Annotated in this window: 40 protein-coding genes, 2 tRNA genes, 2 rRNA genes and 4 pseudogenes (2 of these 48 only partly in view); 23 read left to right on the top strand and 25 right to left on the bottom strand. The window is 42.0% G+C overall.

Annotated features, from left to right (window positions below):
- Positions 1 to 847: pseudogene (locus WKK05_RS23280) on the top strand (IS982 family transposase) (it extends 54 nt beyond the left edge of the window).
- 297 nt (positions 848 to 1,144) lie between these two features.
- Here the strand turns inward: WKK05_RS23280 and trpE are convergent.
- From trpE to WKK05_RS23265, 3 genes are all read right to left on the bottom strand, one after another.
- Positions 1,145 to 2,668, bottom strand: a complete 1,524-nt coding sequence (gene trpE, locus WKK05_RS23275; RefSeq protein ID WP_341525434.1) for an anthranilate synthase component I — start codon at positions 2,666 to 2,668, stop codon at positions 1,145 to 1,147.
- Positions 2,669 to 2,906: 238 nt separating this feature from the next.
- The gene (locus tag WKK05_RS23270; protein WP_341525433.1) at positions 2,907 to 3,329 is read right to left on the bottom strand and encodes a photosystem I reaction center subunit II PsaD; all 423 of its coding nucleotides are present in this window, start codon (positions 3,327 to 3,329) and stop codon (positions 2,907 to 2,909) included.
- A 268-nt stretch (positions 3,330 to 3,597) separates the two neighbouring features.
- Complete coding sequence (locus WKK05_RS23265) at positions 3,598 to 5,607, bottom strand: DICT sensory domain-containing protein (RefSeq protein WP_341525432.1); 2,010 nt, start codon at positions 5,605 to 5,607, stop codon at positions 3,598 to 3,600.
- Positions 5,608 to 6,594: 987 nt separating this feature from the next.
- Here WKK05_RS23265 and WKK05_RS23260 point away from each other — a divergent pair.
- Positions 6,595 to 8,886 carry an amylo-alpha-1,6-glucosidase gene (locus WKK05_RS23260; RefSeq protein ID WP_341525431.1) on the top strand — a complete coding sequence of 764 codons (2,292 nt, stop codon included), beginning with the start codon at positions 6,595 to 6,597 and terminating at the stop codon, positions 8,884 to 8,886.
- Positions 8,887 to 9,246: 360 nt separating this feature from the next.
- On the opposite strand, the gene WKK05_RS23255 is transcribed toward WKK05_RS23260, so the two are convergent.
- Positions 9,247 to 9,576, bottom strand: coding sequence for a DUF2973 domain-containing protein (locus tag WKK05_RS23255; protein WP_341525430.1), 330 nt, complete (start codon positions 9,574 to 9,576; stop codon positions 9,247 to 9,249).
- Positions 9,577 to 9,881: 305 nt separating this feature from the next.
- Positions 9,882 to 10,199 (bottom strand): DUF2605 domain-containing protein, encoded by a 318-nt coding sequence (locus WKK05_RS23250; protein ID WP_341525429.1) that lies wholly within the window; start codon positions 10,197 to 10,199, stop codon positions 9,882 to 9,884.
- 255 nt (positions 10,200 to 10,454) lie between these two features.
- Between WKK05_RS23250 and WKK05_RS23245 the strand changes: the two genes are divergently transcribed.
- From WKK05_RS23245 to WKK05_RS23220, 6 genes are all read left to right on the top strand, one after another.
- Complete coding sequence (locus tag WKK05_RS23245) at positions 10,455 to 10,577, top strand: hypothetical protein (protein ID WP_341525428.1); 123 nt, start codon at positions 10,455 to 10,457, stop codon at positions 10,575 to 10,577.
- 133 nt (positions 10,578 to 10,710) lie between these two features.
- Positions 10,711 to 12,564 (top strand): threonine--tRNA ligase, encoded by a 1,854-nt coding sequence (thrS, locus tag WKK05_RS23240; RefSeq protein ID WP_341525427.1) that lies wholly within the window; start codon positions 10,711 to 10,713, stop codon positions 12,562 to 12,564.
- 601 nt (positions 12,565 to 13,165) lie between these two features.
- The gene (locus tag WKK05_RS23235) at positions 13,166 to 14,587 is read left to right on the top strand and encodes a hypothetical protein (protein WP_341525426.1); all 1,422 of its coding nucleotides are present in this window, start codon (positions 13,166 to 13,168) and stop codon (positions 14,585 to 14,587) included.
- Positions 14,588 to 14,813: 226 nt separating this feature from the next.
- Positions 14,814 to 15,725, top strand: coding sequence for a homoserine kinase (gene thrB, locus WKK05_RS23230; RefSeq protein ID WP_341525425.1), 912 nt, complete (start codon positions 14,814 to 14,816; stop codon positions 15,723 to 15,725).
- A gap of 132 nt (positions 15,726 to 15,857) precedes the next feature.
- Complete coding sequence (locus tag WKK05_RS23225) at positions 15,858 to 16,367, top strand: hypothetical protein (RefSeq protein ID WP_341525424.1); 510 nt, start codon at positions 15,858 to 15,860, stop codon at positions 16,365 to 16,367.
- A gap of 260 nt (positions 16,368 to 16,627) precedes the next feature.
- Positions 16,628 to 18,241, top strand: coding sequence for an NAD(P)H-quinone oxidoreductase subunit 4 (locus WKK05_RS23220; RefSeq protein ID WP_341525423.1), 1,614 nt, complete (start codon positions 16,628 to 16,630; stop codon positions 18,239 to 18,241).
- 91 nt (positions 18,242 to 18,332) lie between these two features.
- Here WKK05_RS23220 and WKK05_RS23215 read toward each other — a convergent pair whose 3' ends face one another.
- Positions 18,333 to 19,271: a gluconolactonase gene (locus WKK05_RS23215; protein ID WP_341525422.1), complete on the bottom strand. Its 939-nt coding sequence runs from the start codon at positions 19,269 to 19,271 to the stop codon at positions 18,333 to 18,335.
- Positions 19,272 to 19,352: 81 nt separating this feature from the next.
- Here WKK05_RS23215 and WKK05_RS23210 point away from each other — a divergent pair.
- The 4 genes and pseudogenes from WKK05_RS23210 to WKK05_RS23195 all read left to right on the top strand — a co-directional run.
- Positions 19,353 to 19,694: pseudogene (locus WKK05_RS23210) on the top strand (Uma2 family endonuclease); the annotation flags it as partial.
- Between the two features lie 276 nt (positions 19,695 to 19,970).
- Entirely contained in the window at positions 19,971 to 20,165 is a 195-nt protein-coding gene (locus WKK05_RS23205) for a heavy-metal-associated domain-containing protein (protein WP_341525421.1), read from the top strand.
- Positions 20,166 to 20,303: 138 nt separating this feature from the next.
- Positions 20,304 to 22,733 carry a heavy metal translocating P-type ATPase gene (locus WKK05_RS23200; protein WP_341525420.1) on the top strand — a complete coding sequence of 810 codons (2,430 nt, stop codon included), beginning with the start codon at positions 20,304 to 20,306 and terminating at the stop codon, positions 22,731 to 22,733.
- 19 nt (positions 22,734 to 22,752) lie between these two features.
- Entirely contained in the window at positions 22,753 to 22,980 is a 228-nt protein-coding gene (locus WKK05_RS23195) for a hypothetical protein (RefSeq protein ID WP_341525419.1), read from the top strand.
- 62 nt (positions 22,981 to 23,042) lie between these two features.
- Here the strand turns inward: WKK05_RS23195 and WKK05_RS23190 are convergent, their stop codons facing one another.
- Positions 23,043 to 23,456, bottom strand: coding sequence for a heavy metal-responsive transcriptional regulator (locus WKK05_RS23190; RefSeq protein WP_341525418.1), 414 nt, complete (start codon positions 23,454 to 23,456; stop codon positions 23,043 to 23,045).
- A 343-nt stretch (positions 23,457 to 23,799) separates the two neighbouring features.
- Between WKK05_RS23190 and WKK05_RS23185 the strand changes: the two genes are divergently transcribed.
- Complete coding sequence (locus WKK05_RS23185; RefSeq protein ID WP_341525417.1) at positions 23,800 to 24,888, top strand: aromatic ring-hydroxylating dioxygenase subunit alpha; 1,089 nt, start codon at positions 23,800 to 23,802, stop codon at positions 24,886 to 24,888.
- Positions 24,889 to 25,123: 235 nt separating this feature from the next.
- Here the strand turns inward: WKK05_RS23185 and WKK05_RS23180 are convergent, their stop codons facing one another.
- From WKK05_RS23180 to WKK05_RS23150, 7 genes are all read right to left on the bottom strand, one after another.
- The gene (locus WKK05_RS23180) at positions 25,124 to 26,167 is read right to left on the bottom strand and encodes a caspase family protein (RefSeq protein ID WP_341525416.1); all 1,044 of its coding nucleotides are present in this window, start codon (positions 26,165 to 26,167) and stop codon (positions 25,124 to 25,126) included.
- Between the two features lie 91 nt (positions 26,168 to 26,258).
- A complete protein-coding gene (locus tag WKK05_RS23175; RefSeq protein ID WP_341525415.1) occupies positions 26,259 to 28,337 on the bottom strand; it encodes a CHASE2 domain-containing protein in 2,079 nt (692 codons plus the stop codon).
- A complete protein-coding gene (locus tag WKK05_RS23170) occupies positions 28,334 to 29,779 on the bottom strand; it encodes a hypothetical protein (protein WP_341525414.1) in 1,446 nt (481 codons plus the stop codon). The genes WKK05_RS23175 and WKK05_RS23170 overlap by 4 nt, the downstream gene beginning before the upstream one ends.
- Positions 29,766 to 30,701, bottom strand: coding sequence for a MoxR family ATPase (locus WKK05_RS23165; protein ID WP_341525413.1), 936 nt, complete (start codon positions 30,699 to 30,701; stop codon positions 29,766 to 29,768). Before WKK05_RS23165 ends, WKK05_RS23170 begins: the two co-directional genes overlap by 14 nt.
- Complete coding sequence (locus WKK05_RS23160) at positions 30,686 to 31,672, bottom strand: hypothetical protein (RefSeq protein WP_341525412.1); 987 nt, start codon at positions 31,670 to 31,672, stop codon at positions 30,686 to 30,688. The genes WKK05_RS23165 and WKK05_RS23160 overlap by 16 nt, the downstream gene beginning before the upstream one ends.
- Positions 31,673 to 31,884: 212 nt before the next feature.
- Positions 31,885 to 32,559, bottom strand: a complete 675-nt coding sequence (locus WKK05_RS23155) for a hypothetical protein (protein ID WP_341525411.1) — start codon at positions 32,557 to 32,559, stop codon at positions 31,885 to 31,887.
- An 85-nt stretch (positions 32,560 to 32,644) separates the two neighbouring features.
- On the bottom strand, positions 32,645 to 34,630 hold the full coding sequence (locus tag WKK05_RS23150) for a heavy metal translocating P-type ATPase (RefSeq protein WP_341525409.1): 1,986 nt from the start codon (positions 34,628 to 34,630) through the stop codon (positions 32,645 to 32,647).
- 327 nt (positions 34,631 to 34,957) lie between these two features.
- Between WKK05_RS23150 and WKK05_RS23145 the strand changes: the two genes are divergently transcribed.
- Together WKK05_RS23145 and WKK05_RS23140 are read left to right on the top strand one after the other, a co-directional pair.
- Positions 34,958 to 36,292, top strand: coding sequence for an Nramp family divalent metal transporter (locus WKK05_RS23145; RefSeq protein WP_341525408.1), 1,335 nt, complete (start codon positions 34,958 to 34,960; stop codon positions 36,290 to 36,292).
- A 244-nt stretch (positions 36,293 to 36,536) separates the two neighbouring features.
- Positions 36,537 to 36,914 (top strand): hypothetical protein, encoded by a 378-nt coding sequence (locus tag WKK05_RS23140; protein ID WP_341525407.1) that lies wholly within the window; start codon positions 36,537 to 36,539, stop codon positions 36,912 to 36,914.
- A gap of 231 nt (positions 36,915 to 37,145) precedes the next feature.
- Here WKK05_RS23140 and WKK05_RS23135 read toward each other — a convergent pair whose 3' ends face one another.
- The 3 genes from WKK05_RS23135 to WKK05_RS23125 form a co-directional block, all read right to left on the bottom strand.
- Positions 37,146 to 39,821, bottom strand: a complete 2,676-nt coding sequence (locus tag WKK05_RS23135) for an RNA helicase (RefSeq protein ID WP_341525406.1) — start codon at positions 39,819 to 39,821, stop codon at positions 37,146 to 37,148.
- 214 nt (positions 39,822 to 40,035) lie between these two features.
- Positions 40,036 to 40,848: a pyrroline-5-carboxylate reductase gene (gene proC / locus WKK05_RS23130; RefSeq protein WP_341525405.1), complete on the bottom strand. Its 813-nt coding sequence runs from the start codon at positions 40,846 to 40,848 to the stop codon at positions 40,036 to 40,038.
- Between the two features lie 193 nt (positions 40,849 to 41,041).
- Positions 41,042 to 41,635 (bottom strand): cell division protein SepF, encoded by a 594-nt coding sequence (locus WKK05_RS23125; RefSeq protein WP_341525404.1) that lies wholly within the window; start codon positions 41,633 to 41,635, stop codon positions 41,042 to 41,044.
- A 28-nt stretch (positions 41,636 to 41,663) separates the two neighbouring features.
- On the opposite strand from WKK05_RS23125, the gene WKK05_RS23120 reads away from it, so the two are divergent.
- Complete coding sequence (locus WKK05_RS23120) at positions 41,664 to 41,789, top strand: hypothetical protein (RefSeq protein ID WP_341525403.1); 126 nt, start codon at positions 41,664 to 41,666, stop codon at positions 41,787 to 41,789.
- A gap of 306 nt (positions 41,790 to 42,095) precedes the next feature.
- On the opposite strand, the gene WKK05_RS23115 is transcribed toward WKK05_RS23120, so the two are convergent.
- The 5 genes from WKK05_RS23115 to der all read right to left on the bottom strand — a co-directional run bounded on the left by WKK05_RS23115 (position 42,096) and on the right by der (position 47,397).
- Entirely contained in the window at positions 42,096 to 42,764 is a 669-nt protein-coding gene (locus tag WKK05_RS23115; protein WP_341525402.1) for a YggS family pyridoxal phosphate-dependent enzyme, read from the bottom strand.
- Complete coding sequence (locus WKK05_RS23110; protein WP_162398612.1) at positions 42,761 to 43,039, bottom strand: transcriptional coactivator PipX; 279 nt, start codon at positions 43,037 to 43,039, stop codon at positions 42,761 to 42,763. Before WKK05_RS23110 ends, WKK05_RS23115 begins: the two co-directional genes overlap by 4 nt.
- Positions 43,040 to 43,559: 520 nt before the next feature.
- Positions 43,560 to 45,032: an anthranilate synthase component I gene (locus WKK05_RS23105; protein WP_341525401.1), complete on the bottom strand. Its 1,473-nt coding sequence runs from the start codon at positions 45,030 to 45,032 to the stop codon at positions 43,560 to 43,562.
- A 7-nt stretch (positions 45,033 to 45,039) separates the two neighbouring features.
- Positions 45,040 to 45,966, bottom strand: coding sequence for an energy-coupling factor transporter transmembrane protein EcfT (locus tag WKK05_RS23100; RefSeq protein WP_341525400.1), 927 nt, complete (start codon positions 45,964 to 45,966; stop codon positions 45,040 to 45,042).
- Between the two features lie 69 nt (positions 45,967 to 46,035).
- On the bottom strand, positions 46,036 to 47,397 hold the full coding sequence (gene der, locus WKK05_RS23095; protein ID WP_341525399.1) for a ribosome biogenesis GTPase Der: 1,362 nt from the start codon (positions 47,395 to 47,397) through the stop codon (positions 46,036 to 46,038).
- Positions 47,398 to 47,554: 157 nt separating this feature from the next.
- Between der and WKK05_RS23090 the strand changes: the two genes are divergently transcribed.
- Entirely contained in the window at positions 47,555 to 48,421 is an 867-nt protein-coding gene (locus WKK05_RS23090; RefSeq protein WP_341525398.1) for a metallophosphoesterase, read from the top strand.
- Between the two features lie 51 nt (positions 48,422 to 48,472).
- On the opposite strand, the gene WKK05_RS23085 is transcribed toward WKK05_RS23090, so the two are convergent.
- Positions 48,473 to 49,036, bottom strand: a complete 564-nt coding sequence (locus WKK05_RS23085) for a Uma2 family endonuclease (RefSeq protein ID WP_341525397.1) — start codon at positions 49,034 to 49,036, stop codon at positions 48,473 to 48,475.
- A gap of 25 nt (positions 49,037 to 49,061) precedes the next feature.
- Positions 49,062 to 50,828 (bottom strand): arginine--tRNA ligase, encoded by a 1,767-nt coding sequence (gene argS, locus WKK05_RS23080; protein WP_341525396.1) that lies wholly within the window; start codon positions 50,826 to 50,828, stop codon positions 49,062 to 49,064.
- Between the two features lie 117 nt (positions 50,829 to 50,945).
- On the opposite strand from argS, the pseudogene WKK05_RS23075 reads away from it, so the two are divergent.
- Positions 50,946 to 51,653: pseudogene (locus WKK05_RS23075) on the top strand (Uma2 family endonuclease).
- Positions 51,654 to 51,738: 85 nt separating this feature from the next.
- Positions 51,739 to 52,889, top strand: a pseudogene (locus tag WKK05_RS23070) (IS630 family transposase).
- A gap of 220 nt (positions 52,890 to 53,109) precedes the next feature.
- Here WKK05_RS23070 and nadC read toward each other — a convergent pair.
- Complete coding sequence (gene nadC, locus WKK05_RS23065; protein WP_341525395.1) at positions 53,110 to 53,973, bottom strand: carboxylating nicotinate-nucleotide diphosphorylase; 864 nt, start codon at positions 53,971 to 53,973, stop codon at positions 53,110 to 53,112.
- Between the two features lie 315 nt (positions 53,974 to 54,288).
- On the opposite strand from nadC, the gene WKK05_RS23060 reads away from it, so the two are divergent.
- From WKK05_RS23060 to WKK05_RS23045, 4 genes are all read left to right on the top strand, one after another.
- Positions 54,289 to 55,777, top strand: a 16S ribosomal RNA gene (locus WKK05_RS23060).
- A gap of 123 nt (positions 55,778 to 55,900) precedes the next feature.
- A tRNA-Ile gene (locus WKK05_RS23055) sits at positions 55,901 to 55,974 on the top strand.
- A gap of 89 nt (positions 55,975 to 56,063) precedes the next feature.
- Positions 56,064 to 56,136, top strand: a tRNA-Ala gene (locus WKK05_RS23050).
- A 196-nt stretch (positions 56,137 to 56,332) separates the two neighbouring features.
- Positions 56,333 to 57,671: ribosomal RNA gene (locus WKK05_RS23045) — 23S ribosomal RNA — on the top strand; it runs 1,546 nt beyond the window's last position.
- The 16S and 23S rRNA genes sit together here with 2 tRNA genes alongside, the layout of an rRNA operon.

The raw sequence follows: 57,671 nt of genomic DNA, 5'->3' as shown, positions 1-57,671 counted from the left end.
GAAAGCCAATGGCACAAAAAGCTGTTGGTACATCGAGGAATAAGACGGATTCGGGCTAGAAGTCTGTGTTTGAATGAAATAATGACGATACTGATTGCATTTCATCAAAATCACTACCGGAATTTCAAGCATTTTTATTTGAATCATGTCAAACAGCAATGGAGTTGTGCTTTTCCGGGACTGCCGAGTTATCAACGATTCATTGAATGGATACCATCAACCTTGATACCTTTGTGCGTTTACCTGAAGCATTGTTTTGGACGGTGTACGGGTATCGGTTTTATCGATTCAACATGTCTGAAGGTCTGCCATAATCGTCGGATTTCTCGGCATAAGGTTTTTGAAGGTTTAGCAGTTCGTGGAAAGACTTCTGTGGATTGGTTTTTCGGGTTTAAGCAACATAAAAGTCGTCAATGAACTTGGTCAACTCTTAAATGTGGTTCTTACTCCTGGTAATATTGATGACCGTCAACCAGTTCCCGATTTCCTCAGTGATCTGTTTGGCAAAATATTTGGCGTTAGCGAAGCTTACCGAAGGTATCGCGGATATGTCTCTCAAAAACTGGCTTCTCAACTTTTGCAAGAGTTCGACATTAAATTTTTTGCCAAACCCCGTCGCAACATGAAAAACTATTTGATGCATCTCCATGATAAGCTCTTATCCCGTAAACGCTCCATTATTGAGACTATTAACGATCAACTTAAGAATATTTCTCAAATCGAACATTCTAGACACCGAAGCCCCGTTAATTTCTGCGTTAACGTTCTGTGCGGATTAATCGCTTATTGCCATCAACCTAACAAACCCAGCCTTCAAATGGAATGGCTTTTACCTCAATCTGCTTAACCCGAACTCAGGTTAGTTAGGCTTTAGCACCAAAAAACATAAATAGGATGCACAAAATTAGCTGTGTCAACCCACAACTAAAGAGACAAAGTAATGATTTTTAAAGGTTTTAGCCTTAAGTTGACACCAATGATAGCTGTACACCCTAGTGGGTGTAACGAAAAGCTAGAGCATTCCTGGATTGCCTAATTTATTGAACAAATCCGGTATACGCTACCTAATTAGTGATGCTTTGAAAGAAGTTCGCTGTTCATTACTTCCGCTTTGCTAGTAGAGAGGGGTTACAAGTGAGGTTCTTCAACGCAAACAACGAATTGCTTCTAACAACCCTCTGGCTTTATTTAGTGTCTCTTCGTATTCTTTCTCAGGCTCAGAATCAGCTACTAAACCCGCACCGGCTTGCACTGTCACAGTGTTATCCCGTACTACCATTGTACGAATTGCTATAGCACTATTTAATTGCCCTTCAAAATCATAATATCCATATACACCGGAATAAACGCCTCGACGATTAGGCTCTAACTCATGGATAATTTCCATTGCCCGAATTTTCGGTGCGCCGCTGACTGTACCTGCTGGGAAGCAAGCTTTTAGTAAATCCCAAGCGGTTTTATCTGGTGCTAATTTACCTACAACATTGCTGACAATGTGCATCACATGAGAATAGCGCTCAACCACCATTAATTCATCAACTTTGACGCTACCACTTAGACAAACACGCCCCAAATCATTCCGCCCTAAATCCACTAACATCACGTGTTCGGCAATTTCTTTGGGGTCTTGAAGTAAATCCTCAGCTAGGGCTGCATCTTCCTGGGTGGTTTTACCTCGTGGACGTGTCCCGGCTATGGGGCGTACTGTTGCTATTACTCCGCCATCTGGGTCTAGTTCTGCTTTCACCATTACTTCTGGACTAGAACCGATGATTTGCCAATCTTGAAAGTGAAAGTAAGCCATGTAAGGCGAAGGATTTATTTGACGTAATGAGCGGTAAAGCGCAAAGGGGTCTCCTGTGTATGCTGTTGATAGTCGCTGAGAAATGACTACTTGAAAGATATCGCCAGCTTTGATATATTCTTTTGCTTTTTGGACACTTGTACAATAATCAGAACGGGTAAAGTTACTGTCATACCCCTGCGCTCCTTCTGCTCCCCCTATCTTCTTACTTCCTGGGGGTGTCCATGCCAATTTAGTATTTTGTAGCGATAGAGGCATAGATAGCTTGTTGAGCATCTGGGTGACGCGATCGCACGCCTGCTGATAAGCTGCTTCTAAATCAACTTTGGGGTCACGCAAATCAGCATAAGCAACTGCCCAAATTTTCCGTTTTACTTGGTCAAAAATTAATAACTGGTCTACCTGCATCCACAACCCGTCTGGGATATTTCTCTCATCTGGTGGATGAACTGGTACGCGCGGTTCTATCCAGCGAATTAATTCATAACCCCAAAATCCAAACAATCCACCAATTCCTGGCGGGAGTTGGGGTAACTTGACTGGCTGATAAGTTGACAAACATTCGGCTAAAGCTTTGAAGGGGTCGCCTTCAAAAACGACTTGCGAACCATTGCGGTATGTTTGGGTAGTGCGATCGCCCCTGGCTTCCAAAATCCATAATGGGTCACAACCTAATAAACTATAACGTCCCAGTTTTTCCCCACCTTCCACAGATTCCAACAAAAAGCTATAAGGCTGTCCTGCACAGACTTTATACCAAGCCGATACTGGCGTATCTAAGTCTGCTACCCATTCCTGGTACACAGGGACAAAATTTCCTTGTTGGGCTATGTTGCAAAACTGGGAAAAATCAGGAAAAGTCATAATTTTTTCAACAAGGTAATGCGTAATAGGTAATAGATAATTGTCTTTCTTAGCGATTACCAACTACCCATTACCTATTAACTACTAACAGCTAGTACAGCATAGCGAAAATATACAAACAGTCTCACAAAATCCAAAAGCTGAGTAATTCAAGGCTTTAGAATTTTGTGAGAAGTGTAAATGGCAGCTTTTACCGCTGAGAACTGCGGTAATTTAGAATTCTGCTAAGCGATACTAGTTATGGAGCGTCGAAGGTAGTAACGCCGCTAAACTTAAGTTTAGCTGGACTGGGATTTTCTCCGATACGACGGTCTACATAACGCACTTTTTCACGACCTGGATTCACCTTTTCTGGGAATACACCATCAGCTGGGTGCAGGTATTGAATTTCACCGTTGGGGTAAATTCGGTAAATTTTGTAGTCTGTGATTTTGAATTTCCGGAGTTGACCACCCAAAGCAATGCCATATTCTTTGCGAGCTATGTAGAGCAGGTTTTCACCTTTCCGCATAGTAGCAGCACCGCCTGTGGGCAATTCAAATACTTGCTCCTTGGGGCTAGTCCAAGTGATAGCGTACTTTTCTTCCACTTTTGCTTTTGTCAGCAAGCCGCCTGTGCTGCCAGCAAATAACGGGGTTTGTCCCGAAAGTGTTTCTGCCATAAGTATTCTCTCAACGTTTTTAGGGCATCGTAACACCGCCATTACGATCATATTGCGATCGCGTCATAGACTGTAACAGTTTTTAGTCATTGGTCATTAGTTATTCTCCTTCTCCCTCTGCTCCCTTGCCCCTCGGTCACTGAGCGTAGCCGTAAAGCCTGCGGCATAGCTGCGCTTAGGGCGCAGCCTCTCCCTGCGGGACGCTGCGCGAACGTAGAGAAGTGCTGCTCCCTGCCTCGTGCCTACCCCAGTCCTCAGCCTCAAGGCACTATTTACTCTTGACTTTTGACCGCTTTTCCTCTTTGATTCCCTGGACAATGGGAATGGTGAAGTGAAACTGACTACCCTGGTCTTTACCAGATGACTCTGCCCAAATTTCACCACCCCAGCCGTTGACAATTTGACGGCAAATGGCTAAACCAAGACCAGTACCGCCTGTAGTCCGTCGCAGCGCTCCTTCTTCTTGATAGAAGCGGTCAAAAACTATTTCTAGACGATTCGGTTCGATGCCGCGTCCAGTATCAGCCACTGTAACTTCAACCATTTGATTGCTGTTATGAATAGCTTTAATAGTGATTTTTCCTTGGGGTGGAGTAAATTTACAAGCGTTATCTATGAGTTTTGCCAGTACTTCTACCAGCCAATCACCGTCGGCTTTGACTAGAGGCAGGTCTTGGGCAATTTGAGCCTTAATTTGGGCTGGCTTTTCTGTTGAGGAACGCGTGCGATTTCGGCTAAGTGCTAAATCTACACATTCTTGTAAGCTCAATGATTCAGGATGCCATTCTACCCGTCCGCTTTCCAGGTTAGAAAGAGTGAGAAAATCTTGTACTAGTTTCCGCATCCTCTCTGAGTCAGTCAGAGCAGTATTGAGCATCACCTGCTGCAATTCCACGGGCATATCCGGCTCGCTGGCGAGACTTTCTAGGCACACCTGAATTGTGGATAGGGGGGTGCGAAGTTCGTGGCCGGTGATGGCTATGAGGTTGCTGCGGGTACGGTCTAGAGCTTCTAGTTGTTGGTTAAGTTCTTCTAGGTTAGCGTAAGCTTCGGCTTGGATGAGCGCTGCTCCTACTTGGGTGGCGATCGCTTCTACTAAATCTAATTCTCCAGATTGCCAATCGTGGGGTGGCATTCGGCAATAGTGTAACTCTACAATGCCTAACAATCGTCCCTGAAAAAATACTGGTTCTATCAGCCAAGAACGAATAGCAAATTTTTTGGCTATTAAGGAAAGTCCTGCCGAACTAGTCACGCGATAGTCGCTGAGCGTATCGTTAACACACAGACCCTCACCCTGTTGTACTATTTCCCGAAATAGGGGATTTTTTTCTAACTCCCAGGTTTGTCCAAGCACAGACACAGTACCAGGAGTCAAAAACTCGTGTTCAATTATGGCTTGGTGATCTGTACCTTGAGCGCGGTAAATTAGACAGCGACAAGCTTCTAAGTGTTGTCCTAGTTCTTGTGCTGCCACTTGCAGAACTTCGCGCGGATCGAGCGATCGCCGAATCGCAGTACTAATCGAGTTAACCAACCGTTCTTTACGTGCTTGAGCTGCAATTGAGCGGTAGGCTTTGTGCAATTTGTACTGGCTAGCCTGCAAATAAGTTACTAACCGCTGTACAAAAGGGTCTGTGTCGATGTCACAAGCGTATTCGCTCACCTGTTCTGTGCCAGAATCGCCTCTCGGCTCCCCTATGCCAAACCTTCGGCGTGCCTCCTCAATTTTGCTGAACAATTCTGGTCTGTAAATTGCAATTCTATCTAATAGCAATTCGGCGGCTTTGAGGCTCACTCCCCTCTCTGATGTCCAAATGCCTTCAAATCTTCGTGCTGTGTCCATATCCAAGCTAGGAATGAACTCTGGTAGTTCCCGATTTTTCGCTATAGAGCCAAGGCTTTCTCGGCAAACCAGACAGGTGGCATAATTGTCAGCAATCACTATCAGATGCCACTCCTGACTTAAGCCATCTTCTTGCTCAAAAGCTACCTTTTCGTAGTATTCGGAACTGTTAGTGAAATCAGTTTCTGGAGCAGATAATACATATATTTGATTGCTTCGCTGGGCAAGTCGCTCATAGCGATGAGCTTCTTGACGGTAGAAGCGCTCTCGTTGAAAGCTAGCAATTACGAGAGGTTGGACTAAAGTCCCAGCCAAAACCTGATCTTCCATCGCATGGGAGAGCGCTGTTAGTGAAGCCTTGAAATATAGCTGGGGCCGCAGGTAGGGTAGGGACTTTAGCAGATCACTCAGGACGGAAGTCGAAATGCTCATGAATTATCGTTAAACGCCCAATCTCAACAAGATCCACGTCACAGCTGCATTGTACTAATTACAACGGACTTTCAAGTTAAATAGACAGTTGCAATATGTAAAGAATGCTAAAAAGCACTTTTTGTCAGAGCAGGTGCAGCACTTTGCTACCATCTAAGAGGAGCGCGTGCAGCTTTGCTTTATTTATAAATTTAATCGTCTTAAGTACCAAATAGAGCAACAGCAGCCATATATTTTTCCTTAGCACCCTGAGTGCGATCGCCATCGATATGGTATAACCGTTCGTCACTTGATCTATTGGCTAATATCCTTATGTATTAAATAATCAGATTCTGACCAAAGTACTTACTTCACGGTAGATGTGGTTTGTAGATTTGGTAAGTGATAATTGGAAAAACTTATTAATCATTACCAGCCCTGGCATTTATAAATAACAACTTACTTTACTAACTTAATCTTATGAGCCAGAACTTATTACTACATTTACATAATTTAATTGATAGTTAATTAATGAGATTTTATTCAATATTATAAATTTGTCTAATCAAATACTAAATAACTAAAAAACATGAATTTAATTTATATAATGTAAGTCAATACTGCTATGTCCACCTATAGAAAACCGTAGCTTTTGCATCTTAACTGAGTATTTACTGTGCCTTATGACCCTGAAGCTATAGTACCGCATAAATCAATTGAAAATCGCCAGTTTCTGGGCTTGACTTCAGAAGTAAAAAATATAATTTTATTTAAAATTACAGACTAATATTTTGCCAGCAGCAGATGAATATTATTTTGGCTAAAATAGCATAGCTCTAATTATTTTTGGAGAGGTATTTCTCCAGAAGTAGCAAGCAGAGAGAATCGACCCATCCTTACGGAAAGCCGCCTGCAAACTTCTAAGCAGAGGAAGCCGACCCTTAGACTTCTCTGTTGTTCATTTAATACGACCAGCAAAATGTAGACCTGTACACGGAACTTTGGCTAATGACACCGGATACATTCATGACCCCGGAAAAAATTTTCTTGGACGGAAAAACTTTTATTCCAGCAGAACAATTACCTATTTCGGAGTGGCCTTGTGTTGTCAGTGAAAGACCACAGCCAACCCTGACGGTAAAGGATGATGATTTATTTTTTGTAACGGATACTATCGGGAATATTTCCGGCTGTTCCCTCAACGATGGGAATCCCAGCATGGGACTATTTTGTGCTGATACGCGCTTTCTTAGTCGCTTAGAGTTGCAAGTTGAAGGGCGATCGCCTACACTCCTGAGCAGTACTGCTGAAAAAGGATTTACACTTTCGATTTTGTGTACTAACCCCAGAATTGACGAACGTCTCAAAGCTGACACTGTAGGGATTCGTCGAGAAATGGTACTCAATGGAGCGCTGTTTGAAGAAATAGAGGTATCTAACTACAGCACAACCACTGTCAGTTTTGAACTAAGTATTAGCTTTGATGCAGATTTTGTCGATTTATTTGAAGTCCGGGGTTATGGCAGAGACAAACGGGGTAGGCTTTTACGCTTAGTAGAACCAACATCTGAAGAAGGGATATCTTTTAGCGGCGATAGCGTTTTGCCTCCACAGACTCAGCCTCACACACAAAGAGAAGAATCTTTAACACTGGCCTATCAAGGTCTAGATGGCTCGGTGATGGAATCCCGTATCCTTTTCCAGCATCGGCAACCAGACTATTGCAAAGGTTACACTGCGGTTTGGCAGCTAGAGTTAGCTTCTCACGAAACCCAAAAGTTGGGTTATCGGGTCAATATGTTGACAAACAACAAATCTAGTTCTACCGTCAGTGCTGCTATTACCTTAGCGCAGGCTAAAGCCGCTGAGTTGATGGAGGAACAACACTGGGTGCAACAAATTACCCGGATTAGCTCTGATAAAAGCATCTTCAATCGAGTGATTGAACAAGCTGAGCAAGATATGTATTTGTTGCGCCAGTCTTTTGGTAAGCATAAGACTGTTTCCGCTGGAGTGCCTTGGTTTTCCACACTCTTTGGACGGGATTCGCTGATTACAGCTTCTCAAACTTTGATGTTAAACTCCCAAATCGCCAAGGAAACTTTGATTTTACTAGCGATACATCAAGGGAAAATTGACGATGAATGGCGTGAAGAAGAACCAGGTAAGATTTTGCACGAGTTGCGCTTGGGGGAAATGGCTCGTTGTCAAGAAATTCCCCATACACCTTATTACGGTACAATCGATGCCACTCCCCTGTGGTTAATGCTATATGCCGAATATTATGCTTGGACTCACGACCAAGAACTATTAGAGCTGCTTTGGCCGAATGCTTTAGCTGCAATGGAGTGGATTGACCGCAATACAAGACAAAACAGCTACCTGAGCTACTACCTTAAATCTAAACGTGGTCTTGTTAACCAAGGTTGGAAAGATTCTGGTGACTGCATTGTAGACCGCAAAGGAGAACTAGCCAATGGGCCAATTGCCCTTTGTGAGGTGCAAGCTTATGTTTATGCTGCTAAAATGCGCCTAGCAGAAATAGCTAAGATGAAGAAGCGACTTGACTTGGCAGACCGTTGGCTAGAAGAGGCCAAAAACCTCAAGGCTCGTTTTAATAGAGACTTTTGGATGCAAGACGAAGACTTTTGTGCTTTGGCTTTGGATGGAGATGGTAAGCCAGTGGAAAGTATTACATCCAATCCTGGTCATTGTCTACATTTGGGTATCTTCACACCCGAAAAAGCCTATAGCGTGGCAGAACGTCTACGTGCGCCAGATATGTTTAATGGTTGGGGCATTCGTACCTTGAGTAGTTTGTCACCTGCTTATAATCCAATGGGCTATCACATTGGTTCGGTTTGGCCACACGATAATTCTCTCATTGCGATCGGATTGCGATCGCTTGGTCTAATTGATCAAGCCTTAGAACTTTTCCAAGGTTTATTCGAGATGACGAGTTACCAACCTTATCAACGTCCTCCAGAACTTTTCTGCGGCTACGAACGTAACGGTGATAACTCCCCAGTGCAGTATCCAGTTGCCTGCACTCCCCAAGCTTGGGCTACAGGCAGTATCTTTCAACTACTGCAAATGATGGTCAACTTAGTGCCTGATGCTCAAAATAATTGCCTGCGAATTATCGACCCCGCTTTACCAGAATCAATTAATCGTTTGTCTTTCCATAACTTGCGGGTTGGCCCCACCATCCTCGATTTAGAATTCGAGCGTTCTGGTAGCACGACTGCTTGTCGCGTAGCTAAAAAACGCGGCAATCTCCGGGTAGTTATTGAAGCCTAAAACAAGTTCTGAGTTGTAAGTGCTGAGTAAAGAGATAAGAAAAAAAGAAAGAAGGTAAGATAGTTTCTCCTTCTTTCACAATAAATTTGTTAACTCTCTATGAGATTCAGATTACTGAACTCTTAGTGTCGGAGTTAACTAATTCTAAAATTAGTGCTGCCTTATGGATTCAAAAAAACTCTTTTAAACAAACTTTAAAACGAATGTTTTTCAAGCTTTAATTTTCATCTCTGTGAAAGATGAAAGCATAGTTTTTCTCAATCACAAAACTATTGAGGTGGCTGCTGAGTAACGTTTGTTTCAGTCGCCGTCTAAAATCACCCACTGGAAATATCTTTATTGAATTGTGAAATTAATTTTTTAAGCTTCCTCTTGATTTTCTCTCTTATGTCCTGGTGAAGCTTCATAAAGAGCATCCAGTTGTTGACGGGCATCATCAACGTTGATGGAACGCATCACTAACAACGGCTCTTTAATTAAATTGCCTGCGTTATCCAATAACTCTGGATGAGGTATAAACTGTTTTCTTGATGAGAGATAGCTAAAGTTGCCTTGATTAGACATTGCCGAGGATTTAGTTGGGTAAGTCCGCTCTCGGTCAAAACTAAACATAATCAGGTTACGGATTAGGTTAGCAACAGCTATAAATGCAAGGATAGTAAAAGCAAGAATGTAAAGTAGGTGTAACATCGGATTTTCCTCCAGGGCAGCAATTTTTAAAACTTTTAAAACTTTATTTTGTAACGCTTTGCTTTGCCGAGACTGTGACTCACAGCTAAGACAAATACTCAGTACACTTTTTGCTGTGCGCTTCTTTTTATAAGGAGTAAACTGTCAACCGTTATTTTAATTACGGTAGCATAGGATACATTATTTTGTTAATCGAGATAATGTTAAGACAATGTTAAGGATTTTCTACTATTTCTTGCAGCTCATGTGCTGCCTTGCTTTAGCTAAGCAGTCTGTCAAAGTTTTGCAGATGCAAAAGTTTAACTTCAGACTTCACGTGAGCGATAGAAACGCATTGACACGTCCCAACATTCTGTTACTAATTGATGCCAAGGCATTAAAGTTGCCATGTCAATCCCGACTTGGCGATCAGTCGCAGTAAATAGCATTTTTGCTGTGTTCAGTTCATTCTGTGCTTGCTTAACTCGTAAGAGCAAATCTGATTGATCTTGATGACTCATAAATGAGAGTTGCTCAGATTCTAGCAAGTCGCGCGATCGCGTAAACCAAAACTGAAAATCATCCAGCAGGGGTTCTAAAACTGTTTTCAGCAACTCAGTCCCTGGTAAATTTGAGTCTGGCATAAATTAGAAGAATATTTCCAACTTTCTTACTAATATTAACGTTATTTACTCTTCTTAACAATTCTCCCATATTAATCACAAATATGTGAGAAAACCAAAAAGTTTTGTAACGAATAATACAGATTTTATTATATAGTCCTGACATTGGGTTTGCATAGTTCCCCTGGGAGAAATGTCTATACATCTATAGAGATAAATAACTGAGCGCTGACTATACTATTTTCTTAGGGTTAAAGAGCTTATTAAGTAAGCTTTTTGAGTATTGAATGTGGCTCTATTGCCGCGACTATCCTTTACCAGTTGCAATCAAAGATAGTTTATAGTTTAGCGATTGGCTTTACCACTGCCCTTTGGGCGATCGCGGCGAATTGGCAATAAAGTTTGTCTGCATCCCCTATGCAAATTAATTCAGCACCTGATAGATAAAGATAAACTGACAGAAATCAAAGCCGTTATAGTTGAATAAGCATATACATCATCAAATAAATCAACTTTTGTAATCACTTCGCCAATGGTTCAGCAGCCAATGTCGCCACAATTCTCATCAAATCAGTCAGAGCAGTCAGCACAACCTGAAAAAATGTATTTACCGCGTACCAGCGAATCGGAGAATTTAAAAAAGATTCGCCATACCGCTTCCCACGTGATGGCAATGGCAGTACAAAAGCTGTTTCCCAAGGCACAAGTTACAATTGGCCCCTGGATTGAAAACGGTTTTTATTACGACTTTGACAATCCAGAACCATTTAACGAGACTGATCTCAAAGCCATCCAGAAAGAGATGGTAAAAATTATCAATCGCAAACTGCCAGTGATTCGGGAAGAAGTCAGTCGCGAAGAAGCCGAACGCCGCATTCAAGAAATTAAGGAACCTTACAAGCTAGAAATCCTAGCCGATATTAAACAGGAACCAATCACGATTTACCACCTGGGGAATGAATGGTGGGATTTGTGTGCTGGGCCTCATGTGGAAAACACCAAAGAATTAAACCCGAAAGCCATTGAACTAGAAAGCGTTGCCGGCGCTTATTGGCGTGGAGATGAAACCAAGGCGCAGCTACAACGCATTTATGCCACCGCCTGGGAAAGCCCAGAACAACTTGCTGAGTACAAGCGGCGCAAAGAAGAAGCTTTGCGTCGAGATCATCGCAAACTCGGTAAAGAACTGGGATTATTTATATTTTCTGATTTAGTAGGGCCAGGATTTCCTTTGTGGACGCCAAAGGGTACTCTTTTACGGAGTACTTTGGAAGACTTCCTTAAGCAAGAACAGTTAAAACGGGGTTATCTGCCTGTAGTGACTCCCCATGTTGCTAAAGTCGATTTATTTAAAAAATCTGGACACTGGCAGAAATATAAAGAAGATATGTTTCCTTTGATGGCGGATGACGAGGAAGCCGCTGCCAAAGAAGAGGGCTTTGTCCTTAAGCCGATGAACTGTCCCTTCCATATCCAAATATATCAAAGCGAGTTGCGCTCTTATCGGGAACTACCGATGCGACTGGCAGAATTTGGCACAGTTTACCGTTACGAACAGTCAGGAGAATTGGGTGGTTTAACGCGAGTGCGCGGTTTCACTGTAGATGATTCTCACTTGTTCGTTACTCCAGAACAACTTGACAACGAATTCCTCAATGTAGTGGATTTGATTTTGTCGGTGTTCAATAAACTGCAACTGAAAAACTTTAAAGCTAGACTTAGTTTCCGCGATCCAGCGAGTGATAAGTACATCGGTTCTGATGAAGTTTGGGATAAAGCTGAAGGTGCGATTCGTCGTGCAGTGGAACAGTTGGGAATGGAACATTTTGAGGGAATTGGCGAAGCGGCATTTTATGGGCCAAAACTCGACTTTATCTTCAGTGATGCCTTAGAACGGGAATGGCAGTTAGGAACTGTGCAGGTAGATTACAACTTGCCAGAACGCTTTGAGTTGGAGTACGTCGCTGAAGATGGTTCACGCAAACGTCCAGTAATGATTCACCGTGCGCCTTTTGGTTCGCTAGAACGGCTAATTGGAATTTTAATTGAAGAATACGCTGGGGATTTCCCTTTATGGTTAGCGCCAGTACAAGCCAGATTGCTACCAGTGGGTGAAACACAACTGGATTTTGCCAAAGATATAGTAACAAAGATGCAAGCATTTGGTATCCGTGCAGAAGTCGATACCAGCGGTGATCGTTTGGGTAAACAGATTCGCAATGCTGAAAAAGAAAAAATACCAGTAATGGCAATTGTAGGAGCTAAAGAAGTTGAAACCAACGCCTTGAGTATTCGTACTCGCGCCTCTGGTGAGTTAGGAGCTATACCTGTGGATGAGGTAGTGGATAAGTTGAAAGGAGCGATCGCTAACTTCGAGAACTTCTAGCAATAAGTGGGGTGGGCCTTGCTACCCCACAGATCCTACTATCATCAGATAGTTTTAAAATTTTTCTATTAATTAAGCGTCTTAGCTACTGTTGATTATATGAATTAACTTTAGGCTATTTAGTATTATAAAATACAAAATTTTGATGAGGTGAAGCCTCATTTTATATTATCATTCGTTTAAATGTAGAAAGCGCTTAGATTGGTCGGGTACTTTTAATATCATTTTATAAAAACTTTACGTAATCTTTTTATTTTTAACAGAAGTATTTCATATTTCACTTAAGTTATGTTTTAGACTAAACGTCAAGCAGATGCATTTCTTGTGCGATCGCTCTTGGTAATGCTTCAAAATATCTAAAGCTTATTGTGCAGATATAGAGTCCTATTGAACATATAGACTCACATGGAAATTAATACTAAATAAGCGCTCGTTTTAATAAGAAAAGTGGGCCTTGCTGATTGAGAATATGAATTTGATGAATTTGTATTACCCAGAAACACAGAGAGTAAGAATTGAGAATATCTGATTTTTGCATTTAATATCTCAATTCATCAATGCAGCAAAGGTAAAGGTAAATTTCTATTTATTTTGCATAATTATGCTTAACACAAATAATTATCAAAACGATAAAAATAACAAAATATTGTTAGTAATTGCCATAATTTTGTCACTAATATTCTTTTTAGAATTGGCGCTCAGAGCTTATTCCTTTTATATTGAGGCTTTAGCTAATTCTCAAGGGGAAAGAAATGTGCCAGATTTCTCCAATAGTTTTGTCAAACTAAGAATAGGTATAGAATATTTTGGTCTAAATATTATTTATATTATCTGGCTAGTAATAAATAAACAAGGACAAATATATATAAATTTTACAAAAATACTAAAAAACACTTCATTTTTTTTGTTAATTGCCTTTATAAGTTATCCAGTAACTGGTGATATTAACTTATATGTACATTATGGGTTAATGGATTTAAATAAAATCAACCCTTTTCTTAATGCTGCAAATACATTTACCTCAAGCTTATCTCCATTTCTTGCCTGGAAACAGACTTCAACTTATGGGCCTATATCGCAACTATTTTTCATGTTTTCCGCTTATTTCACTACAATTAGTCCAAGCTTAGGAATTTATGTATTTAAATTGCTATGTCTTGTATTTCACATAATAAATTCTTATTTGATATGGCAGTATTTAAAAATATCTCCATATAGAAGTAATGTTACAATTGCATATATAATAAGTCCATTTATGTTATATGAGCAAGTTACAAATGCACACATTGATGTCTTTATTTCCACAGTTTTAATTATTTTAATAATCTGTCTTAAAAAGCGTAGTTATATAGCTGCAATTATTGCAGGTTGGATTGGCTTTTTAATTAAAACATTACCAATTATTTGGTTACCTCTAATTTTTGTTTATTTAATTAAGCAACAGCGTTGGAAAAGTTTATTTATTGCTCTTTCTGTCTCTGTAGCTATAGTCATAGCAGCTGATCTTACAGTTTTACCTACAGTCGAGTCTTGGGAAAGCCTATTGAATCCTGGGGTTAAAGAAAGAGTAATTAATTCAATATATGCCTTAGTTACGCAAGTACTAAGTTTAAAACATCTGAACCTTCCTATAAGTTTACAAAAGTTCGTATTCTCGATATTTAAAACTATAATGTTTAGTATATTTGTAGTTTCTTATATTATCATTCTTACTAAACCATATTTTAAAAAAAATTATGATGAAACTAATCTTAGTCTAAATCTAGGATGGATTACCTTAATATTATTTATATTAGCTACTCCTTGGTATTGTTCTTGGTACTCCTCTGTTCTTTTAGCAGTAGTAGCTTTAAACATACATTCAAAACGATTTGCCATTACCAGCATCATATTATGCCTTACAAATCCTCTTACTTTAAATTTGCCACTTTTAAAACTTCTAACGGTTGTACCGGCCTTAGTAGTAATTCTATTTTGGTTTGTGCGTGATATCCAAACTCAAAAAAAATCGTTGACGAATTGAATCAATAAATTACTGAGTTGCAAATGAATATAATTAAGAATTACACACGAGTTACGGAATAACGAACTGCAGAGGCGCAGCTGAAAGTTCTGACGCTCAGAACTTTCCAAAACAGAGTATACGAAAAAATGACAGTTTGAGAGATATTTTGCGTAACTCCTGATAATATTGAACAAATCAATCATTTACATGGGATGCTGGTTGATTGATTAGTGAGTATTTGAAGATGTCTGTTGTTTCTGGTGTCACTGTTACCGTTCCTGGTACAACTGCTAATTTAGGGCCTGGTTTTGACTGCATCGGTGCGGCGTTAAAGCTTTACAACAAGTTCAAGTTTACTCGTCTAGAAGAGGGTGGGTTAATTATTAATGTCACTGGTACAGAAGCTGAACGAGTACAAACTGATGAGAGCAATCTGCTCTACCAAGCATTTGTAAATTTCTATCAACATATAGAGCAGACACCGCCAGCAGTGAAAATAGAAATTCAGCTGGGTGTGCCATTAGCACGAGGTTTAGGTAGTTCAGCTACAGCAATTGTGGGTGGGTTGGTTGCTGCTAATCAGCTGGCGGGTGCGCCTCTGTCTCAGTTGCAGGTGATGGAGTTAGCGATCGCAACGGAAGGCCATCCTGATAATGTAGTTCCTGCTTTATTGGGGGGATGCCGTCTCGCTGCTAGCAGTGGCGGAGGTTGGGAAATTTGTGATGTTCCCTGGCATGGGGATGTTGTAGCGATAGTGGCTATTCCTGATTTTGAACTTTCCACTCAAGAAGCACGGCGCGTTCTTCCAACTGAGGTGAGTCGTGCAGATGCCATTTTTAACACTGCACATCTAGGATTGTTGTTGCGTGGATTGGAAACTGGTAAGGGAGAATGGTTAAGGGCTGCTTTGCAAGATAGATTGCATCAGCCTTATCGCAAAGTCCTAATTCCTGGTTACGATGCTGTGAATATAGCAGCTGTTACTGCTGGTGCTTATGGCATGGTAATTAGTGGTGCAGGGCCGACACTGTTAGCTTTGGCGGATAAATTGCACTCAGAGGCAGTGGAAACAGCGATTTCCACTGCTTGGAAAGAAGAAGGAATTACAGCTGAAGTGCGATCGCTTTCTTTAGATACCCAAGGCGCAGTCAGCTAGAAGAGGAGGGGGAGAGGGGGAGATAGGGAGAGGGGGGAACAATTAAAAATTACTAACCCATTCCCCCACTCCTCCACTCCCCCACTCCTCCACTCCCCCACTCCTCCACTCCCCCACACAGGACTCAAATACATGGAGCAAATCCAGACTGAAATAGCGGCGCTTAACTCTCAAATACAGGTTCTACAGCAAGAACGCGCTGCGCTCTCTATTAATAATGTAGTATCTAGCGAGAATCATTCACCCTTAGCAATGGTTGAAGTTTACCGTCGCCATGCCAGGGAAAATCCCCAATTGTCTGCTGAACTCAAGGGCATTGATGATGCGATCGCAGCTCTAGAAGTGCAGCTACACCAAAAACAAGCTGAATTAGAGTGTTGCCAAATTGAACCAAAACAACTTACTCAACAGCAGCAGCTAGATGAGGCAAAAAGAGTGGCTCAGATTCATGCTGAACGCGTTAATCAACTCGCAGCAGAACTATCAAAAGAAATCCGCAGCCTGAAAGCTTGTGCTGATCAACTTAGTCCCATCTATTGGCAGGTGTATTACAAACCTTTTATTACTGGCTTCAAAACCATATCAGTTCCCTATGTCCGATCAGATGGGGAAGTTTGGACAATTGTCAACCGGATTGTGTGAAATATGAGCTAATACTCCTCTACCCAATGTTTGACCCAAGCTCAAGCAAGACTATAACTGAAGACGGTGGCGTTAGCCGCCGTTTTTTGTTGACTTAGCAAAAGTTTACATTTAGAATGGACTTTGGAAGGAGTTCTTGAGTATTTATTACTATAGAAATCTAAAATTTAATCTTTTAGGGATAAATAACCTTAACAAAAGTACGAATTCCTTAATATAATGTAATCAAAAGAAAAAACGTAAATTAATTGTCAGCAGTGATGAATGATATTGAACTTCCTTGGCTAACGGCCATAATTCTCTTGCCCTTGGTGGCTGCCTTAGCCATCCCCTTAATCCCAGACAAAGAAGGTAAAACCGTTCGGTGGTATGGTTTGGGAGTAGCGATCGCCGACTTTGCATTAATGATTTATGCTTTTTGGTATCACTACGACTTCCAAAACTCAACATTCCAACTTGTAGAAAACTATCCTTGGGTACCACAGTTAGGTTTGAATTGGTCTGTAGCGGTTGATGGTTTATCGATGCCGCTAATACTCCTAACAGGCTTAATTAATACTCTCGCAATCTTCGCGGCTTGGAAAGTTACCAACAAGCCGCGATTATTTTATGGTTTGATGTTAGCGATGTACACCGCCCAGCTAGGCGTGTTTCTCGCTCAGGATATGCTGTTGTTCTTCCTAATGTGGGAAATCGAGTTAGTACCCGTTTACTTGCTGATTTCCATTTGGGGAGGGCCAAAGCGCCGCTATGCAGCAACTAAATTTATTATCTATACTGCGGCTGCATCTATATTTATATTGATAGCTGGTTTTGCAATGGCATTCTCTGGAGATACCATCACCTTCGACATGGCGGCTCTGGGAATGAAGCAATATCCGAAAGCCTTTGAATTATTAGTTTATGCAGGTTTATTAATTGCTTTCGGAGTAAAGCTGCCAATTTTCCCCTTGCACACTTGGCTACCTGATGCTCACGGTGAAGCATCAGCACCTGGCTCGATGATTTTGGCTGGGGTATTGCTCAAAATGGGTGGTTATGCTCTCATCCGCTTCAACGTTGAGATGTTGCCCAATGCTCATGTTTACTTCGCACCAGTGCTGGCGATTTTAGGTGTAGTGAATATCGTCTATGGTGCTTGCTGTGCTTTTGCTCAAACCAATCTCAAACGCCGCTTGGCTTACTCTTCAATTGCCCACATGGGGTTTGTGTTAATTGGTATTGCTTCTTATACAGAATTGGGAATCAGTGGCGCGGTGCTACAGATGGTTTCTCACGGTTTGATTGCTGCTAGCTTGTTCTTCCTGTCAGGCGTAACTTACGAACGCACCCACACCTTGATGATGGATAAAATGGGTGGGATGGCGAAAGTAATGCCTAGAACCTTTGCTCTGTTTACCGTTGGTTCAATGGCTTCTCTAGCTTTACCAGGAATGAGTGGCTTTGTCGGTGAGTTGATGGTATTTCTCGGTATCGCCACCAGTGATGTTTACAGTTCCAGTTTCAAAATTGTAGTCCTCCTGTTGTCAGCGGTTGGTGTGATTTTGACTCCAATTTACTTACTGTCGATGCTGCGCCAAGTATTCTACGGCAACCAAAGTGAAGAGTTACACTTGGATGCTGTAATCTCTGATGTTAAACCACGCGAACTGTTTATCACTGCTTGTTTGCTACTTCCAATCATCGGTATCGGCTTTTATCCCAAGTTGGCAACGCAGACTTATGATGTGAAAGCAGTAGAATTAGCAACTCATGCTCGTCAAGTTCTACCAGTTGTAGCTCATCAGCAACCATCAAGTCTCTACTCGCGTATTTTTACAGCGCCAACATTGGCCACTTCTGAAGTTGAAAGTTTAGTTAATATTGCTCAGTAAATATACTTCTCAGGAAGTATGCTGAAAGTAGATTTTAATAAGAGGGGAATATAGGGATGGTTTCGTAACCATCCCTAAAATTTTGGCATTCTCAAGCAAGTGAATATCCAGCTTTACCAACTTCTAGTCGAACAACGTTAGCAGGAACCACACCTGTGGGAGGAGGTAAAAACATTCCCCCATTAGTCACAACATATATCGCAGTGCGATCGCCCTCGCTTTGACCAAAAGCCACTGCTGTGCTACCAATTACACCTGACTCAGCTTGAGCAATGATAGTAGTACTGCGATCGGGTGCAATTTTTACTACACTATTGTAAATGTGCGTTGCTCCATAAAGGTTGCCTTCCACATCAAAGGCAAAGTCATCAATATTAGTTTGCTCAACAAAAATTTCCGGCTCACCTGGATTATTAGCGGTATCAACAGGAATCCGCAACAGCAACATTTTTTCCGTATTTGAAACGTAGAGGAAATCACCAAAACGCTTCAAGCCATTTGCAGCTGGAAACACGCTCTCAGAACTGCTACGAGCAAGCATTGGATGTTCTAACCAAATTGATCCACGGCGTTGAGCAACATCAATTAGCCAGATTGCACCGCGATAGGAATCTGCTGCCAAATACTGAGTGCCAGAAAGTGGGGTGATGCCATTAAGAAATATAGCATCTGGTAGTGTCAGCAAGGTTTCCACCGTGCCATCACTTTTAACTAGAGAAACCACAGGTATAGAATCAGCATTCCAGCCTGTTGCCACCAGATCGCCGTTGGTAGTGAAAGCAAGACCACTTACTTTGCCTTCAACAGTGGCATGAATTTGCTGATTGCCATCTGGGGTAATGCGAACAATCTCGCCAACTTCGTGATTGGTTACAAAAATTGTGCAATCTGGTGCGTAGACGTAGCCCGCCGCAGGTATCGCTAGATTTTCCAAAAAAGTATTGACTGGGAACGAGGTAATAATTTTAGCAGGTGCTAATTCAATCGGCTTATCTGCGTAAATAGACGGTAAACCTGCGGAATTTCCCATATTAACCTACCGCACTCCCCTAAAAATTTATTTTCCCAAAGAGATATCTTACGAGACAGGTGAAGTCTCCACAGAACAACTATGGCTACTAACTTACCTGTAGACACAGAAATTATACCAGTGGTTTTGCAATTACAACCTGCGATCGCCATGACTGACGATCAGTTTTATGAGTTTTATCAGATCAACCGCGACTTTCGCATCGAACGCAATGCTGCTGGAAAATTAGTGATTATGCCCCCTAATGGTTGCGAAACTGATGAACGCAACTTTAACTTAGTTGGGCAGTTGTGGGTATGGACAAAGCAAGATGGTACAGGTGTAGGGTTTGGTTCCAGTGGTGGGTTTACTTTGCCGAATGGTGCGGTGCGATCACCAGATGCAGCGTGGATAAAACGCGATCGCTGGGAAGAAATACCGCCATAACTGCGAAAAAAGTTTGCCCCGATTTCTCCTGACTTTGTGGTAGTGTGATGTATTTTAAATTGGCTATGGTTACTCAGTTAGACCAAAGCTGTAAAGAAATTTCAACTTTAGCTAAAAACTTTTAAAATTCTCTAGACTCTCCAGTCGGGTAGAGAGTCTAGGATAAATTCAAGGCGACTCTTAGGCAGAAATCAAATATTTTTGTATCTTGACAGATGCGCCCTAGTCATCCAGCTTGATCTGGCAAAGTTGTTCATTCTATCCCGTAAATCTATGACTCTGACACTCACAGTTCCCAACATGGCTTGTTCTGCTTGTGCAAACACCATTACCAAAACACTTCAAGCAGTTGATGCCAACGCCACTATTCAGGCTGATCCTACAACCAAGCTTGTCAGTGTAGAAACTCAAGCATCAGAAACAGCAGTTAAGGAAGCATTGGCTGCTGCTGGCTATCCAGTTGTCTGAAGAAAGGGGGCTGGGGACTAGGTACTGGGGACTGGGGACTGGGAGATGTTGAGGTTTTGAAGTGAATGAACGAGTCCCTAATCCCTAACCCCTAATCCCTAATCCCTAATTCCTAATCCCCAATCCCTAATTCCCAGTATGGATAATCTTACACTCAAACTCCGAGGCATGAGCTGTGCTGCTTGCGCCAATAATGTTGAAAAAGCGATTCGCTCAGTTCCAGGGGTGATTGACTGCAACGTTAACTTTGGAGCAGAACAAGCCACTATTAATTACGATCGCCAGCGAACCAATTTGGAGAAAATCCAAGCTGCTATCGACGCTGCGGGTTACTCGTCTTCACTCCAGGAAGACATACTTACTAGAGAAGATGATGTTGAAAAAGGCAGTAGGCTGTCAGAACAACGTCAACTCACCCTTAAGGTAGTGGTTGGGGGTATAATCAGCTTTTTCTTGTTTTTCGGGTCATTGCCGATGATGACAGGGCTGCACTTGTCCCTGATTCCAGAATTTCTACATAATCCTTGGCTACAGTTAGTGCTGACAACACCCGTTGAGTTCTGGTGTGGTGGCTCTTTTTACCGCAATGCTTGGAAAGCTTTTAAACGGCATACTGCGACGATGGATACGCTGATTACTTTGGGTACAAGTGCAGCATATCTATATTCTTTGTTTGTTACTGTTTTCCCTGGATTTTTTATTGCTCAGGGCTTGATGCCTCATGTTTATTATGAAGTTGCAGCAATTGTCATTACTTTAATTTTGCTAGGACGGTTGTTGGAAAATCGCGCTAAAGGACAGACTTCTGAAGCCATCCGCAAACTCATTGGACTGCAAGCCAGAGATGCCAGAGTCATTCGTAATGGTGTGGAAATGGATGTTCCCATTGCCGAAGTTAGAGTCAATGATGTGATTTTGGTGCGTCCTGGTGAGAAGATTCCGGTTGATGGGGAAGTGATTGCAGGTGCTTCGACGGTAGATGAAGCGATGGTGACAGGTGAAAGTCTGCCAGTTAAGAAGCAACCAGGAGATGAGGTGATTGGGGCAACGATTAACAAAACTGGTAGTTTTGAGTTTCGGGTGACACGAGTTGGAAAAGATACGTTTTTAGCTCAAATAGTTAAATTAGTACAACAGGCACAAGGTTCTAAAGCCCCAATTCAACGCTTGGCAGATCAAATTACAGGATGGTTTGTACCAGCTGTAATTGCGATCGCGATCGCCACTTTCGTTATTTGGTTTATTTTTACAGGCAACTTTACCTTAGCAACAATCACAACGGTGGGTGTACTGATTATCGCCTGTCCCTGTGCTTTGGGTTTAGCGACTCCCACTTCTGTAATGGTGGGGACGGGTAAAGGTGCAGAAAATGGCATTTTGATTAAAGGCGCTCAAAGCTTAGAACTGGCACACAAAATCCAAACTATTGTCTTAGATAAAACTGGAACTCTGACTCAGGGGAAACCCACGGTTACAGATTTTGTAACTGTTAACGGCACTGCTAATGCTAATGAAATCCAGCTTTTACAATTGGCTGCAACGGTAGAACGCAATTCTGAGCATCCTTTAGCAGAGGCAGTTGTCAGATATGCCAAATCTCAAGAAGTGAAATTAATAGAGGCAAAGAACTTTGAGGCTAATGCAGGTAGTGGTGTACAAGGCATAGTTGCTGAACGCCTTGTACAAATTGGCACACAACGCTGGTTAACAGAACTCGGAATTAACACCATTGCTCTCCAGCAGTATCAAGAGACTTGGGAGGCTGCTGGTAAAACAGTCATTTGGATTGCTGTAGATGGTCAAATACAAGGAATAATGGGAATTGCCGATGCCCTAAAACCATCATCAGCAGCAGCAGTTAAAGCACTACAAAAGTTAGGTTTAGAAGTAGTCATGTTGACTGGAGATAATCGCCAAACTGCGGAGGCGATCGCGGCTCAAGTCGGTATCAAGCACATCTTTGCCGAAGTGCGACCAGATCAGAAGGCGGCGATTATTCAATCTCTGCAACAAGGGGGGCTGGGTATTAGGGACTGGGAGGACAAGGGAAAGATACAAAGAAGAATTCTTGAACAGCTCTCTCCTTTATCTCCTAGTACCCAATCCCCAGTACCCAATCCCCAGCGATGCACTGAGCTTGTCGAAGTGTACCCAATCCCCAGCGATGCACTGAGCTTGTCGAAGTGTACCCAATCCCTTGTTGCAATGGTAGGTGATGGCATTAATGATGCACCAGCACTAGCACAGGCAGATGTAGGGATTGCTATTGGTACAGGAACAGATGTGGCGATCGCAGCTAGCGATATCACTCTAATTTCTGGAGACTTGCAGGCAATAGTCACAGCTATTCAACTCAGCCACGCCACCATCAACAACATTAGGCAAAATCTCTTTTTTGCGTTTATTTACAACGTTATTGGTATTCCTATTGCGGCTGGAATTCTGTTCCCTTTCTCTGGCTGGCTGCTTAATCCCATCATCGCTGGGGCTGCGATGGCTCTTTCTTCGCTTTCTGTTGTCACGAATGCCCTAAGATTGCGTAACTTTCAACCAAAAGTTAGTTCCTAATTGCAGAGGACTTTAGCAAATGTTCAGCAAAAAAACGTTTTGGGCAAATCTAGCTAGTTTAGTGCTTCTAGCTGGAACATCAGGTGTAGCAGTAGCAGAAATGCCGAGTTCCCCATCGGACAACCCTAGCCAATTTCAGCATATAGAGCAACCTTTGCGGATGAAAGTTGGTGTTGCGATCGCGGGCTTAACCTTAATTGGATTAGAACTATGGTGGTTTCTCTTATATAAAAGTCCTGAATCTTAGACCAATACAGAGGTTTGCAGTTTTCTTATTCTTTCTTATCACTCAACATTCAGTATTGATTGCTATTTTTGGATGATCGGACAAATTGTATTTTCCTGCTGACCACGCATATTCTTCCAGCCTGAAAGTAATCCTTCTATCTCAGAACGTAAGGTTACCAACTGATCAATTTGGCGGTCAATTTGCAATAATTTATCTTCCAGCTTTTCTTTAATTTCACCACAAGGAGGTTGTCCTTGGTCATAAACCTGAAGTATGGCTCTAATTTCATCCAGGCTAAGACCAAGGTTTTGCGCTCTTTTAATGAAAGCTAGACGAGTAAGTACATCTGAAGAAAACTGGCGAAAGCCCCCCTCTGTTCGGCCTGATGATTTAAGCAAACCTAAGCTTTCATAGTAGCGAATTGTCCTAATAGGAATTCCGCTCAAACTTGTTACCTGACCAATCAAAAGTAGTTTACTATCCTGAGTTAACACGGCAGATTTCCCAAATTCTGTAATTATTATTACATATTTTTCTCTTTGCTAACTTTCCATAAGAATAGCAAAACTTAGCCTCAGTATTTGAAATTTATCTTTAATAAGAGACTTCACTATGTTTTCATTTTGCAAATGTCTATTATTAATGGATATTAGCTTTTATAAAATATTCTTTTACTAAGAAAATGTAACTTTTTTTAAGCTCTTATTCCAAAAATTATATTTTTAATCTAGTTAAGGTTTTGTGGCAATGTCTTTTACAGTACTGAAAGTAACTGTTTTATGAAAATTCCTATGTTACTTCTAGATTAACCGCTTCACTTCAAGCGAAATCCTAAAAATGAACGTTAACTCGCAGAATTTTAGCTCAAATCGTAAACCTAAAAATTTTAATAACCCAGAGCGTTTTATTGAGGGATGGTATTGGGTAATTACCTCTCAAAATCTGCGGGTGGGTGAGGTCAAACCTGTCACAATTTTAGGCAGGAAACTAGTAATTTACCGTGGTAAAGACAAAAGGGCAGTTACCTTAGATGCCTATTGTCCCCATATGGGCGCTCACCTTGCTGAAGGTAAGGTTGAAGGTAATGAATTGCGTTGTTTTTTCCACCACTGGAAGTTTGATTCTGAAGGGATTTGTGTTGATATTCCATGTTTAGATGAGCCGCTTCCCATTAAGTTAAAAACTTGGCCCACAGCTGAGAAGTACGGAATGATTTGGGTTTGGACTGGAGAAATTCCCCAACAACCTATACCCTTTGTTCCAGAGTGGGAAGAAAAGGATTGTGATATAACTTTTGGCCCACGTTTACTGCTGAAATGTCACCCTAACGTGGTAATGATTAATGCCATTGATGCTCAACACTTTAATACAGTTCACAAACTATCATCAGAAGTTGTATTTGAAAAACAGGAATTGGAGCAAAATGCTATTATCTTTAGAAATAGTACACGTGGTAAAAACCAATCTTTTTTCATCAAAGTTATCCATCCTTTCTACAAAAATACTGTTACTTACACTATTTGTTACTGGTATGGTAGCACCGCTATATTAACAATTAATTCTGATTATCTCCATTTAAATATCATGTTTCCCCTACGCTTAATTAAAGGAGGAAAATCTGAATCTCAACCCCTATTAATGATTAAAAAACGTAAAGGACTTTTAGGTTGGTTATATAATCAGTTTGTGTTATTACTGACTAAAATTGTCGGTCAATACTTTTTTGTAGGTGACAGCAAGATTTTTCAGACAATTCGATTTGATTTGAAAACTCCGATTAAGGCAGATCAATCAATTATGCAGTTGATCACCCATGTTGAAAGACAGAAACCTTTGATGTGGGGTACTTGGCAAGAAGTGCGATCGCAACAAGCAGAAAGCAAGCCCAAGCGTGAGAGATGGCAAGATAATATGGTTAATGACTAATAATAAGTTAAAAGTTGAAAGTAATTTGATGAGACTTTTAACTTTTAACTTGTTTTTTTTAAACTACCCTTTTTATAAAAAGAAGTGGCAAAGCCACTTCGTAATTCCCAGGTAGAACCTAAAGTTGAGTATAACCACTATACAAATTTAAAATAGTATAAATTGACACTAAATTTCTTAGATAACGCTATTTTATTGATTCTCATCTGGCAAATAACTGTATATTTACTAAACCTCATGATTGCAATGTAGACTCAATATTATCTAATTCATTACTTAGATATGCTAGTTGAGCCTCTTCTTCAAGAAGTTGCTGTTCTAACTGAAATTTAATTGCTGTACCAGCCTCGATTGCCAAATCTGACCGCATCCGCTTTATCTTTTGGCTGCGGATGTCCGATTCTGCTTGAAGTGCGTCTAGTTTTTGCTGTAGTCGCCGCTGCTGACCAGTAGTTAAGTTAGTAGCAGGTGGAGTAGTTTCAAAGGTTGCTGTTTCACCTGCTAAGAATTTACTCCCACCTGCGTAATAGCAAAGTGGAAAGTTATCACCCAAATCCAGCACTTTGTTGACAAACGGGTGTTGCGGCCCCGAAGCTCTTTTAGGTACTTGGTCAAATAAGTAAACTAAAACATCAAGAATACGTGCATAGCCATCTTTATTTACTGCTGCTTTACCTTGCAAAGCGTCCAACAAGCAATCTGTGAAAGCACTGTAGGGTTGACCCGTGTAAGAATATTCGTCTTCTCGCGAAGAAGCAACTACAACTTGACCGCTTCCCGTTGCTAACACATTTAACAGTTCTGGAGGTAAGGGTGATTTAACAAATGTTTCCCCTGGTTCCTTCAAACCTGGAACGCCACTTGCATGACAGCAATCTAATAAAACTACCAGTTTACGCGCTGTAATTGCTTCAATTTTTTGGGTAAATTCTACACCTGAGATAGCTGTGTCTGCGCGTTGGCTAGGGTCATAGCCATAAGGGACAAGGAAGTATTCATTAGTACGTCTATTGCATCCACCGTGACCAGAGTAGTAAATGATGACAGTTGCATCAGGATTTTGATTGACTTGAGTGATGATTTGGTCAAAAGCTGCAAGGATATTTTGCCGAGTTGCAGAGGTTTCGGTTAGTAGTGTGACTTGTTCTGGTGGATAGGCGGCGCGATTTGGGTCAATTAGCACATCTTGTAGAGCAGTTGCATCTTTGACAGTCACAGGTAAATCTGCACCTACGCCTATAAGTAATGCATAACCATTGGTAAAAGTTTGGTTTGTCATACGGTGGGTGAGGAATGCGATCGCCTTTTATACTGTATAACTTGTGCAGAGGTCACGCGCTTTACCTAGCTTGTGTACTTATTTAAACAGATTATTTCATAGTTTCTTCTTGCGAGATAATTATTTGATTAGCTGGTAGAGGTTGAAGCCTTACGAACATTATGCTTCCGCCAGTAATTACTAAGCCTATTACTGCTGGAACAAACGGCACCCAAACACCTGAGATTAATAGACCTAAGCAGACTAAATACAGAACTGCGATCGCTATTCCGCCTGCCAAGGCGAGATAGAGTAGATGCTGAAACCGCCATGCTAGCAACCCCCCGGCCAGAGACCAGCCCCAAATCCAGACAACCTCAACCCACAGTGACCAAACCTGCAACAAAGGACGCTTATCTAGAACGGCGCTGAGGATTTGGCTAACCATGTGTGCATCTACCAGCACTCCTGATATTTCTTTGTTTAATTGAGTTCTATTAGACTTATCTAACTGCTTGGAAGAATCTCCTTTTGCCACCACACCAATCAGAACAATCCGGTCTTTGATAGCGCTAGGGTTAACTGAACTCGATAGAAACTGCGTTAACGTTATCTGTTCAGCTACCTGCTTTGAGGAACGGTAGTTAAGTAATATTTGACCGCCATTAGCATCAATACCTTGATAGCCACTAGCACGAGAATTGAGAGTCGGTAAAATAGTATTACCAAGCTGCAAATTTCCTTGTGGGGTGAATTTTGGTTCAATTCCTAAAGGTTGCAAATAGAGTGAGGCAAGCTGTAGGCTGAGCGAATAGGAAGCAGGACATAATGATGTAGCTTCCTGGTTCATGAATAGGAGTTGCCGACGTACAACACCATCATGATCGTAAATAAAATCGTTGAATCCTAAATTTTCGTTTGAGATTTCTGGTGGTGGCTCATTACCTTTAGTGTTTGCTGTTGTAAGACTCCCCTGACATACTCCAATTAAGTTATCAGTCTGCTGAAGACGAGTAATTAAATCTTGCTGTTCGGCAGGAAAATCACGAGAGACATCTAGACCGATCGCGCGGGGTTGGTATTGATTCAGTTTTGCTAGTAGTTTATTGAGAGATTTGTCAGAGATGGAAGCTCCTTTTAAAATCTCGCCATTTTGTCGTTGATTTGCTATGTCATTATCATCAATTGTTACTATTAGCAAGCGAGGATCAGTTCCCTCGTTGGGACGCGATCGCATCATCTGGTCAAAGGCTAAAATTTCTGTACTTTGCAGTATTCCCAACCATCTAATTCCTGCAACTAAACCTGTTATAAGCAAACTTATAAAAATTAGTCTGCTAAAGTTAAATTTACTAGATGGAGTTTCGCGATTGTTAATTAACTTTTGTCTACTTGATACTTGGCTACTAAATGTTTTAATAATTGAAGTCGGAGTTTTTTGTTTTTTCGACGTGCTAATGCCATTTATAGAATGCCCTGTTATTTTGATAATTTCTTTGGGAATGAGTAAATCTATTCCAGCAAACTGGATTTTATTTTGATAAATAGGAACTTTTGCAAACTGAGTTGTTGCGCTTTCTAAATCACCACGGATAAAGCTTGCTATTCCACGGGTGTATATTAATAATGACTCAAATTCTGCTAATGGTTCGGCAACTGTCTCTACTAATGAGGCAAATCGTAATAGTTCTGCTTTTTCTTGATTTTGGTTCAAGTTTGATAAAGTCAATGCTAGTTCGCGAGCTGCTTCACTAGGAAGTACATAAGCTAACGCAGTCCATCGTTGAGCTTGGGCAAGGTCTTGAATATCAGGATCGTCGTTACAAAGTTGTGGGTGGATGTAATCGAGTAGAAAGTTAGCCAGTTCATTAAATCGCTGCTTACCAAAATCTGGATCTTCCTTCAAGGATTTAAGCAGTTGCTTTCGTATTGCTAAATCCATCTCGTAGAGTTCATGCCCAACTTCGTCACATAGGCTAGAAAGCAGTAGATCCGATACACCTACCCAAGGAATACCTAGCGCTTGGCCCTGAATATCCCGCTGAAAATTAGCCCACAAACGATATAATAAATCGGGTGTGAGCGCTAAGGGAAAAGCCGCATGATAAGCCAAATATAAGTGAGCTTTTCCGAAACGTTTTTTAAAAGACTCAATTCGTCGGTTAGCCATTTCAGGTTTTATTTTACTCATTTTATCCGCTCCTGAAAGCTCGCAGAGCGTCCGCGCAAGACATCAATTGCGTTCTGCATACCTCGGCGGTTGACTTCATACATCGGAATTAAATGGGCAATTTCTCCAGCTGTAGTGCCAAGCCAACGCGATCGCGGCATTGGATTGAGCCATGCAATATAGCGAACATATTGCTTGAGTTGTTTCACAAATACCCCAGTTAAATCAATACGTTCTGGATTAAAATCACCACGAGCAGCACCCGCATCACTAAAGATAAGTACAACAGTTCGTTCTTGACGCAATTGCCCTAAAACATTTTGAATCAGTTCAGCTTGTTGATGATGAGGGTCTTGGTAAAGATATTCTACTGGACAGTTATGAAAGTAATAGATATTGGATCTTCCTAAGCGTCCTCCTCGAAGAGCAGTTTCTACCAATCGTTGTGATAAGGAATGAAACGGCACCATCGAGCCATCTTGGTCAATCAGTAATAACAGTTCAGTTCGGTTCACCCGATGCGGTACGATTACAGGTTCTAGAAAAGTGCCTTGATGTCCAATTTGTTTAATTGTTGCTTCCACATCCAATTCAGTTGGCACTCCTTCCCGGATCATCCGGCGCAAGTGCCGCCACATCTGCTTCATCTGCCGTTGAGTTACAGGTAGGTAGTCGAAAGAAAGAAGAAATTGGTTATAAGAAGTTTGGTCGTTCCTGCTGGTTGCTTGCAAAACTACCTGAGCGACTTGCACTTCATCTTCAATTACTTGAGTCAAATTTAAAGAGATATCTGAAGTGGGTGTACCTGTAGTTACTTGGAGAAGGGAGTTATCATCACTGGCTCTTTGTTTAGATAGTCGCTGAGTAAGCCATCTAATAATTGTATATATAGTAGTTAAGACAGATCCGGAAGCTAACCCTACTGCAACTACTTGAAAACCTAGAGTTATAAATAGGGCGATCGCTTTCCAATTATTCTGGCTTTGGGTTTGATTTGTCTTTGGTGTTGAAGTGGGATTAGGATTAGTCTCTGGAGTTGGAGTTGGATTGTTTGATTCAGGCGTTTGAAATTGAATCGCTGAATTTTTGGGAGTCTGATTTTGATTTCTGCTTGTTATCCCCCAAATAATTCCAGCTCCTATAATACAAGCTCCTGCTAAAGCTAGATAGCGAGTTATTTGAGAAAGCTGACGCTGCCGAGTTGTCATGGCCAATATTGGCGAGGTTGCCAAGATAGTCTTACTGCCAATCACTTGCTCAAAATGATACTCAAATAACTGCATTTCCTCTGTAGATTTAATCCACAAAGTTTGACACAAACGCTTCAAAGCAGCTTGGTCATTAATTCCAAAGCCAGCTTGCATGGCTTGCAAAACTAACTGATACTCGTCAATACCGAGTGGCAAACCAGCCTCACGCAGTTTAGTAAAGAGTTCCAGTAGAGGCAAATCATTCACGTCCACGGCTTTGTCTCAAATAACGGATATGGTCATCCCAACTTTTAAGCAACACACCGCCAAATGGAATTTTGCCATCCAGTTTTGCTAAAGCCTCATCTTGGGGATAGCGACGCAGGACGCGAAACCAGTCAATTAATTCGCTGGTGCTTACCTTTTTACCTGCCTCCCCTTTATCTTTTCGCATTTCTTCTCGCAGTAGTAAGAAGCGAACTATGGCTTTGTCTACCAAAGGTTGGGGTGAAGTGGGAAACAGAGCGTTAATAATTTGTATCAACCGCTCACGACTGGGAAATTCAACATAATGAAATAAGCACCGACGCAAGAAAGCATCTGGTAAATCTTTTTCATCATTGCTCGTAATCAAAACGATTGGTGCTGCCTTGGCTTCAATCTCCTGACCTGTTTCCTCAACAACAAACCTTCGTTCATCTAATTCCAATAGCAGGTCGTTGGGAAAGTCAATATCAGCTTTATCAATTTCATCAATTAGTACAACGGTGCGATTTTCTTGCTGAAATGCCCGTCCTAAAGGCCCCCAGCGTACATAAGCTGTTGGGTTATCGATTCGCTGGATTTGTTCTGCTGTCAAGCGACCAGAAGCAGCTAGCTGGGCATCTCGCAATCGTCCAACGGCATCGTAGTTATATAAACCATCTTTTGCCCTGCTGGTAGACTTGACATACCAAGCTTCTAAATTCAAACCCAGATCGTAAGCAACTGCACTTGCTAGCAGAGTTTTACCGCATCCTGGTTCTCCCTTTAGCAATAATGGTCGTTCCAAGTAAATAGCCAAGTTGACTGCTTCAACCAGTTCAGGATTAGGCAAATAGGGATTTAATAACTGTCCATTTGCCCCTTTTTCTCCTACTTTGGGCTGTCTTTTACCTGTATATTCCAAGAATTGTCTGCCTACAACCTCAGCCATTTTTCCTCTTCTTCATACCAATTACAGCCAGAGAGGTGACAAATTTCTCCCAAGGCGGGTTCTGGTATGCCATTATCACTGTTTTTCAGTATGGTTTGTACTGTTTCATCTAACTGGTCTATTAGTTTAGTAGGTAGTTCGTCCGCTGCATACTCTAACCAGTTGGTTAATTCATCTTCAGAAAATTCGGTAATCTCAGGCAGTTTCACAGGGTTATCTGGCTTCCAGGTTGAGTCAAGCCGTTCTACAAAAGGAAGACTCCAATTACCTACACAGCCCTCATAATCAATAAGGAACATTAATAACTTAAATTGACTAGCTGACAGAGTAGCTTCCTGGACTTTAGTTGCTAATGGTAACCAGAATTCCTGAATTAGTTCGTGCAGAAAAGTTTGCGAAAGGCAATCTACATCGTAAAAAATTAACAGAACATTCTGAGTTCGCCACCATTGATAAACTCGTTCGGCAATTTCAGGGATTGAGCTTTGCCTACCTAGACCAACCCTACCACCAAGTTCACGCCATAAAGCAGCGCTATCGCTCCTCCGAGCAATACGACTGAGTTCAATTCGTATAATCTTTCCCGTCATAATGTGGGGAAGATGTTGTACTACTAACCGATTCAATAACCAGCGTTGACCATAGTAAAGTGAACCGTGAATCAGAAAGGCTCCTATTGAATGAGTCTCGATTAACCGTCGGAATGCTCGCGCTTGCTCTCGATAACCCAGCTTTAACAAAGCACGATACACTCGTCCGCTAGATAAAGCACGTTCCAATTCATCCAATTGCTGAGCTAATTCGTTGAATTCAGCTTCAGTTTGTTCAATTTGCTTTTCTAGTTGGAAGTGAATGAGAGTATCTGTGGCGATCGCATAATCGTGCCGTAACCTTTTTAGCTTCTGAGCTACTAGGTCATAATGTTCTTGTAATGCATGGCTTTTGTGCTGTAGATGCTGCTCGGAGGACATTCAATTACTTTTTGAGCCAATAATCTTTACTCAAGACGAATATCCAGGTTGACGCAGTAATCTGGTTAATTACGTTACGTTTCATTAGCTGAAACATAATTTGTCGCTAGATACAACTTATATAATTTCTTCTATCAGAAATTTACCAGTTCCAGAACTAAGTATAAAAATGTCGTCTCTAAAGTTCGCCTTTATCCAGCAGCTTACCACTACTAACTTGGATTAAGTACAACGATTACTTCTGCTAGCCTGATTCCCAAAGGTTTCCAGTGGGGATTGCTGGAGGAAAAAGTGCTGTCTCCAGACACTGCTCGATAATCATTAGGATATTTCTCAGCAGCGTTTGGTGCTGCATTTACTCGCAAGATGAGTTTCCCCTGATAGCGAGATAATCGGCTAGTCTCTAATAAAATAGTGCCACCGTAGTCCCACGCCAATCCGAAAAGTTTAAAGTTGCCTAATTTCTGGCGTAACTCGCTCAATGGCGTTCCGATACCAATACCTTCGCGGGTTTTCCATGCAGAACCCAGGTTACGCACATCTAGCGGTTTAGTACGAGTTTTATCAGTCCAAACTACTAAGAGCGATCGCCCTTGATTTAAATTTACCTGTGTGGCTGCAAAACTACCTATTCCTTCAGCACCTGAAATGGTTTTATCAACGAGGCGGGATGCACCGAATAGCTTTACTAAATCTTGCTTGCCGGTGTTGCGTGTTATCGGCCCAACTCGCTCACCAGGAATAATTAAGGTATCTGTTGACGGTTGCGATTTAGCGACGGTAACGGGATGAGCGATTTTCTGTGGTAGTGCAATTGCTGGTGTAGCTAAGTAGTTCAACAGCAAAGCTAATGAAGCCGTAGTGATACATTTGATTGATGGTTTCATAAAATATGAATGAGGAGTTTTAAATTAATTCCTCCTCATTTTTAGCTTCTACAATTCCACAATTACCAATTTCTGATTTCCAATATTATTTCATCACTCTAGTTGCGTTAAAAATCGCTAGCAGGGCTACACCAACATCGGCAAACACAGCTTCCCACATTGTTGCTATACCAAAAATGCTTAATGCAATAAATATACTTTTAATACCTAAAGCAAAAGCAATGTTTTGCCAAACTATTCTATGAGTTTTTTTAGCAATCTGTATTGCTTCTGCTACTTTTGACGGTGCATCTGTCATGATGACAATATCGGCAGTTTCTATTGCTGCATCTGAACCTAAACCGCCCATTGCCATACCAACGTCGGCTCTAGCAATTACTGGAGCATCATTAATACCATCACCAATGAAGGCGACTTTACCATGTTTTCCAGGGGTATGAAGTAACTTTTCAATAACGCTAACTTTTTCTTCTGGTAATAACTCTGCTTCGTAATCATCGATACCAAGTTGTAGAGCAATACGAGAAGCGATCGCTTGATTATCTCCTGTCAACATTACTGTTTTCTCTACACCAATTCGTTTTAATGCTTGAATAGCTTCTCTTGCATCTTCTTTTAACTCATCTGCAATTACAATATAACCAGCGTAAATCCTATCAACTGCTAAATGGACAACTGTTCCCTCTACATTGCAAGTTTCATGAGCAATGTTTTCTTTATGTAATAGGCGATCGCTTCCTGCTAACACTAGCTTATTATCTACATTAGCTTTGATTCCATAACCTGCAATCTCCTCGTAATCTCTGACTACAGATACATCTATACTTTGTCCATAAGCATCACGGATAGATTGAGCAATAGGATGATTTGAGTGTGATTCTATTTTGGCAGCTAATGTCAGTAAATCGTATTGATTAAAATCACTATTACTTGGGACAATTTGTGTTACTTTAAATGTTCCTTTTGTCAATGTACCAGTTTTGTCAAAAACAACTGTATTTACTTTAGTTAAAGTATCTAAAAATGTAGAGCCTTTAATTAAAATACCGCGCTTAGCAGCACCTCCAATTCCTCCAAAATAACCTAATGGAATACTAATAACTAATCCGCATGGACAAGAAATCACTAATAATATCAAAGCCCGATAAACCCATTCTGAAGAGGTTGCCCCAGGAATTAATAAAGGAGGTAATATTGCAATTGCTAAAGATACAAAAACTACTACTGGTGTGTAATATCTAGCAAATATAGTAATAAATTTTTCTGTTTCTGCTTTTTTGCTCCGAGCATTCTGTACTAAGTCTAAAATTTTAGCTATGGAGGATTCATCAAAAAGTTTTGTTACTTTAATTGTTAGAACTCCTATTTTATTCAACATCCCAGCCAAAACTGTTTCCCCAACTCTTACAGTTCGCGGTACAGATTCTCCAGTTAAAGCAGATGCATCAACTTGTGAATTTCCTTCGATTATTTCGCCATCTAACGGAATCTTTTCTCCAGGTTTTACGAAGATAATATCATCAATTTTTACAGCTTCAGGTGATACTCTATTTAGTCCTGTCTCTGTCTTGATATTGGCATAGTCTGGGCGTACTTCTAATAAAGCTTTAATGGAACTGCGAGAACGATTAACGGCAATATCTTGGAATAATTCGCCAATTTTATAAAACAACATTACCCCCACAGCTTCGGGTAATTTATGAATGGCGATCGCTCCCAGTGTCGCTACTGTCATTAAAAATGTTTCGTCAAATACTTTCCCTCTAACTATATTCCGTCCCGCAGTTTTTAAAACACTCCATCCACTTAAAAGATAGGCTGGAATAAAAAGCAAATATTCACCTATAGAGTAGAGGGTATTATGTAATTGTGCTTCAGAAATTATACCCGACACATACAAAATTAAAATTACAACCAAAGAAAACACTTCTTTTTTTAGATTGAATTCTTCACCGTGGTCATGGTTATGATTCTCGTCATGGCTATGATTATGGTCATGGTTATGATTCTCATAATTTTCATGTTCACAGCTACAACAATTGGTAGATTCTGAATGTATTTTCCGCTTCATTTTTTTTGAGGGTAGGAAATTATTTTATGCAGGAGAGTTTATTTAAAAATAGTAAAAAAAATAAGTTTTTGCAAGTTAATAAATAAATAGACATAATAAAACTCAAAACACTTAGCGCTGGTAGTTTGCGCTTGAGTGTTCAAGCAGAAATTACAAACTTTAGTTTATTTATGTCTGCTACTTAATTTAAGAACGAGAATCTCTATCGATATGAAGATTTAGGATTTTTTAGTGAAGTTTAAGATTTATAAGATTGTGAATTCGACTACTATTTCTTAATGTTTTAGTAAATTATGAGAAAATTATGAAAAATAAGAGCGTAAGCAAATGCCTTTTCGAGAAAATCCCTCCAGAAAGCCCAGCCTGTCTGAAGTTCATCGCAGCATAAGAGTTCCTACCACCAAAAGCTTCTGGCGTAAGATGCTGGCTTTTGCAGGGCCAGGATATCTTGTTTCAGTGGGATATATAGACCCTGGTAACTGGGCGACTGACTTGGCTGGAGGTGCAGAATTCGGTTATGCACTGCTAACGGTAATTATGCTTTCCAACTTGATGGCGATTTTAATCCAAGCGCTGTGTGTCCGGTTGGGAGTTGCGACGGGGCGAGATTTAGCGCAAGCTTGCCGAGATTACTTCAGTCCGGGTGTGAACTTCTGCTTATGGCTACTTTGTGAAATAGCGATCGCAGCTTGTGACTTGGCAGAAGTTTTAGGAAGTGCGATCGCACTGCAACTACTGTTTGGCATTCCCTTGACTTGGGGTGTCTGCATCACTGCATTGGATGTAATTGTATTATTGCTACTACAACACAAAGGTTTCCGTTATACAGAAGCCTTGGTAATTATGTTAGTAGCAACTGTAGGTATCTGCTTTACAGCAGAAATTATCTTTTCCCGTCCTGATGTTGGTGGAATTTTATTAGGTTATGTTCCCAAAATAGAAATTGTGCAAAATCCAGCAATGCTTTACATTGCCATTGGCATTTTAGGGGCAACAGTCATGCCACACAATTTATATTTGCACTCTTCAATTGTGCAGACACGAGATTGGGAACCAACATCTGATAAGAAATGGGAAGCAATTAAGTTTTGTACTATCGATTCTACAGTTGCTTTATGCTTTGCATTGTTTATCAACTCAGCAATTTTGATTGTTGCTGCTGCCACTTTTCATTATTCTGGACATCAGGATGTAGCAGAAATTCAAGATGCTTATAAATTGCTCTCTCCCTTATTGGGGGTGAATGCTGCAAGTGCAATTTTTGGTTTAGCATTACTTGCTTCCGGACAAAGTTCAACTTTGACGGCAACTTTAGCCGGACAAATTGTCATGGAAGGTTTTCTAAATCTGCGTTTAAAACCTTGGTTGCGTCGGTTAGTAACGAGGCTAATTGCAATTATTCCAGCATTGATTTCAATTATATTTTTTGGTGAAAAAAGTACAAGCAGTTTACTAATTTTCAGTCAAATTGTCTTGAGTTTACAGTTGTCATTTGCGGTGATTCCTTTGGTAATGTTTACTAGTAATCATCACTTAATGGGTGAGTTTGTCAATCCTTTGTGGTTGAAAGTTTTATCTTGGTTAGTGGCAATTGCGATCGCCAGTTTAAATGCTTGGCTGTTAGTGCAAACTATAAGTGGCTGGTTGTCTGCTAGTTCCTAATTATACCATTGTAATTAATCTGGTTATGATTATCATTCAGTAATAAGTTTCAGAGGGTGTTTTAAAGACAATTTAAAATTAGAAGATATTTGTAATTCGTAGTTTGCGCTATCTTCGAAGACAGCGTAACTATAAACTTTAATTTATTTATGTTTATCTAGTTAGTACTCCTGATAGACTTCACTTGACCTGAAACAATTAATGAGATAGCCTAAGCGTTCAGGTACATCTTTTCAGGAAACCTATGAACAAAAAATTAGTACTTGGTTTGCTTTCCAATTCCACAATTTTTGCCTCTCTGATGTCTACGCTGGGTATATTTAGTCCTGCCCACGCTAATATTACTCAGCGATTAATGCATACACAAGACGGTCGTACTTGTATCACTAATCCCCACGGTGGAACAGATTTTGTCTGCATTCGAGATTCAGAAAGAGTGCGCCCGTATACTTCCTCAGCGCGTTCAGCAACCGTTGTGACATCAGTATCAGATGAGAATGTTGCAATGTTGAACTTTACCGACGAAGAAAGTGATGCTGCTATTAGGATATTTAAATGTGATTGTCCGTATTGTATAAATTCATTACGGCAGCTACGCGGTACGGGAAATTTGGTGTACTAAATTATGCGTTCGTTTTAAGCGATCGCATAACTTATACTAGATTTAAAAAATACGCGTATAACGTCTACAAAACCAACTAAAGCATTTTTAACCATGTACTTCTATTAGCTCAAAAGTAAATTTATTAGTGAGGTGGTTGGTAGAAATAAGACTACAAACCCCTCACAAAAATCAGCTTTTGCAAAAATGAGAATATATTAACCTGTCTTATATAGGTTTGATCTAACCTATTTATTCAACTACTTCATTGACTGGGAATCTATCAATCAACTGCATCGCCCGATAGGCATTACGTTGAAAAGATTCCGGCAAATGCGGAACATGAGGTATTTGCGATAATAAATCTAATGTCCGGCGTAAAATTCTGACTACATCACCTTCGTCCAAACTAGTATTTTCGCAAATTTCTGTCCATTCCACTCCTAATGCCCACTGTTCTACTAGGGCAATTAATTCAAATTCCAACCATATAGGCAGCGCCACATTATAGCGCCGTTGTAATTGGAACATCTGACGACGAATTCCCCGCAATTTTGCTAAAGCTTCTGCCACTTCATTGCTGAGATCGAAATTAACTTTACTATCTGGACGGGGGGTTTCTGTTACCAAAGCCGCTGCTGCTGCTGCTAAATGGTGCGGATCTAAGTTATTCAATTCACCACTGGCAAATACTAAACCTAGCCACAATTCATTCTCACCCCGAATTGCCGCAGCGATTCGCCCTAATTCTGTAGGTATTAAGTTATCCAAACAGCCAAAGTGTTGCAAAATTTCAATTAGACTCAGAAACTCTTCCCAATGCCGTTGAGATTGTTGCTCTATTTGACCTTGTGATTCTTCGAGTTCGGCTTCTAGTTCGATATAACGCGCCCGGCGCTTAAATATCGTTGCAGCATTGCCTGATTGATGTAAAGGATGAGTTTCTAATTGCTCCTGGACGGCGGTAACGCGACTGAGTTGCTCTGCTACTTCTGGTGGCAGATGGAGAGGCTCTCCTGGCTCAGGAATGCACCCTGCGATCGCAAATGTTTCTTCAGTACCACGTCGCGACTGACCCGGCTTCAAGGGCATTTCCGGTGGTGGTAGGACGTCAGGTGGTACGTCAACTCGCGGTAGTTGGGCATACAAATCGACCACATCCGCTGTTGTGGCAACATACCAGCGGTTATCGCCACCCAAGCATACTAAGTAGGGAGCTTGACCTGAACCTGGTGTTTTTCCTACTAACACTGCTGTTATAGGTGTAGGTACAGTGATGTTTTTACCTTTGAGACTCAACAAGGTTCCCGAAACTGCAAAGCCCAACATCATCACCATTTCTTCTTGTCGGTCTTCCTGCGCTTGCTCTTGTAGAGTTTTCAGGATTTGACGTTCGACTTTCAGACGTTGGCGTAATTTTTCATATACAGCCAGTTCATTTTCATCAACGGCGGCGATTTGCTCTTGTAACAGGGCTAACTGGGCTTTGAGTTCGGCAATCTCCTCGTAATTGGGTCTGAGATGTAAGGTTGCCATGTACTGCCCAAAGCTGCGTTCTATCAGTTCCCTGGTTTGCTCCAGCGTGTGGGTTTGTAGTAAGTTGAGTACCATCCCATAACTAGGCGTAAACTGGCTCACCAAGGGATCAGGTTTGGATGTTGCTAAATACGCTGCTTCTTTCGCCCCTTCAAAAGGCGTTTGTACTGTGACGACATGACCTTGTTTATCCATCCCTCGGCGACCTGCCCTTCCGGCCATTTGCAGGAATTCAGAAGCGTTTAATAGGCGATGTCCGGTGTCGGTACGTTTAGAAAGGGTAGAAATTACTGTTGTCCGGGCAGGCATATTAATTCCTGCTGCCAGCGTCTCTGTGGCGAATACTACCTTAATCAGCCCCTGCTGAAATAGTTCTTCTACCAAGACTTTCCACGCAGGCAAAATTCCAGCGTGGTGTGCGGCGATTCCTCGATACAGGGGTGCAATTTGACCAGAACGCCCTGCTTCCGGATTGCGGGCTAGAAAGTCATCAATCTGCCGCCGCAATATTTGTGACTCATCATTATTTACCAGCCATAAATCACCCACTTCTGCCACCGCTTTATCACATCCCCGGCGGCTGAAGATAAAGTAAATTGCGGGGAGCATATCCCGCTGCTGTAACTGACTGAGAGTATAAATTATTCCAGGGGCTTCTGGTCTACCACCTCTCCCCCTCTCTCCATCTCCCCCTCTCCCTCTCTTCTTCTGAAGGCGGGGGTTAATTTTGGTTTTGCTATCATTCAGTAGCGGAAATAGACCTTTGGGATTACAAAAGTGGAATTCCAAGGGTACTGGGCGGAAATCAGAATAAATCAGGTCAGTTGGGCCGTGAACCTGATTTAGCCAATCAGTAAGTTGATCGCTGTTGGCAACTGTTGCCGAAAGGGCTGCCAGTTGAACCTCACGAGGGCAATAAATAATTGATTCTTCCCAAACTGTCCCCCGTTGGCGATCGTTCATGTAGTGGCATTCATCCAACACCACCGCTTCAACGTCTACCAATGAGATGCCGATTTGCCCAATAGGTGTACCGTAGAGCATATTTCGGAAAATTTCTGTGGTCATCACCAATATTGGTGCATCTCTGTTAATGGAGGCATCTCCAGTTAACAGTCCGACCTGATCCATTCCGAATTTCTCTCGAAAATCACGTAATTTTTGATTCGACAGCGCCTTAAGGGGAGTAGTATAAAACACGCGTTTTCTTCGCGCTAGGGCGCGGTAGATAGCGTATTCTCCTACTAATGTTTTACCCGAACCTGTGGGCGCACAAACAACAACAGAGCGTCCAGCGTTCAGGGACGCGATCGCATCTTTCTGGAATTGATCCAGTTCAAAGGGAAATATCGACCCTAAGTCAAGTTCTGGAGAAGGCGCAGGATAATTCACTCAATCACATTTGCAACCAGATTGTTTACTATATTAACGAGTCTTTTGTCAACTTCGTTAGGGGGATTGGGGATTGGGTACTGGGTATTGGGTATTGGGGACTGGGTACTGGGTACTGGATATTATATTCATTAGTTGTTCTCCCTCATCTCCCCTATCTCTATTTTCCTCCTAGTCCCTAGTCCCTAATCACCAGTCACCAGTCCCCAGTCCCTCATTTCCCCAACTCCTGCGATCGCGCTGTTGCTGCTTTTACTGCTTCAATTAAAGCTGAACGAAACCCTGCTCGTTCTAGCTGGGCAATGCCCGCAATTGTTGTACCGCCAGGACTGGTAACACGATCTTTGAGTTCTGCTGGATGGATTTTGGTTTCTTCTAATAACTTCGCTGTTCCGAGTACAGTTTGCAAGGCTAGTTGATTGGCAATGCTTCTGGGTAAACCTGAAGCTACCCCTCCATCAGCAAGTGCTTCTACTAGTAGTGCCACATAAGCCGGACCACTACCAGATAGTCCTGTTACCGCATCCATCAGCGTTTCTGAAACTTCCACAACTTCCCCGACAGCTGAAAAAACTTGCTGTGCTATTTGGTGATGCTTGACGTTGGTGTACGCACCTAAAGAAATCGCAGTGATTCCTGCTCCCACGGTTGCTGGAGTATTTGGCATTGCCCTAATCACTGGTAATTGTACAAAGGCAGCTTCTAGCTGACTTAAAGGTACGCCTGCCAAAATGGAAATGACTAGGGGTGAGTGTTCTGTAGTGATGATATCTGCTAATTCTTGAGCGATCGCACTAAACACCTGCGGTTTCACTGCCAAAAAGACAACTTCCTTTGCTTGCTCGAAAACCAAGCGATTATCTGCTGTCACGGTTACGTCGTATTGCTGCTGAAAAAAACCCTGACGTGCTGATAGAGGTTCGCTGACTATGACTTCTGATGGGTGATAAATTTCACGCGCAATAAGGCGGGATAATAGCGATTCTCCCATTACCCCACCCCCAATTAAACCAAATTTAATAGTCATTTATTACATAGTCAATAAGTCAAGAGTCAACAGTCAAGAGTCCAGAGTTCTTTACCCTTATGGGTTTACCAGTTGCTTGATGCCGACAGGTAAATTGAGTGGGTTTGCCGATTTAGAGAGATTGCTTTAGGAACTTGCCCGCTGCACTGGCTTACTTTTGACTTTTGACTCTTGACTATTGACTAATTTAACTTTATTGTGCCATGCGGTTGGGTTCGTTGCCCCAAGTTTGTTGATTTGGCGCTGTGGTGCGAGAGGGACGTGTTGGTGGTTGTGGTACTTCATGAAGAACTCCACCTTGGGTGCTAACTTGCACACAGCTTGGTGTAAACAAAAAGATGCTCTCGCCAATGCGTTCTTGATGTCCATCTAATGCGTAAGTTCCACCCGCTACAAAATCTACTGCCCGCTGGGCTTGATCGGGATCCATAATTGTCAAATTTAATACTACCGATTTCCGCTCCCGCAATGCTTGAATGGCTTGGGGCATTTCTTCAAATGTGCGCGGTTCTAGTACCAATACTTCCGAAATTCCGTTAATTGCTCCTGGCATACCAATCACATTCCCCATTGGTTTTGATCCTGCTGCTATCTCGTCTCCCATTGTAGGTGCGGGTTCACGCCACCGCCGATTTTGAGCCGAGCTTTCTTGGGGTGCTACTTGGGGATTCTCTTGCTGATATAGATTTTGGTAACTATCTGTATCTGGTTCTTCTTCGTAATATTCGTACTCTACCTGCTCATTTAGACCTACAAAGTCTCGGAGTTTAGAAAATATGTTGTTCATTTAGGGTACTCTCCTGGTGCGAAGAAAGTTGACTGACCTAGCTATAAACTCCGCCAAGCCAGCTGCGATCGCTACATGGGCGGATTACTCAGCTATGATGTTGCTGTTAGTAGCTTATATTACAGGTTTTTGCAATAAACGGACATTTTTATAAATGTCTGTAGATTACTCAAACGGAATAATGAGTCAAGATTATATCCTAAGTATTGTTCAAAGGAAAGCTCTTTTTAGCCCATTTTTACTTGGCGATCGCTCTTGTCAATACTATATCCTTTGTCTCTGATTGCACCAGTCCATTAAAAAATTTTTTCCATTAAATCCCTTGCTCAATTGATACTGAGCAAAAGGCAGATGACCCATATATTTTAAAAGCAATCACCAAACGATATTGTTCTTAATCACACCCTCACTGCTTCTGTTTGTACTTGATATTCAATCGGCAGAGAGATGTTAAATATACTTAATAGCGATCGCCAAACAAGATTGTTCCCAATCTTACCATCGTTGCACCAGCTTGTACTGCCAGTTGATAATCTCCTGACATACCCATTGAAAGCTGCTGCATTTGAATGTGTGACCAGTTTTGTTCTTGGATTTCTTGTGCCAATTCCCGATTTCGGTTAAACAGATTGAGTATTTCCTGATCATTCAATCCCAAAGGAGGAATTGTCATCAAACCCTGAATTTGTAAACTTTTGTATTGATTGAGCGTAGGTAAGTCAGCTAATAGTTCTGGGATACTCCAACCCGACTTGCTAGGATCAGGGAGAATTTTCACTTGCAAGCAAATCTGAGGACTGGCCCCTAGTTGGGAAGCCAATTCATTTAAGCGCTGTGCTAGCTTCAAATTATCTACAGAGTGAATCCAATCAAACTGTTCAATGGCTTTCCTGGCTTTATTCCCTTGCAAATGTCCAATAAAGTGCCAGGTAATATCCGATAAATCTTGCAACTCGGCTTGTTTACTGGCAGCTTCTTGGATACGACTCTCACCGAAATCACGAATTCCGGCGGCATAGGCAGAGCGAATTGCTTCAGCAGGAACTTTCTTGCTAACAGCAATCAACCTGACTGAAGGTGGAAGTGAGGAGCGAATAGTGGTAATACGTTCGTTAATCGAACTACTCATTGGAAGGTGCGTTGGAAAACACTCTGAAGCTGATCGTACTCCTGAGACTGTCCAGTGCGACGTAAGGTACGTAAGCGATTTTCCAGCATCATTCTAGCCTCTGTACGTCCTATTGGCTGAAATTTAATACCTTTAACGTCATTTGCAACCAAGAAAAATAAGCGTTGGGCATAAAGTGTTGTGAACAAATCTTGGTTTTCATCAACCATACAGATTCTGTAAAGCAAACCCCAAGTTGGATGATTGATGTAAGTCTCTGAGTTTTCTGGATTCATTTAACAGTCAAGGTAGGAGTATATATATATCTTTTCGCAGTTAAGTACAAACATTCCGATGAGAATGACTTCCTTGTGCCAGAATATTTGCTGAAAATGCGAAATTAACAAACTTGTACCGTTTGATGACGGTTTTGCAGACCTTGATCTAATTCTTAATTGGCAGATGAATCTAGTGAGAGCGAGGGATAACGGTACAAAAGAGGCGATGATTCAGATGTTGCCCAGCTTTTTCTGATAAAAAAGACTTGTTGAAAAGTGAATAGGTAACAGAATCTGAAGAAGCGATCGCAATTTGGGCTAAGTGGCTTAAACTCACCTACTTGTCAGCACAAGGAACAGAACAGTCCCTACCCTCTGATTGAAAGTTCTGCGTGGCAAGGGAAAACACCCTGTAATCTTACCAAAGAAAAAAGCCAACGCTCCGACTTTCCTCAATACTGCCACAATTGTCGCTTAATGGCGCAAAATTAAACTGTGAAACTGGGGATTAGGGTTAATGGGGATTGGCAGGGTTGTCTCAGAATTCACTACTGAGCATTTTTAGTGCTGCCAGTTGTGCTTGAGCTTTGTGCAGAGATTCATACCATTCTCTCTCAGGATTGCTGTCAGCAACAATTCCTGCTCCAACTTGTCCCCAGACGGTGTTAAGTGCTGAGTCTTGAGTTGTTAATATATTCTCCTTATCTCCCCTGCTCACCTGCCCCCTTGCTTCTTCCGAGGCTGGTGCTAATAGCAGGGTGCGGATTAAGATATTTAAGTCTAAATTTCCGCGCCAATCTAAATAGCCGCAGGAACCGTAGAATAAACTGCGGCGTACAGGTTCTAGTTCTTCAATAATTTCCATACAGCGGACTTTGGGACACCCTGTAATTGTGCCACCAGGAAACATGGCGCGAATCAAATCGATGGCATTGTAATCGCTTCTCAATCTACCTTTGACGTTACTGGCAAGATGCATTACATGGCTGTATCGCTCAATTGTCAGTAATTCATCTACGCTTACTGTTCCCCATTCACAAACTCGCCCCAAATCATTGCGTTCCAAATCAACCAGCATGATATGTTCTGCACGTTCTTTGGTATTGCTGAGTAAATCTTGTGCTAGTTGGCTATCTTGTTCTGGGGTTGCACCGCGCGATCGCGTGCCGGCGATCGGTCGGGTTTCAGCTTGTCCATTTTGCAGTAACACCAAACGTTCTGGTGAACAACTGATCACTTCTCCCCAAGGTGTCTGCCAATAGCTGGCAAAAGGAGAAGGATTGATTTTCTGCAAAGCTTGATAAATTGCCCAACCAGAAGCGGCTGTAGAAGCTTGAAATCGCAACGAAAGATTCGCCTGAAAAATTTCTCCAGCTTGTATGTATTTTTTTGCTTGGTTTACTGCGGTTTCATAATCTACTTGCGAAGTACAGAACTGAGGAGAAGAGGAAGGGGGGACGAGGAGAGAGGGAGAAACAAAAATTTTTTGTTCTTTGTCCCCTTGTCTGTTCTCCAGTTTTTCTTGTAACTCATCTAGCCCATTTCGATCACTGGCGGCTAGCCAAAGAGTTTGTTGTACATGATCTAAAATCGCAAAACAATCTGGTTCGTACCAAAACGCTACAGGAAAAGGCAGGGGATCAATTTTCCACTGGGGTAACTGCTCAATTTCCCAAGCTGTGTCATAGCCTAGCCATCCTAGCCAACCGCCTGTGAATGGAAGAGAAGAAGACGGAGAGAGGGGGGGATTTTTCTTGAGTAACTTTTCTAAGAAAGGGAGAATTTGACCTATTGGCGGTATCCACATTTGTGGAACACCACCGACTATGCGAGGAGCGCCTGCACAGATAGAATATCGACTGAGTTGAGGATGATCAATGGGTGTTGGATAGGGACTTTCGAGTAAGGTCGCAATTCCCTGTGGAGTTTTGGAGCGAAAGAGGGCAGCAAAAACTTCAGAACCTGTGCGATTTTCGAGGGGTAGCGATCGCCAATACCAAGCATTGCTCATACAGTGTTCAAACTTCAGTTCCTATAACTAGCCGTACTCCCCAGAATAAAACTAAAATTGCGATCGCGAACCAGTCACGCTGTTGTAGTCGTAAGTCGTGCCACTGTACTTTATGTTCATTCGGACTGGTAAAACCCCTCACCATCATTGCATTAGCCATTTGTTCCGCCCGTAAAAGCAGATTTTCTAACAATCTTTCTGCAACAGTCATCCAAACTTTAACTGCTCCTTTCAATCCCAGTTTTTTCCAATTTATTGCTCTTGTCATCACAGAACGAATTAAATTCTGCACTTCTTCTAAAACGAGGGGAATAAACCGTAAAGATAAAGTTAAAGTTAGAGTAATTTCTGTAACAGGCAACTTCAGACGTCTTAGGGGTTGCATCAAGCTTTCTATAGCAGATGTAATTTCTTCTGGTGCAGTTGTCAGCAGATAGAGGTTAGTGCTGTAAATTACAGTAAATAAAATTGTACTTATACGTACTCCCAAGTCCAAAGAGTAGCGAGTTATTCTGACTGGGCCTTTGTGAAATAGTACGTAACTGTATTCTTTCTTTTTACCTATTTGTTCTGGGACAGTATTGGTAGTGTTAGAGGTGTATTGCTGCGTTAATATTTGTTCGTTAGCAGGTAGGCGTGGTTGATAATCTATACCTAGTCCATCTGGACTGATGGCAGCGATCGCTAAAACAAAAAACGACAACGTTAACAGCCAACCCATTTGCTGCCGCCACACTCGTAGCGGTATCCTGGCGATAACAGTAGTAAGAATTAGTAGTACTACTAACAGCACACGCCAAAAGTTGTTAGCAAAAGTGTAGCTGGTTAAAAAACTCATCAACCAAGCCAACTTGACCCGTGGATCAATTTTATGTAGCCAAGTTTGGGGTTGTTCTAAGTAAAGTCCAAGTGGTAGCGATCGCAGTAAATCCATGTTTTGTCATTTGTCATTTGTCATTTGTCATTTGCAGTTTATTCTTTAACTAATGACAAATGACGTTTATTACACGCGAGTGGCTCTATTCACGTTACCACTTTCCATATCACGGACTTTTTTACTCCGCCAAAGTAAACGGATGGGTGTACCTTTAAATCCCAGTTGTTGCCGGAATTGTCGTTCAATGTAGCGACGGTAATTGTCATTAAAGCGTTTAGCTTCGTTAACAAACAGGGCGATCGTTGGTGGTTGTACACCTACTTGTGTACCATAATAAATTTTGCCCTGACGTCCACCGCGTGATGCTGGAGGCGAATGCCAGCTAACAGCGTCTTCCAATACTTCGTTAATGACTGCTGTTGTAACACGGCGTTTGTGTGACTCGGCCGCTTGATTTACCAACTCTAAAATCTTTTCTACCCGTTGTCCTGTTAAGGCACTCACAAAAATGGTTTCTGCCCATTCGGTAAAATGTAACCGCTCTTGCAGAGTTTTTTCGTAGTCGTAGATTGTGTAAGAGTCTTTTTCGACAGCATCCCACTTATTCACCACGATGATGCAAGCTCGACCTTCTTCAATAATCCGTCCAGCTAACTTTTGGTCTTGCTCGGTGACTCCATCAAGGGCGTCTAAGATTAATAAAACCACATCAGCGCGGCGAATTGCTTTGAACGCGCGGTTAATACTAAAAAATTCCGGCCCGTATTCGACGTTTTTCTTTTTGCGAATTCCTGCCGTGTCAATTAAGCAGTAAGTTTGCCCATCTCGTTCAACGACAGTATCAATAGCATCGCGAGTTGTACCAGAAATCGGGCTGACAATTGCCCTGGCTTCTCCAACAAAAGCATTTAATAAACTAGATTTGCCTACATTCGGTCGTCCCACAATTGCGACTTTAATCTCATTAGTTTCTGGGACTTCTGCGACAGTCGGAATGTGATTAATTAACTCGTCAAGTAACTCTCCTGTACCGTTGCCATGAATCGCGGAGAGAGGATAAGGTTCGCCTAAACCCAATTCCCAAAATTCGGCAGCTTGCATTAAGCCTTGTTCTGGAGACTCACATTTATTTACGGCCAGTAACACAGGAACAGATAGTTGGCGTAACCACTTGACGATTTCTTCATCAGCAGGTGTGGGACCTGTTTGACCATTGACAACAAAAATAGCGGCACTCGCTTCTGTAAGCGCGGCCATTGCTTGCTGGCGAATTAGGGGTAAGAATTCTGTATCGTCATTGAATACTAAACCACCAGTATCCACCACCAAAAATTCTCGATCGCGCCAGTAAGCTGGCATATAAGTGCGATCGCGTGTCATACCCGGTTCATCGTGGACAATCGCCGTTTGTTCCCCGGCGAGACGATTAACCAGGGTGGATTTGCCCACATTCGGGCGTCCTATAATAGCAACAATTGGCAGTCCCATAAACCCAGGGTGATAGAGAGACGTAGTATATCACGTCTCTCCATTTTAGCTACTTTAAGTCTTTGTTTAATTTTTTGATCTTTGAAGATGATCACTAGCCAAATTAAAAAACCTTCCGTACAGGGAACTTAGTAGTCACACTAATGGAGATTGTCCCTTGAAAAATTTTAAGTGGCTGATTAAAGCCAGCAGATTAACTCTGCGATTTTTAGGATTGTGCTTGTTGTTGCTTTGTTGTGCTTTAGTATACGCTAAGTATATTGAACCAGACTGGATTGATATCAATTCTTTACAAGTAACTTTGCCACATCTGTCCGCAGAATTTAATGGCTATCGCATTGTGCAAATCAGCGATATTCATCGAGACACTAAGTGGATGAGTCAAAAGCGCTTCCGAAATATTATTAGTCTGGTTAACCAGCAAAAACCCGACTTAATAGCGATTACTGGAGATTTTGTAACTCAATATTCACCCTCAATTGTCCCGACTCTTAAGTTTGATTTGAATAGATTTATTGCTAGAGATCAAACTGTAGCAGTATTAGGAAATCATGATTACCGCAATGACTACAAAGCAATTATTCAAGCAATTGAAAAAAGTGGAATAACTTATCTTAATAATGATGTTTACACAATACGTCGCGGTAGCTCCATGCTTCACATCGCTGGAGTAGATGATATCTGGTACGGTAAACCTCGTTTGGATTTAATACTCAATCAATTATCCAATGAAGGTGCAGCAATTTTATTAGCACATGAGCCAGATTTTGCTGATAACAGTGCTGCTACAGGACGATTTGATTTACAGCTTTCAGGCCATTCCCACGGTGGACAAATCCGCTTACCTTTTATCACAGAACTTTTTTTACCGGCTTTGGGTAAAAAGTATTACTTTGGACGTTATCAGGTAGAAAATATGATCCAATATACCAACCGAGGCTTAGGTATGATTGGAATATATATGCGATTTGCTGCCCGTCCTGAAATTACAGTGTTTACTTTAGTTGCACCAAATAAACGTTAACATTAGCGATCGCTTTTTATGATAGGCGATCGCACACTCGAAGAATTAGCTTTACTCCAATAACCAGCCAAATAAATCTTTCACTGTCAGCCGTAGTTCATTTGCAAACTCTGGTACAGGAAGTAAAGCCTCTAACTCATCTAACACAACTGGCTGTTGATTGCGTGTAAAAACAAAGACTGCTTGCTCTTCTGGATCAATTAGCCAACCCATTTGAGTTTCATAATTGAGGCAATGGAGAATATTCTTTGTAACTTTTGTTTGTCTTTGGTCAGGTGATAGAATTTCAATTGTCCAATCTGGGGCTGCTAAAAATAAATTTGCTACACCGCCATTTTCTTTGCGAGGAATTCTCTCCCAAGAAAATACCGCTATGTCTGGCACTATTGATCTGCCACCAAATGTACACCGTAGTTCTGGAAATGCTCGTGCAATTTTTAGAGGCTTAACAACGGCATTAATAGCAATAATCATCTCACCTTGAATAGTGCTATGTTCTCCTTGTGGCATAGGTTTTTGAATAATTTTACCATCAATGTATTCACTAGCGGGTTTGGTTTCTGGTAGCTTCAAAAACTCTGCCAAAGTTATGCTTTTCGATGGTGTCTGTACCATGTGTGTCTCCAAACAAAACGCACTCTTACATCCTTTCAAGTACCTGAATTCCCAGCAAAGATAGTCCCAACTTCAAAGTTTTCGCAGTTAAATCACACAGAACCAAACGAGATGTGCGTAGGGGTTCCTCTGCATCCAGTACCCGAACACCTTGATTGCGATCGTAAAAGTGATTAAACTTTTTACTCAACTCATACAAATACTCGCATAACCGATGAGGCAATAAATCTTGCTCTACAGTACTAAGAACTTCATCCAACTGTAGTAAGTACTTTGCCAATGCTAATTCTGTTTCATGCTGCAACAAAACTTTGGTGTTATTTCCCAGATTCCCCAAGTTAATACCACCCTTGCGGCTAATACCTTGAATGCGTGCATAAGCATATAGCATATAAGGTGCAGTATTACCTTTAAGATCCAGCATTTTATCGTAGCTGAAAATGTAGTTACTAGTGCGGTTTTGGCTTAAGTCAGCATATTTAACCGCACTAATCCCAACTACCTCAGCAACTTTATTAATAAATTCTTCAGTTTCTTCGCGTTCTTCCTCTTTTAGCCTAGCTACTAGCTCTGTATGAGTACGAGCGATCGCTTCATCCAACAAATCCCGTAATGGTACAGTATCACTTGAACGAGTTCTGTATCTCTTGCCATCTTCCCCCAACACCAAACCAAAGGGAACATGAACTAGTTCCACATCATCAGGAATCCATCCTGCTTTGCGTGCTACCTGGAAAACTTGGGCAAAGTGATTTGCTTGTCCAACATCTGTTACATAAATTATCCGCTTTGCTTCATCTTGTTGAATTCGGTAGCGCAAAGCTGCTAAATCTGTTGTGGCATAGTTATAACCACCATCAGATTTCTGCACAATCAAGGGTAAAGGTTCACCTTCTCTATTGGTAAATCCTTCTAAGAAAACGCACTTCGCCCCTTGATTTTCTACTAGTAATCCGGATTTTTCTAAATCTTCTACAATTCCTGGTAGTAAGGGATTGTAAAAAGATTCTCCCCGTTCGGTTAAGTTAATATCTAACAAATCATAAATTACCTGAAACTCATGCCGCGATTGTTCGCATAAAAGTTTCCAAGCATGGAGTGTATCTTCTGCACCTGCCTGTAATCTTACGACTTCTTGCCGTGCCGTCTCTTGGAATGTGTCATCCGTATCAAATCGCTGTTTAGCTTGACGGTAAAAGCTAACTAAATCCCCAATATTTAAAGCGTTAGCGGTAGTAAGGGCTTCTGGGTAAACTTCACGCAGGTAGGTGATTAACATTCCAAATTGCGTACCCCAATCACCCACATGATTTAACCGTAGAACATCGTGTCCTTGAAATTCCAGAATGCGAGCGATGGAATCACCAATAATAGTAGAACGCAAGTGTCCGACGTGCATTTCTTTAGCAATATTCGGACTGGAAAAATCTACAATTTCACGCTTGGGCGTTTTCGTCGGTGGAACTCCTAGCCTGGGATCTGCCTGAATAGCATTGAGTTGTACTTCTATGTATGCTGTTTTCAGTTTTAAGTTGATAAATCCCGGCCCAGCAATTTCTGGTGGTTCGCAGATTTCGGATACATCTAGTTTCTCAACAATTGTCGAAGCGATCGCTCTTGGTTGCTGTCCTAATTTTTTACTTAGGGATAAAGCCACATTCGCTTGATAATCCCCAAATCTAGGATTGCTAGCAGAAACCAAAATCGGATCTACTCCGGCGTATTCAGCGCCAAAAGCAGCCACCAAAGCCTGCTCAAATTTTACTTTTAGTTGTTCTTGTGTAGCGTTCATATCTAAATATTATCTGTTCGAGGGGGCTATGGGCTGCCTGCCTGATGCTTGGACATTCTTTAAGGCTTGATTATTTTAGCCCTAAAATATAGTTACATAGTTACAGTGAAGACCGTTATGGTACATTACCATCCCCTGGACTGTCTTCCATCCTCGTCAGAACTGCCTGATTCTGACGATACGCCAGTGGATAACGAGTTACAAAACCTGATTCCCAATTTATTAGAGGCAATTTTAGCTTTAGCATGGAGTAATCGCACTGATTGTTTTTTTGGTGTAGATATGGGCATTTATTATGCTCCTAGTACACCGCCACTAGTACCAGATGGATTTCTCAGCTTAGGCGTGGAACGCTTTATTGGTGAAGAGGGACGTTTAGCTATGTTCTATGGGAAGAAGATGGTATTGTTCCCATCTTTGCCCTAGAAGTTGTTTCTAAAACTTATGGTGGGGAATACAAACAGAAAAAACTCGACTATGCCCAATTGGGAGTTTTATACTATGCAATTTATGTACCCAGCCGCAGATATCGGCGCAAGCGAGAACCTCTAGAAGTTTATCGCTTAGTTGATGGAGATTATGTTTTACAACCAGGTTCGCAGGTATGGATACCAGAAATTGGTTTAGCAATTGGCAGAGAACGGGGTGTTTATTTGGGGCGATCGCGTGAGTGGTTATATTTGGTATGATGCAACTGGGCAGAAATTATCTACACCTGAAGAATTAGTGCAACAAGAAGGACAACGCGCCCAACAAGAACAACAACGAGCCGAAAGGCTGGCGCAAAGTTTGCAGGATTTAGGAATTAACCCAGAAGAGATTTAGAAATTTGAGCCACAGAAGAGCGATCGCATAAGCTAATCGGCACGTAAGTTGCATAATAGAAAGATGAAGACGTTTCAAAGCAAAGATGCCACCACCAGCCAAGAACTTTTTAACGCCGTCACAAGTTAGTAAGCTACAACAAGCTCTGAAAGAGAGCGAGCAGCCACACGTCAGGGAAAGAATTCTCATTATTCTGCTACAGAATGATGGGAAACCACAATACGAGATTGCTAAATTTTTAGGTTGTTCGCATAGAACAGTAGCATATTGGTGTATGCACGGTGATCCTGATAATTTGGAAACTCTACATAATAAAAGAGAGGACGAATATTACCGAAAAGCTACGCCTGAATATATTGAACTGTTATTAAAAACTGTTGACCAAGAACCCTCAGATTTAGGGTATGAATTTGGAAAATGGACAGCAGAGCGACTAGCTACATATTTAACCGAAAAAACAGGAATTGATTTAAGTAGCTCTCAAGTAAGGAGGATATTAAAGCGAAAAAAGTATAGCTATATCTGGGCTAAGTATAACCTGGAAGATAAACAAAACCCAATAGAGAGAGCGAAGTTTAAAGAAAAACTTGCTCAATATTTATCAATAGCGCGAGAACAGCCAGAGCGTTTGCAGGTATGGTTTTGGACGTTAGCGTAGCGGGCGCGCGTACCCGCGCGACGAGTGGTTTTAGTTTACGCGTGATTCGTCGCAAGGGTTGGGGTAAAAAAGGAAAACGCAAGAATATTCCAGGACAACGACGTTGTGGTCGAGTAAACGTCATGGGAGCAATTCGAGAATTAGACCGGAAACGCGTATGCTTTTTTGTAAAAAAGGGAAATGCAGATATTTTTTATGAGCAATTACAACAATTAAATGAACTAATAAAACAAGAGTGGGTAAGTAAAGGAAATGTGGGTAAAGATTTCTCGAAGTATGGGCCAAAGATAATTTTAATTTTAGACAATGCTAGTTTTCATAAACGCAAAGATATTCTAGCTAAAATATCCCAAGAGTTCCCGAATTTTATTTTAGAGTTCTTGCCTGCTTATAGCCCTGACTATAACATTATCGAATTAGTTTGGCATTCATGTAAAGAATATATTGCTCATCGCTTATTTAAATCAGTAGATGAATTACAAACACTGCTAGATAAGTTGTTGAATCAAGGCGAGTTAGTGATTAAGTGGCATCGGAAAATCAAACATAAAACTAATTTCAGCTATGTTGCAGCTTAAATGCTGATTAGCTTACTATTAACTAACTACTAACAATCGTATCTACTCATATGGCTATATCTGGAAAAGCTAGTGGGCAAAGAGTTTCTTAGTATATAAAAGTTATTTATGTCAACCTTGAGTGCTTAACAACCCAGCGCTCTTACCTTTCTACATGATTACTTTCTTCATGCTCATGTATTTTCTTAAACTACTACAGTATTTTTTTATCCAAAGGTAATTATTTAATCCTCATACTTAAATCCAACCATCTTGACTGAGTAATTGGCGCACTACTAGAAATATAGTCAACACCCGTTTCTGCCACAGCACGAATAGTTTCCAAAGTTACATTCCCAGAAGCTTCGATTTTCACACGATTATCTTGCTGACGAATCAACTGCACTGCCTCACACATCATATCCAAAGGCATATTATCTAACATGATAATGTCGGCTTTATGTTGTAAAGCTTCTTTCACCTGCTTTAAACTTTCCGTTTCTACTTCTATCGTCAACGGGTAAGGAATCTGAGAACGGATGCGGGTAATTGCTTCTCCAATTCCCCCAGCCGCAGCTATATGGTTATCTTTAATCATCACCGCATCATCCAGCCCCATACGGTGATTAGTCGCTCCTCCCAAAGCAGTCGCGTACTTTTCTAAAATTCTCAGTCCTGGTGTCGTTTTACGTGTGTCCACCAACTGAGCAGGTAAATCAGCAATCTGCTCTACATATATATAAGTTAAAGTTGCAATCCCACTCAAGCGCATAGCTAGGTTCAGCGCAACTCGTTCCCCCATCAGCAGCGCATCCAACGAACCATTAATTTCAGCTATTACCTGTCCTGGCTCACACTTTGCACCTTCAGCCGCAACTGCTACAAAGCTGACTTTTTCATTTAAAAGCTGAAAAACGCGTGTGGCGAGTGTTAAACCAGCAATAATTCCAGGAGCTTTAGCAATCCAGAGAGCAGTGCCTGTTGTTGAATCAGGAGAAAGAAGGGAATTAGTGGTGCAATCGCCCCTTCCGATATCTTCGAGCAACCAAGCACGTAGCAGAGGGTCAAGAACGATGCTTGGGGGGAGAACAGGAGAAAAACTCACAGCAGAAAAATGTCCTTTTGGAGATTCAGGGAATAATCTAGCCTAAAAGCCTTACGCGCAGAGGATTTTAGGGGGGTGCAAAATTTGTTCCAAAAATAGATGGAAAAACAGTTGACAGTTAGAGTTGTGTTAGTTATATTGAATAAGTGCCTGAGAGACGGACGCGACAGAGCGACGCCAGTAAGGCGACCGAACCTTGAAAATATTATAGTTTGAAAGTCATAATACCACAAGTAGCCTGCGTCAATTAAATTGAAACACTAGGCTGAGGTGGAAAAAAAGTCAGCCAGAAAGAGCTAATAAAGCAAACACTTCAAAACGGAGAGTTTGATCCTGGCTCAGGATGAACGCTGGCGGTATGCTTAACACATGCAAGTCGAACGGTGTCTTCGGACACAGTGGCGGACGGGTGAGTAACGCGTGAGAATCTGGCTTCAGGTCTGGGACAACCACTGGAAACGGTGGCTAATACCGGATGTGCCGAGAGGTGAAAGGCTTGCTGCCTGAAGATGAGCTCGCGTCTGATTAGCTAGTAGGTGGGGTAAAAGCCTACCTAGGCGACGATCAGTAGCTGGTCTGAGAGGATGATCAGCCACACTGGGACTGAGACACGGCCCAGACTCCTACGGGAGGCAGCAGTGGGGAATTTTCCGCAATGGGCGAAAGCCTGACGGAGCAATACCGCGTGAGGGAGGAAGGCTCTTGGGTCGTAAACCTCTTTTCTCAGGGAAGAACACAATGACGGTACCTGAGGAATCAGCATCGGCTAACTCCGTGCCAGCAGCCGCGGTAATACGGAGGATGCAAGCGTTATCCGGAATGATTGGGCGTAAAGCGTCCGCAGGTGGCTATGTAAGTCTGCTGTTAAAGAGTGAGGCTCAACCTCATAAGAGCAGTGGAAACTACATGGCTAGAGTGCGTTCGGGGCAGAGGGAATTCCTGGTGTAGCGGTGAAATGCGTAGAGATCAGGAAGAACACCGGTGGCGAAAGCGCTCTGCTAGGCCGCAACTGACACTCATGGACGAAAGCTAGGGGAGCGAATGGGATTAGATACCCCAGTAGTCCTAGCCGTAAACGATGGATACTAGGCGTGGCTTGTATCGACCCGAGCCGTGCCGTAGCTAACGCGTTAAGTATCCCGCCTGGGGAGTACGCAGGCAACTGTGAAACTCAAAGGAATTGACGGGGGCCCGCACAAGCGGTGGAGTATGTGGTTTAATTCGATGCAACGCGAAGAACCTTACCAAGACTTGACATGTCGCGAACCTTTGTGAAAGCAGAGGGTGCCTTCGGGAGCGCGAACACAGGTGGTGCATGGCTGTCGTCAGCTCGTGTCGTGAGATGTTGGGTTAAGTCCCGCAACGAGCGCAACCCTCGTTTTTAGTTGCCAGCATTAAGTTGGGCACTCTAGAGAGACTGCCGGTGACAAACCGGAGGAAGGTGGGGATGACGTCAAGTCAGCATGCCCCTTACGTCTTGGGCTACACACGTACTACAATGCTACGGACAGAGGGCAGCAAGCATGCGAATGCAAGCAAATCCCGTAAACCGTAGCTCAGTTCAGATCGCAGGCTGCAACTCGCCTGCGTGAAGGAGGAATCGCTAGTAATTGCAGGTCAGCATACTGCAGTGAATTCGTTCCCGGGCCTTGTACACACCGCCCGTCACACCATGGAAGCTGGCAACGCCCGAAGTCATTACCCCAACTTTTCGGAGAGGGGGATGCCTAAGGCAGTGCTGGTGACTGGGGTGAAGTCGTAACAAGGTAGCCGTACCGGAAGGTGTGGCTGGATCACCTCCTTTTTAGGGAGACCTAATCCACTCAGAACTCGAAAGCATTCAGCAAATAGAGAATTGAGATGGTCATTCCTAGGTCGGTCGCAGATATTTGTGATGAACTTTCAAACTATGATTTGGTTCGGAATTGGGCTATTAGCTCAGGTGGTTAGAGCGCACCCCTGATAAGGGTGAGGTCCCTGGTTCGAGTCCAGGATGGCCCACCTGAAGCAATTAAAAATGTAAAATGTAAAATTAAAAATGAAGAAAATTCAATTTTTAATTTTTAATTTTTAATTTTTAATTCTTGAGCGGGGGTTTAGCTCAGTTGGTAGAGCGCCTGCTTTGCAAGCAGGATGTCAGCGGTTCGAGTCCGCTAACCTCCACCTGTGGCGATTGCCATTAAAAAAATCGGATAAAGTTCAGCAACATGACATTTATATCTATATATATATGATGTCAGACTGCTGGGAAATGAATCCAGCCAGAACCTTGAAAACTGCATAGTAACGCGAAAAAAGCAGGCAGACACAGACATTCAAAAGATGAACGTGTTTGCAAATGTGAAAACCAATTGTTTGTGGTCAAGCTAATAAGGGCTGACGGTGGATACCTAGGCACACAGAGGCGATGAAGGACGTGGTTACCGACGATATGCTCCGGGGAGTTGGAAGCAAACTTTGAGCCGGAGATTTCCGAATGGGGCAACCCTATATACTACCTGCTGAATATATAGGCAGGAGAGAGCCAACCCAGCGAACTGAAACATCTTAGTAGCTGGAGGAAGAGAAATCAAAAGAGATTCCCTAAGTAGTGGTGAGCGAACGGGGAAGAGCCTAAACCAGTCGGTTTACTGACTGGGGTTGTGGGACAGCAATATCGAATCTAGCGGTTAAACGAAGCAGCTAAATACTGCACCAGAGAAGGTGAAAGTCCTGTAGTTGAAAACTCAAGGATAGTAGCTGTATCCCGAGTAGCATGGGGCACGAGGAATCCCATGTGAATCCGCGAGGACCATCTCGTAAGGCTAAATACTACTGTGTGACCGATAGTGAACCAGTACCGCGAGGGAAAGGTGAAAAGAACCCCGGAAGGGGAGTGAAATAGAACATGAAACCGTCAGCTTACAAGCAGTGGGAGGACGATTTAACGTCTGACCGCGTGCCTGTTGAAGAATGAGCCGGCGACTTATAGGCACTGGTAGGTTAAAGCGAGAATGCTGGAGCCAAAGGGAAACCGAGTCTGAATAGGGCGATAATCAGTGTTTATAGACCCGAACCCTGGTGATCTAACCATGGCCAGGATGAAGCTTGGGTAACACCAAGTGGAGGTCCGCACCGACCGATGTTGAAAAATCGGCGGATGAGCTGTGGTTAGGGGTGAAATGCCAATCGAACCAGGAGCTAGCTGGTTCTCCCCGAAATGTGTTGAGGCGCAGCGGTAACGATTATACCTGGGGGGTAAAGCACTGTTTCGGTGCGGGCTGTGAGAACGGTACCAAATCGAGACAAACTCAGAATACCCAGAGCACACGTTGCCAGTGAGACGGTGGGGGATAAGCTTCATCGTCAAGAGGGAAACAGCCCAGACCACCAGCTAAGGTCCCCAAATCATCGCTAAGTGATAAAGGAGGTGAGAGTGCACAGACAACTAGGAGGTTTGCCTAGAAGCAGCCACCCTTGAAAGAGTGCGTAATAGCTCACTAGTCAAGCGCTCTCGCGCCGAAAATGAACGGGGCTAAGCGATGTACCGAAGCTGTGGGATTAATTATATTAATCGGTAGGGGAGCGTTCCGTCGTAGGTAGAAGCAGTAGCGGCAAGCAGCTGTGGACGAAACGGAAGTGAGAATGTCGGCTTGAGTAGCGCAAACATTGGTGAGAATCCAATGCCCCGAAACCCTAAGGTTTCCTCCGCCAGGTTC

It is taken from the genome of Nostoc sp. UHCC 0302, from assembly GCF_038096175.1.
Lineage (GTDB): Bacteria > Cyanobacteriota > Cyanobacteriia > Cyanobacteriales > Nostocaceae > UHCC-0302.
The sequence above is the reverse complement of the archived record's forward strand: the minus strand, read 5'-3'. Positions and strand labels throughout refer to the sequence as shown.

Excerpts from the sequence above, each read along its gene's own strand:
- WKK05_RS23265 (WP_341525432.1), bottom strand. The coding sequence starts at position 5,607 with ATGAGCATTTCGACTTCCGTCCTGAGTGATCTGCTAAAGTCCCTACCC.
- WKK05_RS23155 (WP_341525411.1), bottom strand. The coding sequence starts at position 32,559 with ATGAAACCATCAATCAAATGTATCACTACGGCTTCATTAGCTTTGCTG.
- WKK05_RS23250 (WP_341525429.1), bottom strand. The coding sequence starts at position 10,199 with ATGCCAGACTCAAATTTACCAGGGACTGAGTTGCTGAAAACAGTTTTA.
- WKK05_RS23110 (WP_162398612.1), bottom strand. The coding sequence starts at position 43,039 with ATGAATCCAGAAAACTCAGAGACTTACATCAATCATCCAACTTGGGGT.
- WKK05_RS23270 (WP_341525433.1), bottom strand. The coding sequence starts at position 3,329 with ATGGCAGAAACACTTTCGGGACAAACCCCGTTATTTGCTGGCAGCACA.
- WKK05_RS23180 (WP_341525416.1), bottom strand. The coding sequence starts at position 26,167 with ATGACAAACCAAACTTTTACCAATGGTTATGCATTACTTATAGGCGTA.
- WKK05_RS23260 (WP_341525431.1), top strand. The coding sequence starts at position 6,595 with ATGACACCGGATACATTCATGACCCCGGAAAAAATTTTCTTGGACGGA.
- WKK05_RS23150 (WP_341525409.1), bottom strand. The coding sequence starts at position 34,630 with ATGAAGCGGAAAATACATTCAGAATCTACCAATTGTTGTAGCTGTGAA.
- WKK05_RS23145 (WP_341525408.1), top strand. The coding sequence starts at position 34,958 with ATGCCTTTTCGAGAAAATCCCTCCAGAAAGCCCAGCCTGTCTGAAGTT.
- WKK05_RS23160 (WP_341525412.1), bottom strand. The coding sequence starts at position 31,672 with ATGTCCTCCGAGCAGCATCTACAGCACAAAAGCCATGCATTACAAGAA.
- trpE (WP_341525434.1), bottom strand. The coding sequence starts at position 2,668 with ATGACTTTTCCTGATTTTTCCCAGTTTTGCAACATAGCCCAACAAGGA.
- WKK05_RS23215 (WP_341525422.1), bottom strand. The coding sequence starts at position 19,271 with ATGGGAAATTCCGCAGGTTTACCGTCTATTTACGCAGATAAGCCGATT.
- WKK05_RS23205 (WP_341525421.1), top strand. The coding sequence starts at position 19,971 with ATGACTCTGACACTCACAGTTCCCAACATGGCTTGTTCTGCTTGTGCA.
- WKK05_RS23255 (WP_341525430.1), bottom strand. The coding sequence starts at position 9,576 with ATGTTACACCTACTTTACATTCTTGCTTTTACTATCCTTGCATTTATA.
- WKK05_RS23165 (WP_341525413.1), bottom strand. The coding sequence starts at position 30,701 with ATGGCTGAGGTTGTAGGCAGACAATTCTTGGAATATACAGGTAAAAGA.
- der (WP_341525399.1), bottom strand. The coding sequence starts at position 47,397 with ATGGGACTGCCAATTGTTGCTATTATAGGACGCCCGAATGTGGGCAAA.
- WKK05_RS23140 (WP_341525407.1), top strand. The coding sequence starts at position 36,537 with ATGAACAAAAAATTAGTACTTGGTTTGCTTTCCAATTCCACAATTTTT.
- WKK05_RS23175 (WP_341525415.1), bottom strand. The coding sequence starts at position 28,337 with ATGAGTAAAATAAAACCTGAAATGGCTAACCGACGAATTGAGTCTTTT.
- WKK05_RS23225 (WP_341525424.1), top strand. The coding sequence starts at position 15,858 with ATGGAGCAAATCCAGACTGAAATAGCGGCGCTTAACTCTCAAATACAG.
- WKK05_RS23085 (WP_341525397.1), bottom strand. The coding sequence starts at position 49,036 with ATGGTACAGACACCATCGAAAAGCATAACTTTGGCAGAGTTTTTGAAG.
- WKK05_RS23220 (WP_341525423.1), top strand. The coding sequence starts at position 16,628 with ATGAATGATATTGAACTTCCTTGGCTAACGGCCATAATTCTCTTGCCC.
- thrB (WP_341525425.1), top strand. The coding sequence starts at position 14,814 with ATGTCTGTTGTTTCTGGTGTCACTGTTACCGTTCCTGGTACAACTGCT.
- WKK05_RS23100 (WP_341525400.1), bottom strand. The coding sequence starts at position 45,966 with ATGGATTTACTGCGATCGCTACCACTTGGACTTTACTTAGAACAACCC.
- WKK05_RS23235 (WP_341525426.1), top strand. The coding sequence starts at position 13,166 with ATGCTTAACACAAATAATTATCAAAACGATAAAAATAACAAAATATTG.
- WKK05_RS23185 (WP_341525417.1), top strand. The coding sequence starts at position 23,800 with ATGAACGTTAACTCGCAGAATTTTAGCTCAAATCGTAAACCTAAAAAT.
- WKK05_RS23115 (WP_341525402.1), bottom strand. The coding sequence starts at position 42,764 with ATGAGTAGTTCGATTAACGAACGTATTACCACTATTCGCTCCTCACTT.
- argS (WP_341525396.1), bottom strand. The coding sequence starts at position 50,828 with ATGAACGCTACACAAGAACAACTAAAAGTAAAATTTGAGCAGGCTTTG.
- proC (WP_341525405.1), bottom strand. The coding sequence starts at position 40,848 with ATGACTATTAAATTTGGTTTAATTGGGGGTGGGGTAATGGGAGAATCG.
- WKK05_RS23105 (WP_341525401.1), bottom strand. The coding sequence starts at position 45,032 with ATGAGCAATGCTTGGTATTGGCGATCGCTACCCCTCGAAAATCGCACA.
- WKK05_RS23195 (WP_341525419.1), top strand. The coding sequence starts at position 22,753 with ATGTTCAGCAAAAAAACGTTTTGGGCAAATCTAGCTAGTTTAGTGCTT.
- WKK05_RS23200 (WP_341525420.1), top strand. The coding sequence starts at position 20,304 with ATGGATAATCTTACACTCAAACTCCGAGGCATGAGCTGTGCTGCTTGC.
- WKK05_RS23125 (WP_341525404.1), bottom strand. The coding sequence starts at position 41,635 with ATGAACAACATATTTTCTAAACTCCGAGACTTTGTAGGTCTAAATGAG.
- thrS (WP_341525427.1), top strand. The coding sequence starts at position 10,711 with ATGGTTCAGCAGCCAATGTCGCCACAATTCTCATCAAATCAGTCAGAG.